The following is a 57,017-nucleotide window of genomic DNA, read 5'->3' as shown; positions in this document are numbered from 1 at the left end:
TGGACGCGGCCACGCGCTCGACGATGTCGGTCTCCGCCACGCCGGCCATCATGCCCGCTTGGGTCGATGAAACCCAAATTCTTGCCCGAAATCGGGCAAGATCTAATTGGCTGGACAGTCCCTGCGGCGCGCACCAGGGTGGACGGCGTGCGCCAAGAAGACATCTGGGACGCCGAAACGGCCGAGCGCTACGACACGCCGGGCCAGGGGATGTTCGCTCCCGAGGTCGTGGGGCCCGCGGTCGAGCGCCTGGCCGCGCTGGCGGACGGCGGGCGGGCCCTGGAGTTCGCCATCGGGACCGGCCGCATCGCCGTTCCGCTCGCCGAGCGCGGGGTACCGGTGTCCGGCATCGAGCTGTCCGAGCCGATGCTGGCCCGGCTGCAGGCCAAGGCGGCGATCCCGGTCGTCGTCGGCGACATGGCGACGGCCACCGCGCCGGGCCCGTTTTCGCTCGTCTACCTGGTCTACAACACGATCTCGAACCTGCTCACCCAGGACGAGCAGGTCGAGTGCTTCCGCAACGCGGCCCGCCACCTCGGCCCGGGCGGCCGGTTCGTGATCGAGCTGGGCGTCCCGGAGCTGCGGCGGCTCCCGCCCGGGCAGGACGCGCTGGTCTTCCACACCGGCTCGGGGTACGTCGGCGTGGACACCTACGACACCGTGCGCCAGCACCTCGTCTCGCACCACTTCACCTTCGGCGAGGGGCGGCAGGCGCGGGTGGGCCGCTCCCCACACCGCTACGTCTGGCCGGCCGAGCTCGACCTGATGGGCCGGCTGGCCGGGTTCGAGCTGGAGTCCCGGCATGCCGACTGGGCCGGGGCGGAGTTCACGGCGGAGTCGGGATCGCACGTGTCGGTCTACCGGCTTCCACCAGCGGGAGCCGGACCGTCGCGTGCGGGATGACGCCCAGCTCCACCAGCGCGGCTTTGGCGTTCGCCGCGCCGGTGCCGGAGCCCATGAGGCGCTCGGTCACCGGGATCAGCTCGTCGTTGATCGCCCGTGCCTTGACGAGGTCGCCGTCGCGGACCGCGCGGATGAGGTCCGCGGTGCGGGCGGCCGCCACGTTGGCCACGACGCTCACCAGGCCCGCCGCGCCGGACGCCAGGTACGGCAGGTTGAGCATCGTCGATGCCGCAGTAGTACGCCAGTGACGTGCGGGACATCACCGTCCTCGCCTCGAACAGGTCGCCCTTGGCGTCCTTGACCGCCCGGATCCGCGGGTGGCCGGCCAGCTCGATCAGCGTCGGCGGCGCCAGCGCGACGCCGGTCCGCGCGGGGACGTCGTAGAGCATCACCGGCAGCTCGGTGGCGTCCGCGACGGCCACGCAGTGGGCGAGCACGCCGTCCTGCGTCGGGCGGGAGTAGTAGGGGCAGACGAGCAGCAGCGCGTCCGCGCCGGCCGCCTCGGCTTGGCGGGCCCGGCGGATGCTGGCGGCGGTGTCGTAGGTGCCGACCCCGGCGATCACCCGCGCGCGGGTGCCGACCCGGGCCACGACGTCCCGGACGAGGCCGGCGGCTTCGGCGTCGGAAAGGGTGGGGGACTCGCCGGTGGTCCCGCCGACGACGAGGCCGTCACAGCCGGTGGCCAGGAGGTGGTCGACGAGCCGGGCGAGGCCGGTTTCGCAGAGCCCGCCGCCGGGCTGCATGGGGGTCACCATCGCGACGAGGTTGGCGCCGAATGCGGTCATGGTCCGACCTTGCCCGGGGTGGATCGATGCGGTCCAGTGATGCTTTTTCGCCGATACTGCGTAGCCTGGCTTCATGATCGAGGTGGGCGCCCTGCGCGCGTTGCGCTCGGTGGCCGCGCTCGGGACGCTGGCGCGGGCGGCCGAAGAACTCGGCTTCACCGCGTCCGCGGTGTCGCAGCAGATCAAGCGGCTGGAACGCCAGGTCGGGGTGCCGGTGCTCGCGCCCGCGGGCCGCGGGGTGGTGCTGACCCCGGCCGGGCAGGCGATCGTGGATTCGGCGCCCGAGGTGTTCCAGGCGCTGGAGCGCTGCGCCGAAGCCGCCAGATCGGTCTCGGCGGGCGCCCCGCGCGGAACGCTGCGCGTGGCGGCCTTCTCGACGGCCATCCGCGGCCTGCTCGCGCCCGTCGTGGCCCGGCTGGCGTACCCGCAGCTGCGGGTGGAGCTCACCGAGCAGGACCCCGCCGAGGCCCTGCACAGCGTCGGCGCGGGCACGGCGGACCTGGCCCTGATCCACGACGCGGACGGGCTGCCGCCCGCGCCGCTGCCCCCGTCGCTGGCGCAGCGGCGGGTGCACACGGACGTCGGCGACGTGGTGATGAGCCGCACGCACCCGCTGGCGTCCGGGCCGCTGGGCCAAGCCGAGCTGGCCGCGCACGCGTGGGTGACCAGCCCGCCGGGAACGGTGTGCCACCAGTGGTTCCGCCGGCTGTTCGCGGGCGCAGCGCACGAGCCGGACGTGCGCCACCTGGTCGACGACTTCGCGACGCAGGTGTCGTTGGTGGCGTCGGGACAGGTGGTCGCGCTGATCCCGAGACTGGCGCGGCCGCCGTTGGGCGAGGACGTGATCGCGCGAACGTTGGGGCGGCCGCCGGAGCGGGAGGTGCACGCGGTGTGGCGGCGGAGTGCGGAGGCGAGCCCGGCGATCCGGGCGGTGCTGGCCGAGCTGGGGCCGGCGGGTGCTCGCGGGTGAGCTCGCGTTCCGGTGCCGGCCGAGCTGGGGCCGCCCGGCCGGCCTTCGGGATCGTCAGTCTTTGACGGCGTCTTCGGCGCTCGCGTAGGTCGGGAAGAAGTCCGCGAGGCCGATCAGCGCGAACGTCCGGGCGAGCCGGGCGGGGACGGCGGCCAGTGCGACCCGGGCGCCGGCCGCTTCGGCGAGGTTGCGGGCCGCGATGAGCGCGGAAATGCCGCTGGAGTCGCAGAACGTCACCCCGGCCAGGTCCACCACCAGCAGCTGCCCGCTCCCCAGCGCGAGGGTGCCTGCCGCGGCGCGGAGGCGGGGAGCCGTGGCCACGTCGAGTTCGCCTCCGACGGTGACGACCGGCCCGGCCGCCGTCGTGCGGGTGGTCACCGAGAACGGGATGCCGGTCACGTTCGATCGCCTCCGGGAAGCGGGATGCCCAACGCCAGCAGGGCGGTGTCGTCCTCGACGCCGTCGCCGAAGCCGGCGAGCAGGTCGGTGACCGCGCCGACCACCGCGGACGCGGTGGCCGGCGCCAGGCCGGTCAGGTGGGCCTGCAGCTGCTCTTCGCTGTAGCGGACGCGGCCGTGCGCGCGGGCTTCGGTCAGCCCGTCGGTGTAGAGCAGCAAGGTGTCACCCGGTTCCAGGAGAACGTCCACGGTGGTGAACCGCGCGTGGGCGAACGCGCCGACCAGCTGGCCGCCCGGGGCGTCCAGGAACCGGGGCGAGCCGTCGGCGCGGATCAGCAGGGGCGGCGGATGGCCGCCGGTGGCGAGGGTGACCGCCGCGCCGTCGTCGCGGCGCTCGATGTGCCCGTGGACGACGGTGCAGTAGCGCGGGTCCGCGCCGCGGTATTCGTGGTGGAGCACGGTGTTGAGGCGGTCCAGCACGGTGACCGGGTCCGGATCGGACACCGCGGCCGCGCGCAGCGTGTAGCGCGCCAGCGACGTCACCACGGCCGCGGCGGCCCCCTTCCCGGACACGTCGCCGAGGAAGAACCCCCAGCGGCCGCCGGTCAGCGGGAACAGGTCGTAGAAGTCGCCGCCGACCTCGTCGGCGGACGCCGGGTGGTAGTACGCCGCGACTTCCAGGCCGGGCACCTCCGGCAGGGCCGGCGGCAGCAGGGTCTGCTGCAGCGTGCGCGCCAGCCGCTGCACCCGGTCGCGTTCGCGCTCGGCCTCTTCCCGCGCCCGCAGCAGTTCCTGCTCGTAGGCCCGCCGGTCACGCGCGTCGAAGATCGTGGTCCGGATCAGCTGGGCCTGGCCGTCGGTGCCGGTCTTGACCGTCGAGGTCACCAGCACCGGCAGCCGTGTCCCGTCCGCCGCCTTCAGCTCGAACGCGACGCCGCCGAGCTCGCCCTGCATGCGCAGCAGCGGCGCGAAGTGCGTCTCGTGGTAGATCCGGCCGCCGACGGTCAGCAGGTCGGCGAACCGGAGCCGGCCGACCACCTCGTCGCGTTCGCGGCCGAGCCAGCCGAGCAGGGTCGCGTTGATCTTCGCGATCGTGCCGTCCAGCAACGTCGAGAGGTATCCGCAGGGCGCGTGCTCGTAGAGGTCTTCCGCGCTGTCCTCCAGGAGTGCGGAGAACGCCGGGCCGGCGCTCTCGCGGTGACCGGGGCCTGCCTGGTCCCCGGCCTCGCACATCACGGCCCGCTCACGAACGCCGTGATCGCGGCGGCCGTCGCCTCCGGCGCGCTGAGCTGCGGGCAGTGCCCGGTCGCGGCCAGCGTGACCAGGGTGCTGTCCTTGATCTGCTCGTGCGTGAACCGCCCCACCTCCGGCGGCGCGATGGCGTCGTTCGCGCACTCGAGGATCAGCGTCGGGACGGTCACTTCGGCCAGGTCCGCCCGGTTGTCGGACAGGAACGTCACCCGGGCGAACACCCGCGCGATCGCGGGATCGGTGCGGCAGAAGCTGTTCGTCAGCTCCTCGCCGAGTTCCGGGCGGTCCGGGTTGCCCATGATCACCGGCGCCATCGTCGCCGACCAGCCGAGGTAGTTCGACTCGAGCGCGGCGAGCAGTTCGTCGATGTCGGCGCGGCTGAACCCGCCCCGGTAGCCTTCGTCGTCGACGTAGCACGGCGACGGGGTGAGCAGCACCAGCTTCGCGAACCGGTCCGGCTCGCGGTTGGCGGCCAGCACGGCGATCATCGCGCTGACCGAGTGGCCCACCAGCACGACGTCACGCAGGTCCAGTTCGCGGCAGATCGCCAAGACGTCGTCCGCGTAGCCGTCGAGGCTGCCGTAGCGCTCGGGGGTCCAGGCCGTCAGGTCCGAACGCCCGGCGCCGGTGTGGTCGAACAGCACGAGCCGGTACCGCGCCGCGAGGTCCGGGACGACCAGGCGCCACAGGTTCTGGTCACAGCCGAAGCCGTGGGCGAGCAGCACGGTCGTGCCGTCTTCCCGGCCGGTGACGGTCACGTTGTTCCTGCTGCGCATGCTCATCGGGACATCCTGCCCCGTGGTCAGCCGGCGAGCGCGTCGGCCCGGGTGGTGGCGACGGCCAGCGCGTCGTGCAGGCCGGTCAGCCCGAGGGTGCGGTGGACGATGCCGCTCTCGGGCGCGACGACCCGGACCCGGGTGCCGGGGCCGGCCGTGCGGCGGGCTTCGACCAGGACCGTGATGCCGATGGAAGCGAGGAAGGACACTTCGGACAGATCGATCACCAGCAGCGGCGGGGAGCCGGCGAGGGCGGTGGCGATCTCGTCACTGAGCACGGGCGCGCTGAGCAGGTCGAGCTCGCCCGCCACGGCCAGCACGACCGCGTCGCCGCTCGGGTGCGCCGTCACGCGCAGGAGATCCTGGGGCTGGATCCGGGGGCCGTCAGCCGTCACGATGCCTCCTGCTCAGCTCGGACGACCGCGATGCCATGCCGGCTCCTTTCTCCTGCCAGTCCTCTGCGGGTCGGTGGTACCCGGGACGTCCGGCGGTCAAACATCGCTTCATGACCCGAATGGGCGCCGCCCCGACGGCCCGGTGGGGCCGCCCCGACGGCCCGACCGTGGCGACCCGCTGCTCGTCGAGGAACCCACTGATCTCCGCCGCCGACATCACGATCTGCTCGCGTTGCTTCAGGGCCGGCGGCGCCCTGGCCACGGTCACCGTCGAGGGCGCTGAGGGGTTCAGCTCAGGGGTCGCGACCGGTACCGGGCGATCCGTTCCGGCAGCGTGCCGAGCACCGGGTCCCCCTGATGCCCGAGGAGCAGCCGTTCGAGGGGGGCCAGCCGGTCCTTCGGCCGGACCGAGGCGACCGTGCCGGCCAGGTCGATGGCCTCGGTGCCGATGCGGGCCGCCTCGTCGAGGTTGCCGTGGCCCGCGTGGTTCTGGGCCAGCATGATCAACGTCAGGGAACGGCTGCGGGCCATGTCCGGGCCGTACCGGGCCGCCGCGGTCGTCAGCTCGGTGATCGCGCGGCCGCGGTGGCCGCCCGCCAGTTCCGTCAGCACCGTGCCGCGCATTGCGGCCATGTCCGTCTCCGCGAAGAACGCCTCCCACGGGCGCGGGTCGGACCCCGCCGCGTCGGCGAACGCCGTCTCGGCCGCCGCCAGCCCGCTCAGGGCCGCGTGCTCGTCGCCGCCCATGGCGCACGCCCAGGCTTCGTTGACCGCCAGGATGGCCGTCGCCCGGCGGGAGGCCGAGCGATGGGCCGCCGCGCGGCCGTGGGCGAACTCGGCCAGCGCGCCCGGGACGTCGTGGTGGTGCAGGTGGACGCGGCCGAGCCGGTAGCGGATGTTCGCCACCAGGCTGTCGTTGCCCGCCTCGGCCGCCAGCCCGAGCGCGCGTTCGAAGCGGCGGCGGGCCGGGACCGGGTGGCCGGTGTCGAACTCCGTCCAGCCCAGCAGGTTGTGCACGTCGGCGAGGACCGTGTGCAGCCTCGCCCGCAACCGGTCCGGCACCGTGCCCCAGTGCAGCAGCAGGCTCGCCGTCTTGACCACCCGGACGGCGTCGCGGCAGAACCCGCCGCCCTGGCGGTAATCCAGCGCGCGCAGGACACCGACCGCCGCTTCCAGTTCCGCGACGTCGGCGGATTCGATGCTGATCGGAAGAGGACCGCTTTCACCCGTCATCGTCACCATGACCTCACCTCGCGCAGCACGCACGCATGGCCGGTTGCCGGCGCCCGGGAAATACCCAGGACGGGTTCGGCGGAAACGGTCGTCACCCGTCAGGGGCGGAGGAACCGCGCGAGCGGCAACCGGGCCTGCGCCATCGCCTGCACGACGAGGGCGGCGAACCGCTCGGCGCCGTACCGGCTCAGGTGGGTCGCGTCGTCGACGCCGTCGTGCGCGAGCGTCAGGTACAGCGGCCAGGATGCGGCCTCGCCCAGGCTTTCCAGCAGGGCCTGGCTGCGCGCGGTCAGGTCGAGCAACGGGATCCGCTGCTGCCGGGCGACATCCCGGATGACCGCGGGCAGGTCGACGCCCAGGTTGTTGACCACCAGGCCGAGCGGCGTCAGCTTCCCGTCCGCGCCGAACCGGTGCCGCACCGGGGGTGTGACGAGCACCGGCGCCCCGCCCCGCGCGCGGACACCGCCGACCAGCGTCGCGAGGTTGGCCCGGTAGTCGGCTTCGGTCGTCTGCTTGTCGTTGTGCGCCAGCTGGATCAGCGCCGTGTCGCCGGGCCGGATCATCGGCTGCACGCGGGCGAAGTAGCGCGGGTCCGCGAGGTAGCTGACTGTGCTCACGCCGGATTGGGCGTAGTTCCGCACGCTCGGCCCGGCGCGGAAGTACTCCGGCAACGCCTGGGCCCAGCCGTTCTTCGGCAGATCCGGCCAGTCCGCGGCGGTGGAGTCGCTGATGACGAAAACCCTGGGGGCCTTCGGTTTCGGCGTCACGGCGATCCGGGCCGGCCGCGGCGCCGGCCCGGTGAGCCGCACCTGCAGGCCGGGTGTGCCCGGCCCGTTCTCCCCGCTCGGCATGCCTTCCGGCGTGCGCACCTCGACCGTCACCGAGCGGTGGACGTACTCGCCCGGCCGGGTGGCTACCGGGGCGAGCGCGATCCGGCGCGCTTCCACGTCGAGGCCGGTCTGCCCGGTCAGGAGCGCCTCGATCTCGTAGTCGCCCGCCGGCACGTCGAACGAGCACGAGCCGGCGCACACGGTCCAGTGCGGGGACGCGGCGGCCGGGACTCCGCCGAGGACGAGGGCGGCGACCACGGCGAGGACCTTCACGGCGCCTCCCCCGGGGCGATGGCGAGCAGGGCGATGACGGCCAGGTTCCGCTGGGCGAAGTCGTTGGTGGCGAACGTGGCGAAATCGCCGGCCGGGTTCGTCGTGGTGCGGGTGGGGATCTCCGTCACCGGGCTCGCCACGGCGGGGCCGGTGACGCGTTCCGCGGGCGGCCACGGCTTCCCCGCGGGGTCGCTGGTGAACTGGTCCCAGCCGCGCCGGCGCAGGCTCGCGTCGCCGAGCTGCTCGCCCGCCCAGGCCGTGACGCGGGAGTAGATCGTCTTGAACAGCCCCGGGTTGAAGTCGCGGCCGTACCGGGCGATCTTCTCGGCCGCCGGGGCCTGGGCGTAGCGGGCGAAGTCCAGGTAGGTGCGGCGGAACTCGGGGACGTCGACCAGATCGAGGGTCTCCCAGAGGAACTGCTCGCCGAGGAAGGCCATCGAGAGGTTGTAGCCGCCGTCGAAGTCGCCCTTCTCCAGGTTCACCAGGTGGCCGGTCGCCGGGTCGAAGCCGACCGCGCCGCCGGCCTCGCCGGTGAACAGCCCGGCGGGGAACGTGGCGATGTCCCGCAGGCCGGTGACGATCCGGTCGCGCCAGCGGACGTCGCCGGTGCGTTCCCATTCCGTCAGCCAGTTGCCGGCCAGCGCGTACCAGTCCGGTCCGATGCGGACGCGGGCCGGCGCCTTCGTCTGTGGCGGCAGGACTTCGCGCAGCGGGTCGACCGTCCGCAGGGTTTCGTCGGCCTGCAGCGAGGACCGGATCAGCTCGCCCAGCAGCTCGTCGGCGGTGAGGTAGTAGGAGAACCGCTTGGTGAACGACTCGCCGACGCGCGCTTCCTTGGCGCCGTCACCCCAGTGCACGACGGCGTGGCGCGAGCCGAGCCCGGCGAACCGGCCGCTGTGGTGGGTGTCCACTTCGGACACGTGCTGGGTCATGGCGTGCGCCAGCCGGAACGCCCGGGGATCGCCGGACCGCAGGAAGGCGTACCAGAGCAGGGCGTCCGTGCCGAGTTCGGCGTTGTCCCAGGCGTACCCGCCGACGTCGTACCGCCACTCGTGGCGGTCCGCGTCGTAGGTGTGCATGACGTCGCCGTAGTGCCAGAAGCCGTACCACTCGCGCTCGTCGACCTGATCGGCGTAGAAGCCGATTTCGCGGGCGATCCCGTCTTCGAGGGCCGCGCGGGCGGGCGTGCTGCGGTCGGGCAGGCTCCAGCGGCCGAACACCCCGGCCGCGTGGTAGGTGGCCGGGTCCGTGACCAGCTGCGGCGGCGCGGTCAACGTGGCCGAGAGCGCGGCGATCGTGTCGCGGGACGGCGTGGCCGCCGTCGCCCACAGCCGCAGCTCGGTCGAGCGCACCATGCCCTGCGGCGTCGCGAAGCCCTCTTGGACGTCCTCATAGGACAGATCGAGCCCGTGGGCGACCGTGTCGTAGGTGCGCAGGTCCATCGCGGGCGCCAGCGGGGAATACGACCAGAGCGTGACCGAGGCCGTGTCCGTGGCGGCGCCGCGGACGTCCAGCGAACGCGGGGCGCGCTGCCAGAAGTCGCGCAGGCCGAAGCCCAGCCCGCCGACGGGACTACCGACGTAGCCGAAGCCGGACGCGCGGTCCCCGCGGCCCGCGTGCTTGAGCCAGCTGCCCGCGGCGCTGGTGCGTTTCCACACGGCGAAGTGGCGCGCGGACTCCTGGAACAGCGTGAAGTCGTTCCACAGCGCCAGGTTCCGGTAACCGTCCCGCACCTGCTGACCCCATTCCGCGACCGGCGGGGTGGCGGTGCCGTCGGTCTGGGCCTTGCGGACCGCCGCGCCGGGGTCGCGGCGCAGGCCGGTGAGCACCCGGACGGGCTCGCCCCAGACCCCGCCGGCGGCCGTGCCGAAGCGGACGTGCCGGTTGTGCGGCTCGTCGGTCAGCGGGACCGAGAACCGCAGGCCGAGGCCGCGGACGAAGTCGTGGTTTTCGTCGGCGTCCCAGCGGAAACTGTGCACGATCCGGACCGAATCGTCGCCGGCGCCGAGGTACACCCGCAGGGTCCAGGGGAGGATCGCGCGGGTGCCGCGGCCGCGGTCACGCCGGTACCGGCCGGTCAGCTTGACCACCGCGCGCACCGGGCCCGGCTGTTCGACTTCGGCGCGTTCGACGATGCCCGCCCAGTCTTCCCGGCGGGGGGCCCGGGTTTCGTCGTCGGGCTGGTCCTGCAGCTGCAGCACGAGCTCGCCGTCGCGGGCGACGACCCGGCCGCCCCGGGACAGCGACGGCACGGCGACGGCGCCGGTGGTGGCCAGCTTCAGCTCGACGGTTCCGTTGGCCAGCACGATTTCGCGCGGCGACCGGCGCACGGTGACCGGAACCGGTGGCGGCGCCGGCGCGCCGGGCGCCACCGCGAACGCGTCCGCGGTGGCGGACGACGTCACGGCGTGCCCGGTCCACTTGACCGAGCCGTCCGGCCAGTACGCGAGCGGCCACGACTGCACCGGGACCGCGGTGCCGTCGACGGCGTGCAGGGCGAGCGGGACGTTCCGGGCCAGCGTGCCCCGCGGCCACGGGACGCCGAACGCGCAGCCGGTCGTGGCGGCGGGCCTGCCGTCCAGCCAGTGCAGGCGCACCTCGCCCCCGGCCGTCGCCGGGGTGGCCGCGGTGGCCGGCGTGGCCGTCGCCGAGGTGACGGCCGTGGCCGCCAGCGCGGACACGCCGCCGAGGAAGACTCGTCTGGACAGGGGGAACTGAGGGGACTGCGGGGACATCGTCGGCCTCCGGTCAGCTCGCTGTGAACCGATTCAAACCAGACCCCGCGGAGGTTGTCAACCTCGGCGACCCGATCAGTCCAGTCGTTGAGTAAGCGCTTTCTCGAAGCGGTGATCAAACGCTGCTGCGTCCGGCGGAATCATTCGACGCATTCGAACCAGACAGCGCTTTCTTCGAAATCCTTGCTGGTTGACGCCGCGAGTGAGCGGCGCTTACCGTGCTTGAACCGATTCAAGGCTGAATTCGGGAAGGGAAATCCGATGAACGGACGGTTCGGGGTGCGCGCGGGCCTCGCGGCGGTCGTGGCGGTCACGCTCGCGGGGCTGGTCACGGGGTGCGGTGGTGGCGGCGACGCGGCGGGGAGCACGACGATCCGCTTCGTGTGGTGGGGCAACGAAGACCGCGCCAAGGTCACCAAGGCCGCCGTGGACCTGTTCATGAAGGACAATCCGGGCATCACGGTCCAGACGGAGTACGCCGCCTACGACGCGTACTTCCAGAAGCTCTCCACCCAGGTCGCCGGGGGCGCGTCGCCCGACCTGGTCCAGCTGGACCGCGCGACGCTCGGCGAGTACCAGCACCGGCACGTGCTCGAGGACCTGAGCCCGTACGTGGGCAAGACGGTCGACGTCACCGGGATCGCGCCCGCGCTGCTGGCCGGCGGCAAGATCGACGGCAGGCAGTACGCCGTGCCCGGCGGCCAGACCACGCAGATGCTGGCCTACGACCCCGCGGTGTTCGCCAAGGCCGGCGTCGAACCGCCGTCCGGGCCCGGCCGGAGCTGGACCTGGGCGCAGTTCGGCGAGGGCCTGCGCAAGGTGGCCGCGACCGGGGTGGCCGGCACGACCGACTTCGGCTGGGCGATCGACTGGTTCGAGGTCTGGCTCCACCAGCACGGCAAGCAGCTCTACACCGGCGACGGCAAGCTCGGGTTCACCGCCGCCGACCTGACGGCGTTCTGGACGCTGACCGGCGACCTGCGGGCGGCCAAGGCCGTCACAGCGCCCGAGGTCACCACGAAGATGGACGGCTCCATGCCGAACTCCGGCCTGGTCACCAAACACGCCGGGTCCGAAGTCAACTACGACTCCAGCCTCAGCGCCTACCTCTCCAGCTACGGCCCCGGGGTCAAGGCCGCGCCGCTGCCGACGGACGGACCGACGTCCGGGATGGCCGCGATGCCGCCGGTCACCTTCGCCGTCGCGCAGCGCTCGGCGCACAAGGAGGCGGCGGCCAAACTGCTGAGTTTCCTGGTCAACGACCCGGGCGCGGGGAAGTTGCTGGGCGTCGCCCGCGGGCTGCCGCCGAACACCGCGATCCGCGAGCAGGTCTGCGGCGCCGCCCAGGCCGCCACGAAGGCGGTGTGCGACTACGAAAAGTCGGTCGCCGACCGGATCGGCCCGGCGACCGGCCTGTGGCCCACCGGGTCCGCGGCAGTCAAGCGCGACTTCCAGCGCGGGTACGACGACGTGATCTTCGGCCGGGTGAGCGTCGCCGACGGGGCCGTCCGCGTGGTGCAGACCGCACAGCAGTCGCTCGGGTCCTGACGGAGGAACGGATGACGCAAGCTGTGCTGGACCGTCCGGTGGCGCGAAAACAGGCTGCACCCGGCCGTCGCCGGACCGGGCAGGGCGTGGGCTACCTGTTCCTGTCGCCGTGGCTGCTCGGCGTGCTGGTGCTGACGATCGGCCCGATGCTCGCCTCGCTGTACCTGTCGTTCACCGACTACGACCTGTTCGACGCGCCGCACTGGGTCGGCCTCGACAACTACGTCACGATGTTCACCCGCGACGACCGGTTCTGGCACGCCGCCGGCGTCACCGCGCGGTACGTCGGGCTCTCGGTGCCGCTCAAGCTCGGGCTGGCGCTGGTCGTGGCCATGCTGCTGAACCGCGCCCGCCGCGGCGCCGGGCTGTACCGCTCGGCGTTCTACGCGCCCTCGCTGCTCGGCGCGAGCGTGAGCCTCGCCCTGGTGTGGCGGGCGATGTTCGCCACCGGCGGCACGGCGGACCGCGTGCTGGCGGCGTTCGGCCTCGGCACGGGTGGCTGGGTCGACCGGCCGCAGTTCGCGCTGCTGGCCGTGATCGCGCTGGCGGTGTGGCAGTTCGGCGCGCCGATGGTCATCTTCCTGGCCGGGCTCAAGCAGATCCCGAAGGAGCTGTACGAGGCGGCGGAGCTCGACGGCGCGGGCGCGCTCCGCCGCTTCCGGTCGGTGACGCTGCCGATGCTGTCCCCGGTGCTGCTGTTCAACCTGGTGCTGGAGACCATCCACGCCTTCCAGTCGTTCACCGGCGCGTTCGTGGTCAGCAGTGGCCGCGGCGGGCCGGGCGATGCGACGCTGCTCTACACGCTCTACCTCTACCAGCGGGGCTTCACCGACTTCCGGATGGGGTTCGCCTCGGCGATGGCCTGGGTGCTGCTGGTGGTCGTCGGCGTGCTCACCGCACTGCTGTTCCGCGGCTCGCGGCGGTGGGTGTTCTACGCGGGGGAGGGGCGATGATCCGCCGGTCGTGGGCGTGGCACCTGCTGATGGTGCTGGTCCTGGTGGTGCTGCTGTACCCGGTCGGCTGGCTGGTCTCGGCGTCGTTCAAGCCCGCGGAGGAGGTGCTGTCGGGACTGTCGCTGCTGCCGTCCCACCCCACCGGCGGCAACTACACGCAGGTGTTCGGCGGGGTGGCCGGGTACAGCGTCTGGCACTACTTCGCGAACTCGCTGGTCATCTCGGTCGGCGCGGTGATCGGCAACGTCGTGTCGTGCTCCTCGGCGGCCTACGCGTTCGCCCGGCTGCACTTCCGCGGCCGGGGGCCGATGTTCGGGTTCCTCCTCTCGACCATCATGCTGCCGCAGCACGTCGTGCTCATCCCGCAGTACGTGATCTTCCAGAAGCTCGGGCTGGTCAACACGTTCTGGCCGCTCGTCCTGCCGAAGTTCCTGGCCACCGACGCCTTCTTCGTGTTCCTGATGGTTCAGTTCATCCGCACCCTGCCCGGGGAACTGGACGAGGCCGCGACGATCGACGGCTGCGGGCCGGTGCGGACCTTCCGGTACGTGATCGCGCCCCTGCTGCGCCCGGCGCTGATCACCACCGCCATCTTCACGTTCATCTGGACCTGGAACGACTTCTTCGCGCAGCTGATCTACCTCAACGACCCGGCCCGGTTCACGCTGCCGTTGGCGTTGCAGATCTTCGTCGACCAGACGAGCCAGTCGGCGTTCGGCCCGATGTTCGCCATGTCGGTGCTCGCGCTGCTGCCGATCGGGCTGTTCTTCTTCGCCTTCCAGCGTTACCTGGTCGAGGGCGTGGCGACGTCGGGCCTGAAAGGATGAAGACCCGCTCGCTCGCCCTGCTGGCCGAGGTCCTGTTCGTGGGCCTGCTGGTCTGCCTCGGATCGGTGTTCGTCGTGACGGCGCTGGCCGCGGCGGCGGCCGGTTCCGTCCTGCTCACCGAGGTGGCCGCGGACGGCCGGACACCGTCCGTGCGCCGGTTCGGCCGGCTGCTCCGCGCGGCCCTCGCCCACCCGGTGGCCGTCCTGGCCCCGGCCGGGCTGGCGCTGGTCGGCGGGGCCGACGTCGTCGCGGTGCTGGGCGGGCTGCCCGGCGGCCGGGTCTTCGGGGCCGTCCTCGGGGTGGTGCTCGCCGCGCTGCTGGCGGCGGGGCTGCGGGGCGCGGCGGCCTGGCGGCCGGGCCGGTGCTGGCCCGGGGTGCTGGCGGCGGCCGGGCGGGAGACGGTCCTGGACTGGCGGGGCAGCCTCGGGCTGGGCACCGCGATCGTCGTCGTGGCCGTCGTCGTGGGGCAGGCGCCGGCTTTCGCCGTCGTCGCACCGGGGCTCCTGGTGCTGGCCGCCGTCGCGGTGGTCGTCCGGTGAAGGCGCCGATCGGCATCCGCGACGTCGCGCTCCGGGCCGGGGTGTCGGTCGGCACGGTGTCGAACGTGCTCAACCGGCCCGGCGTGGTCGCCGCCGCCACCCGCGAGCGGGTCCTCGCCGCCATCGACGCGCTGGGGTACGTCCGCAACGAGCCGGCACGCCAGCTGCGCTCCGGCACCGCCCGCACGATCGGCCTGGTCGTGCTGGACGTCGGCAACCCGTTCTTCACCGACGTGGCCCGCGGCGTCGAAGAAGCGGCGAGCGAGGCCGGGCACGCGGTGATCCTCTGCAACAGCGGTGAGTCGGCGGCCAGGGAACGCGGGCACGTCGAGCTGCTGGCCGCCCAGCGGGTGCACGGCGTGCTGATCACGCCGGTGCGGTCCGGGCCGGCGTCGGTGCGGTGGCTGCGGGACCGGGGGATCTCGGTGGTCCTGCTCGACCACCCCACGGCCGAAGCGGACCTCTGCTCGGTCGCGGTGGACGACCGCCACGGCGGCGAGCTCGCGGTCACCCACCTGCTGGCCGAGGGCTGCGAGCGGATCGTGGTGGTCACCGGCCCGCCCGGCATCCACCAGTCGGCCGAACGCCTCCGCGGCGCCCGCGACGCGGTCCGCCTGGCCGGGCGGGCCCCGGACGTGCTCGAGGTGCTCCCCGCGCCGGCCCTCAACGTGGCGTGCGGCCTGCGGGCCGGCGAGCAGCTGCTGGCCAGGGCGGTGCGGCCGGACGCCGTCTTCTGCGCGAACGACCTGCTGGCGCTGGGCCTGCTGCAGGCCACGGTCCGGGCGGGCGTGCGGGTCCCGGACGACCTGGCGATCGCCGGCTACGACGACATCGACTTCGCGGCGGCGGCCGCGGTGCCGCTGACCTCGGTCCGCCAGCCCCGCCACGAGCTCGGCCGGGCGGCCGCGGCGCTGGTCATCGCCGAATCGCAGGCCCCGGGCGCGCACGAGCACCGGCAGGTGGTGTTCACGCCGGAGCTGGTGGTCCGGGAGTCCAGCCGCCGGCCGCGCTCGTCCGTCTGGTGAGGACGTTTTCGCCGCCGCGCGGAAAACGCTTTCTCAAACGCCGGGCGCGCAGCTTAACGGTTAAGCAGGTTGACCGGTTTCTGTCTCGCCGCCGGTGTTCCGGGCGGGTCGCGCGTGTTACCGTGGGAGCGCTCCCAGTGTGGAACTTTCCTGTCGAGTGTGCTCCAGGAGGTCGGTAATGAACTGGCGATTCTTCCGCGCGCTCGTGGCCGGCCTGCTGCTGGCCGCCTGCGCCGTCGTGGCGCCGTCCGGACCCGCCGCGGCCCGGGCGGCCGCGCCGGCGCGGGTCATGGCGCTCGGTGACTCCATCACCGGTTCGCCCGGCTGCTGGCGGGCGTTGCTGTGGAAGCACCTGCAGGACACCGGCCACACCGACGTCGACTTCGTCGGCACCCTCCCGGCCCAGGGCTGCGGGTTCCCCTACGACGGCGACAACGAGGGCCACGGCGGGTTCCTGGCGACCGGGATCGTCCGCGACAACCAGCTGCCCGGCTGGCTGTCGGCCACGCACCCGGACATCGTCCTGATGCACCTGGGCACCAACGACGTGTGGAACAACATCCCGGCGAGCACGATCCTGGACGCCTTCACGACGTTGCTCGGCCAGATGCGGGCCGCCAACCCGGCGACCAAGCTGATCGTCGCCAAGATCATCCCGATGAACCCGGCCAACTGCGCGGCCTGCGGCCAGCGCGTGGTCGACCTGGACAACGCGATCCCCGGCTGGGCGCAGGCGCATTCGACGGCCGCGTCCCCGATCACCGTCGTCGACCAGTGGACCGGGTTCGACACCGCGGCGGACACCGGTGACGGCGTGCACCCCAACAGCACCACCGGCATCCAGAAGCTGGAGAGCCGCTGGTACCCCGCCCTGGTGGCGGCGCTGGGCCCGGGCACGCCGGCCGCGACCGGCCTGCACGTCGACGGCACCCGGATCCTCGAAGCCAACGGCTCGCCGTTCGTGATGCGCGGGGTGAACCACGCTTATGTCTGGTACCCGAGCCAGAACCGCGCCTTCGCCGACATCAAGTCCTTCGGCACCAACACGGTCCGGGTCGTCCTCGGCAGCGGGCAGCGGTGGGGGCCGACGCCGGCCGCCGAGGTGACCGGCGTCATCGGGCAGTGCAAGCAGAACCGGCTGATCTGCGTCCTGGAGGTGCACGACACCACCGGGTACGGCGAACAGAGCGGCGCCGCCACCCTCGACCAGGCGGCGAGCTACTGGATCAGCGTGGCCAGTGCGCTCCAGGGCCAGGAGAACTACGTCGCGATCAACCTGGGCAACGAGCCGTTCGGCAACGACCAGCAGGTGAGCGCGACCTGGGCGACCGCGACCGGCAACGCGATCAAGCGGCTGCGGGCCGCCGGGCTGCAGCACCTGCTGCTGGCCGACGCGCCGATGTGGGGCCAGGACTGGCAGAACATCATGCGGGACAACGCGGCCACGGTGTTCAACGCCGACCCGCAGCACAACACCGTCTTCTCCATCCACATGTACGGCGTCTACGACACCGCGGCCGAAATCAACGCGTACTTCGACGCCTTCCGCACCGCCGGGCTGCCCCTGGTCGTCGGCGAGTTCGGGGGCATGCACACCGACGGCAACCCGGACGAGGACACGATCATGGCCCAGGCGCAGGCCCGCGGCCTCGGGTACCTCGGCTGGTCGTGGAGCGGCAACAGCAGCGAGGTTGCCTACCTCGACATGACGAACAACTTCGACCCGGCGAGCCTGACGCCGTGGGGCGACCGCTTCCTCAACGGCGCCAACGGGATCCGGCAGACGTCGAAGGAAGCCACCGTCTACGGCGGCGGTCCGGCCGACACCCGGGCGCCGTCCGTGCCGGGCACGCCGGTCGTGTCCGGGGTGACGTCCGGCGGCGTCACGCTGAGCTGGGCCGCGTCGACCGACGATGTCGGCGTCACCGGCTACGACGTCCTCCGGGCCCCGGGGGCGAGCGGCGGCACGTTCGCCGTGGTCGGGTCGGCCGCGACGACGTCGTTCACCGACAGCGGGCTGGCCGCCTCGAGCACGTACCGGTACCAGATGCGGGCCAGGGACGCCGCCGGGAACACCTCGGCCGCCTCCGGCGTCGCGACGGCGACGACGAGCGCGGGCGGCGGCAGCGGCGCGTGCAAGGTGGCCTACTCGGCGTCGAACTGGGGCGGCGGCAACGGGTTCACCGCCAACGTCACCATCACGAACACGGGCACGAGCGCGGTCAACGGCTGGACACTGGCGTTCACCTTCGCCGGCGGCCAGCAGGTGACGCTGCCCGGCTGGGGCGCCACCTTCGCCCAGTCCGGCGCCGCCGTCACCGCGAAGAACCTGAGCTGGAACGGCACGCTGGCGCCGAACGCTTCGACCGGCATCGGCTTCAACGGCACGTTCAGCGGCACCAACCCCGCGCCGCCGGCGTTCACGCTCAACGGAAGCACCTGCTCGGCCGGCTGAGAAACCATCACCCGGGACAAAGGAGTCCTCATGCCCCCAGGCAGCGGGCGGTCGTGCTCGCCGGTCCGGCCGCGGTCACCCCGGTTCCCGCACCGGCGGTGGCCGCGGCCGCCCAGAAAGCGCTTCCTCCCCCGTCGTCCAAGGCATCCGTGAGCTGAACCTCCCGCTCGTCGCCTGTCGGAGCTGAACCAGGAACGGAGCAACCCATGCGCAACTCGAGCAAGCGGCTCGTCGTCGCGGCCGCGGGTGTGGTCGCGGCCGGGCTCGTCCCGGCCCCGGCCGCCGGTGCGGCCGCCGCGCCGCAGATCGACCGGCTGAACCGCGGGGTGGTCAGCGTCCACACCGCCCAGGGCAACGCCGTCGGCTGGCGGCTGCTCGCCGACGACCCGGCCGGGGTGGCGTTCAACGTCTACCGCGACGGCACCCGCGTGACCGCGACCCCGGTCAGCGGGCCGACGGACTTCCTGGACGCGGGCGCGCCCGCGGGCGCCCGGTACACCGTGCGCGCGGTGGCCGGCGGGGTCGAACGGATGTCGGCGTTCGCCGCCGAGGAATCGCTGACGTTGGACAGTGGCGTCGCCGCGAGCACCCGGGACATCCCGATCCAGCCACCCGCCGGCGGCACCACCCCGTCCGGGGAGAGCTACACCTACACCGCGAACGACGCCAGTGCCGGTGACCTGGACGGCGACGGCCAGTACGAAATCGTCTTGAAGTGGGATCCGACCAACTCCAAGGACAACTCGCAGTCCGGCTACACCGGCAACGTCTTCGTCGACGCCTACCGGCTCGACGGCACCCGCCTGTGGCGGATCGACCTCGGGCGCAACATCCGGGCCGGTGCGCACTACACGCAGTTCCAGGTCTTCGACTACGACGGCGACGGCAAGGCCGAGGTCGCGATGAAGACCGCGGACGGCACCCGGTCGGGCACCGGCCAGGTGATCGGCAGCGCGAGCGCCGACTACCGCAACTCCAGCGGGTACGTCCTGTCCGGCCCGGAGTTCCTGACGATGTTCAACGGGCAGACCGGCGCCGCGATGTCCACGGTGAACTACGACCCGCCGCGCGGCACGGTGTCCTCGTGGGGGGACAGCTACGGCAACCGCGTCGACCGGTTCCTGGCCGGGACGGCCTACCTGGACGGCGCCCACCCGAGCCTGATCATGAGCCGCGGCTACTACACCCGCACGGTGATCGCGGCCTGGGACTTCCGCGGCGGCGCGCTGACCGAGCGGTGGAAGTTCGACTCGAACTCGGCCGGCTCGCAGTACACCGGCCAGGGCGACCACCAGCTGGCCATCGCGGACGCCGACGGCGACGGCCGCGACGAGATCGTCTTCGGCGCCATGGCGATCGACGACAATGGCAGTCCACTGTGGAACACCAGGCTCGGCCACGGCGACGCGATGCACGTCGGTGACCTGATCCCCGGCCGGGCCGGCCTGGAAGAGTTCAAAGTGGACGAGGACAAGTCCAAGCCGGCCGCCTGGATGGCCGACGCGAAGACCGGTCAGATCATCTGGCAGAACCCGTCCTGCAACTGCGACAACGGACGCGGGGTCTCGGACGACATCTACGCCGGCAGCCCCGGCGCCGAGTCGTGGTCGTCCGCGGTGTCCGGGCTGCTGAACACCAGCGGCCAGAACATCGGGCGCAAGCCGTCGTCGGCGAACTTCGTCGTCTACTGGGACGGCGACGCCCAGCGCGAGCTGCTCGACGGCACCCACATCGACAAGTACGGCACCGGCGGCGACACCCGGCTGCTGACCGCCTCCGGCGTGCACGCGAACAACGGCACCAAGAACACGCCGTCGCTGCAGGCCGACCTGTTCGGCGACTGGCGCGAGGAGGTCATCTGGCCGACATCGGACAACCGGGCGCTGCGGATCTACTCGACCACGGACGCGACGAGCATCTCGCACGTCTCGCTGATGCAGGACCGGCAGTACCGCGAGGCCGTCGCCTGGCAGAACACGGCGTACAACCAGCCGCCGCACGCCAGTTTCGCGTTGGCCCGGTGACCGCGGCCCTCGGGCCGCCGGGTGTCGCTGCAGGTCGACGGCGTGGTGGCGGCGGCCCGGGTCGCCGGAACCGCGGCCGCGGTCCGGCGGCGTAGGCTCGGTCCGTGTCGAAGCCGACCGAGCAGGAGCGCGGGCCCTCGCCGCGGGCCCGCGACCACGTGTGCCGGGGTTACCGCCGCCGCGCCGAGTTCGTGGCCGAGGCGCGGGAGTTCCTGGCCGAGGGCCTGGCCGCCGGCGAGCGTGTCCTCTACGTCGCCCCGGGTGACGAGGCGGCCCTGACCGGGCAGCTGCGCGAGGACGGCCGGTGCGGGGAGGGCCTCGACAGCGGCGCGGTGCAGGTCGCGTCGGTGGACGCGGCGTACCCCACGGGCACCGTCGTGGACCCCGCCGGCCAGGTGGCGGTGTACGCCGCGGCGACCTCCGAAGCGCTGTCGGCCGGGTTCACCGGGCTGCGGGTCGCGGCCGACGCGACGTCCCTGGTGCGCACGCCGGCCCAGGTGGACGCCTTCGCCCGCTACGAGCACCTGGTGGACCACTACATGGCCGCCCATCCGATGGCGGCGATGTGCGGCTACGACGTCGGCGAGCTCGGCGGCGAAGTCGTCGCGCAGCTCGCCTGCATGCACCCCTGCGCCAGCGAGGGCGCGACCCCCTTCCACCTGCACGGACACGGGCGGGACGGGAGCGCCGCCGCGCTGGACGGCGACCTCGACCTGGAGTCCCGCGGGCTCTGGCCGCTGGCCCTGGAACGCGCCGGCCTGCGGGCTTCGGCGGGCACGATCGCGATCGACGCCGCCGGGCTCGGGTTCGTCGACCACCGCAGCCTGTTCGAGCTGGCCGACTACGCCGAGCGGCACGCCACCACCGTCGTCCTGCGCACGCGCCTGACCACCCCGGCCCGGCTGGTCGAGCTGCTCGGCCTGCCGGGCGTCCGCGTGGAGCGTGCCGCGTGAGCGCCGCCCGGGGATACGACCACGCCGCCGTCCACTACACCTCCGACGCCGAGCTGCTCGCCGTCGCCGTGCCCTTCCTCGAAGGCGGCCTCACCGCCGGCGAGCCGACGCTGGTGTCGCTGGAGCCCGAGCGCGCCGAACTGGTGCGGGACGCCCTGCCGTCGTCGGCGCCGGTGGACTTCCTGGTCACCGGCGACCTGTACGCCCGCCCGGCGGCGGCGATCCGGTCCTACCGCGAGCTGATGGCCGGGCTGGTCGCCGGCGGCGCGGCCGGGATCCGCATCTTCGGCGAAATCCCGCAGGCGGCGATCGACTCCTCCTGGGACCGGTGGGCCCGGTACGAGTCGGCGGTCAACCACGCCTACGACCAGTTCCCGCTGCGCAGCATCTGCGCCTACGACACGCGCACGACACCGCGGCACGTGCTCGACGACGTCGCCCGCACCCACCCCTTCGTCGCCACCCCCGGCGGCGGCCACCACACCAACGCGGGGTACGTCGACCCGCTGTCGTTCCTGGCCGTCCAGCGGCCGATGACGCCGTTGCCGATCGAGCTGACCGCGCCCCTGGCGGAACTGGCCGACCCCCGGCCGTCGGCCGCACGCCGGGCCGTCACGGCCGTCGCCCCGGCCGCCCTGGCCGACGGCGAACTCGACGACCTGGTGCTGGCGGTCAGCGAGATCGTCGACAACGCACTGCGCCACGGCCGCCCACCGGTCCGCATGCGGATCTGGGCCGACGCCGGGCACGTGGTCGTCACCGTGCACGACACCGGCGCCGGACCGGACGACCCGTTCGCCGGCCTGCTCCCCGCCGACCGCCGCGTCGGCGGCCGCGGGCTGTGGATCGCGCACCAGGTCTGCGCCCAGGTCACCCTGCACCACGACGACACCGGCTTCACGGTTCGTCTCGTGGTGGGCCGGTTGCCGGTTCAGGCGCAGCGGGGCTGACCGGGGCAGTTGCGCAGGAACCGGACCACCGGGGCGGCCGTGAGCGGCTGTCCCGGCTTGGGCATCCCGCGCGGCCAGCCGATGGACACCGCGACGGACGAGGAGTTGTTGCGGTAGTCCGTCTCCAGCAGGGTCCGGTCGGCGTTCACCGTGTTCACCAGGTCGTACGTCCCGGCCGGGACGCGGGTGATGTCCAGCCACTGGAAGTCGACGGTGTACTTGTAGTCGTCGCCCGCCCCCACCGAGATCCCTTCGAGCACGTCGAGGGCGCTGGGGTCGTGGTGGCGGCACATGTTCTCGCGCAGGGTCGCGGCGAGGTCGGCGTCGGGACCCGTTCCGCCCGGCACGTGGGCCAGGCGGCCGGCGTCGGCGACCGGGAAGCGGTCGCCGAGGCAGAACCCGTTCTTGCGGTCCGTCACGACGGTCAGGCCCTGCGGGGAAACCAGCGTGAAGTGCTCGAAATTCATCAGGTGCCAGTGCTGGTGGGCCGGCGCCGGCTCGTAGTACGTGAACGCGTGGGTGGCGCGCTGCGCCGCCGGGTAGCCGGCCGGGATCGAACCGTCGGTGCTGCTGCGCAGCGCCTGGCGGACGGTCATGTTGTCCACCTTCGTGCTGTCGCGGCGGCCGAAGAGCAGCAGCGGCCCGTCGCCGACGTTCTCCTCCGCGCTGGTGAACCGCAGCCGGACGGCCTTCGCCACGGACGCGTCGACGCAGGGGCCGTTGGGCGTGGCCGGATCGAGCACCGGGCAGACGTCCCAGGCCGTGCACGCCGCCGACGATCCGGTGCTGCCGCCAGGGCACCCCGGCACCGCCTGGCGCAGATCGGGGAGCAGGAAGTCCGGGCCCTCGCCGGCTTGCGGAGCGGAGGCGGAAACGACGGCCGAAAGCCCGACGACCACCAGTACCACGAGTTTCTTGAGCAAGAGGGGACCGTCCTGTCCGGTATTCCGACGGGGTCATTCTAGGGCCCGCGCAATTCCCGGCGGCGACACCGCATTGTCACTCGATCGACTGAGTCACCACCGGTTGCGCGGTTCCGGTGAGTAGCGTGCGGGCGAACTCCCCACCCGGAAGGATCCGCGCATGCCGACGACCACCGCAGATTTCCTCGCTGCAGCCCCGGAATCGCCGCCGGACGGCGGTGGCGGGGTCACGCTGGTGTGCGGCACCCGGCCGGAACTGATCAAGCTCGCCCCGCTGATGCGGCTGCTCGGGGACGGCTGCGCGGTCGTCTACACCGGACAGCACTACGACCGGTCGCTCTACGCGCGCATCCGCGCGGACCTGCCGCCGTCGGACCGGTTCTGCGAACTCGGCGTGGGGGCCGGCCGCCGCGGCGGCCAGCTCGGCCGGACGGTGAGCGCGGTCGACGAGGTGCTGGCGGAGCGCCCCGGCCGGGTCGTGGTCGTGCAGGGCGACACGACGTCCGCGCTCGCCGGCGCGCTGGCGGCCAACGCGCACGACCTCCCGCTGGTGCACGTGGAAGCCGGGCTGCGCAGCCACGACCGGGCGATGCCCGAGGAACACAACCGCGTGCTGATCGACCACCTCGCCGACCTCTGCTGCGCGCCGACCGAGCTGAACCGCGCGAACCTGCTGGCGGAAAACTTGCCCGAGGGCCGGATCACCGTCACCGGCAACACGGTCGTCGAAGCGCTGCGGACGGCGTTGCCGCCCGCCGAGGACCGGCGTTCCGTCCTGGCCGCCCGCGGCCTGGCGCGGGACCGGTTCGTGCTGGCCACCATCCACCGCCCGGAGAACGTCGACGACCCCGGGCGGCTGGCGGTGATCCTGCGCGAGCTGGGCCGCCTGCCGCTGCCGGTGGTGTTCCCGCTGCACCCCCGCACGGCCAAGCGCGTCGAGGAGGCCGGCCTGCGGCCGCTGCTCGACCGGCTCGTCGAGCTGGAACCCCAGGCGTACCCGGCCTTCCTCGCGCTCGCCGCGGAAGCCGCGGTGATCGTCTCCGATTCCGGTGGCATCCAGGAGGAAGCGAGTGTCCTCAAGCGACCGGTGGTCGTGGTCCGGCGGAGCACCGAGCGCCCGGAGATCGCGGGCACGTTCGGGACGCGGGTGCTGCCCGGGCCGGCGATCGGCGCGGAGGTGGCCCGGTGGCTCGACGACGTGGCCGGCCACCGGGAGCGCCTGCGGCAGCTGCCGTCACCGTACGGCGACGGCACCGCCTCCGCCCGGATCGTGGCGGCGCTGGGTTCGCTGGCCGGTCACCGGGCGGCGACCGCCGGCTGATCCTCCCGCGCGGCCGGGATCCGGCGGGTGACGTCGTTCGCGAGCGCCACGCTCGAGTTCCAGCTCGTCACGTCCGGGTACACGTGGGCGGTGGTGGCCAGCAACAGGTTCGTGCCCTCCACCGTCACCGGCGGCCGCGCGGCGAGATAACCGAGCGGGTACACCGGTTCCACGAACGGCGCCTTGAACACCCGCACCTGTTCGATGCCGTCCGGGCCGAGCTCCGGGTACAGCCCCCGCAGCTGGGCCGACCAGCGGGCGGCGATCGCCGTGTCGTCGTCGAGGTACAGCTGGGAGTCGCGGTCGGTGTAGTGCATGACGTACACGAGGTGGCGGCCGCCGCACGGGCCGGCCAGCGCGGACATCGCGACCACCCCGTCGAACTCCGTGCCCGAGTGCAGCACCGGCGTCCAGTAGTGCTCGGTGACCGGCTCCCGGAGGAAGAACACGCCGGCGACCACGCCCTGGTACGGCAGGTCGGTCGTGGGCAGCCGGGCGGCGAGCGCGTCGTCGGCGATGCGGCGCAGCAGGGGCAGCGGCACGGTCGAGACGACGTGGTCGGCGTCCAGCACCTCGCCGCCGGTCAGGGTGAGGACCGCGCGGCCGCCCGTGCTGTGCAGCCGCCGGACCGGCGCCGACGTGCGCACGACACCGCCGGCCCCGGAGATCGACGCCTCGAGCGCGTCGATGATCGTCTTGTAGCCGCCGTCCGGGTAGCCGCGGGTGGCGACGTTGCGCTCGCGGCCCAGCCGCTGCCACAGGTACAGCGCGGGAACGTCCCCGAAGGACGGGCCGAACTTCGAGCCGAACATCGGCGCGAAGAGGCGCTCCCAGACGACGTCGCCGTACAGCCCGCGCAGCCAGTCCTCGGTGCGGAGCGTGTCGAGGTCGCGGCCCTGCCCCAACCGGCGCAGCAGCAGCGAAACCACGCCGAAGCGGACGCGGTCGGGCAGCCGCAGCGCGGAAAACCGGAGCAGGTCGAGCGGGGAGTTGAACGGGTGCCGCCGGCCTTCGACGACCATGCCCATCGTCGTGTCCCGCCACTGCACGGAATCCCGCAGGCCCAGCTCGCCCAGCAGGGCCAGCAGGCTCACGTCGGTGGGCATGATGCAGTGGTAGAACCGCTCGACCCACCGGTCGCCGTCGGCGAAGAAGGTGCCGAGGCCGCCGAGCTGGTCGCTGCTCTCCAGCAGGGTCACGCGGGTGCCGCGGCGGACGAGGCGGTGGGCGGCGGCGAGGCCGCAGATGCCGCCGCCGATCACGGCGACGTGCGGGGAGCCGGGATGGGTCACCGAGTTCACAGCTTCCGGTAGGGCGCCGGGCTGAGCCGGTCGCGGGCGAGCAGTTTCAGGTACTGGACGAGTGTCCGCCGCAGCTTCAGCTTGCTGGGGCCCTGTTTGCGGTCGTACCGCAGGGCCAGCGGGACCTCGGTGATCACCGGGCGGCAGTGGCGGAGCTTCAGCAGCAGCTCCACCATGCAGGCGAAGCCCTGCTCCTCGATGAGCCGTTCGCCCCAGTGGGCCGACGCCCGGGCCAGCAGCGACGCCCGGTAGGCGCGGTAGCCGCTGGTGAAGTCGCGGACGCCGTCGACGTCGAGGGCGCGGTGGAACAGCTGGGCCGCGCCACGGGACAGCAGCCGCCGCCCGAACGGCGCGGTCCGGTCGTCGCCGCCCGGGACGAACCGCGAGCAGATGGCGACGTCCGCGCCGGCGGTGATCTCCGCCTGCAGCGCGCGGATCAGCGCCGGGTCGTGCGTGTCGTCGGCGTCCATCACCACGACGACGTCGTCGGGGCTCGCGTCTTCCAGCGCCGCCCGGAGCCCGGACTGCACGGCGCGGCCGAGCCCCAGGTTCACCAGGTGCCGCACGACGCGGACGTCGAGCCCGCCGTAGCCGGCCTCGGCCACGGCGACGGTGGCGTCGGCCGAACCGTCGTCGACGACCCAGACGGTGACCCGCTCGGTGCGGGCCACCTCGGCGAGCCGCCGCAGCAGCGGCGGCAGGGACGCTTCTTCGTTGAACGCGGGCAGCACGACGTGCGCCCGTCCGCCGGTCCGGCCCCCGGTGGGATCCGGTCCGGTGCGGTCCGGTTCGGACAGTGTGGCCAGGATTGTCTCTTCGCGCGCCACGGTTCCCCTCGTCTGGTAGTGCTTCTCACCCGGCCGGGATCGGGTTTCGTGCGGCCGTCGAAATCTATTCGGCTATGTTGTGTGGTTTCTTTAGCAGGCACGGAAGTCCCCCGGAAGGATAGGCGTGATCGGAACTACTGGGTGTTTCCAAAAATCACCGGATCGGGTGGCTCACGTTTATCGAACGGGTGGATCTCCGGCGATAGCCGCAGAAATTCACTCGAAAGTGCCGGTGTTGCCTCGAATGGCTGAGTCGTGAAGAAAGCGAGAATGGAACTCTCATGTCGAGCAGGGGTCGAGGCCGGTGACTGAACTCAGGGACACGATCGTCTCGGAAGCGGTGCCGGTGCCGCGGCGCACCCGGCCGGGCGTCCGGCCGCGGGACACCGTGCGCACCCGCCCGCTGCTGGCCCGGGTCAACGCCGTGGCCGTGCTGCTCGCCGCCGTCGACGGCGCGGCGTGGCTGACCGCGGTGCTGCGGACCGGCCCGGGCGCCGTGTGCGCGGTCGTGACCGCCGCGGCCCTCGCCGGCGCCCGCGTGGCCGGCCGGGTCCACCGCCGCCGCCTCTGGCTGTCCTGGCTGCAGGACCTCCCGCGCTCGGTCACCGCGACCGCGCTGGCGTTCGCGCTCGTCACCGGCGCCGGCCTGCTGGCCGGGGCGGACGGCGACGACACCGCGCGGATGCAGGAGGTCGTGCTGTGCTTCGCCGTGGTCAGCGAGGCGGTCCGGCCGGCGGTCTTCGCGTTCGGCCGGTGGGGCCGCCGCCGGCTGCGGCGCTGCGACCGGGCCGTCGTGGTCGGGTCCGGCCGGATCGGCGGCGAGCTGGTCCGGACCATGCTGGAGCACCCGGAGTTCGGGCTGCTCCCGGTCGGCGTCGCGGCGTCCGGCCCGGACCCGGTGCCGGCGGGCCTGCCGGTCGAGCGGATCGACGGCGACCTCACCGGGGCCATCGCGCGGCTGCGCGCGGGCACGGTGATCCTCGCCCCGGCCGACGACTCCGACGGCGCGATCGTCGACGCCGCCATCACCGCCCACCGCCTCGGGTGCGTCACGCTGGTGCTGCCGCACCTGTTCGAGCTCTGCCCGGACGGGCCGGGCGTCGACCGGCTCCGCAGCTACCCGCTGGTGTGGCTGGGCGGCGCGCCGACCCGGCGGCCGAGCTGGTGGGTCAAGCGCGCGGTCGAGACCGCGCTCGCGGCGGCCGCGCTCGTCGCCCTCGCCCCGGTCATCGCGGTCTGCGCGCTCGCCGTGGCGGCGGAAAGCGGCTTCCCGGTCTTCTTCCGGCAGGTGCGCGTCGGGATGGACGGCGGCACGTTCGTGCTCTACAAGCTGCGCAGCGTGCGGCAGGCCGCCGTCGACGATTCGCAGACGCGCTGGTCGGTGGTCGGCGACCACCGGGTCGGGCCGGTCGGCCGGTTCCTGCGCCGGTCCTCTTTGGACGAGCTGCCGCAGCTGTGGAACGTCGTGCGCGGGGACATGTCCCTGGTCGGCCCGCGGCCCGAGCGGCCGGTGTTCGTGCACGAGTTCTCCGCCGTCCACGACCTGTACTGGGCGCGGCACCGGGTGCCGACCGGGCTGACCGGCCTGGCCCAGGTGCACGGGCTGCGCGGAGACACCTCGATCGCGGACCGGGCGCGCTACGACAACTACTACATCGCGAACTGGTCGCTCTGGCTGGACGTCAAGATCGTCATCCTCACGGTGGGAGAACTGCTGTGCCGCAGGCAACGCTGACGCGCCGGCACCCGGTGGCGCGCTGGTCGGCCGTGGCCGTGCTGCTGGCCGGCTGCCTGACCGGCTGCGCCTCGAGCGCGGCGCAGGAGATTTCGGCGCCGCCGCCGAAGCCCCTCGCCCCGTGCGCGTGGTGGTACGGGATCGGCAAACCCCCGACGTCGGCGGAGATCGAGTCCGCGGCCCACCGCTACCAGGTCGTCGTGCTCAACGCCGACCAGGGCGCGGCCATGCGCCGCCTGCGCCAGCTCAACCCGCGGGTGCAGGTGCTGGTGTACAAGGACCTGTCCAGCACCCGCAACTACCCGGGCGCGGTCGACGGCGGCCAGGACGCGGTGTACCTGCCGAGCGGGATCGGCTACGTCGACGCGCAGGAGCACCACCCGGACTGGTTCGCCGTGGACGTCAACGGGAGGCGCATCGAGTGGCAGGGTTACCCCAAGCACTGGCAGATGACGGTGTGGAACCCGGACTACCAGCAGGCGTGGACCGACGCCGTCGTCGCGGAGGTCAAGCGTGAAGGCTGGGACGGCGTGCTCGCGGACAACGACTTCAACTCGTTGAGCCACTACTCGTCCGCGGTGCTGGCGGGCACCGCGAACGTCGCGGAGACCGACCGCAAGCTCCGCGACGGCCTGGACGCGTTCCTGTCCAAGGCCGGCGACGCCCTCACGAAGGCGAACAAGGTGCTGGTGCCCAACGTCTCCGAGACGCACCTGATGCCGGGCCGCTGGACCGCGCACTCCCGCTTCGGGGGCGCGATGGAGGAGAACTTCGGGTTCCGCGAGGGCGGCGGCACCGGCGGGCTGCTCACCTTCCGCGGCAACGAGTTCCAGGAACTGCGCGCGCAGGCGGCCCTCGGCGAGTCGATGCTGCTGCTGGTGACGCGGACGCACAACGAGCGGGAGGAGCGGGCCGGCTACGCGAGCGCGGCCCTGCTCGCGGGTCCCCGCACGTGCTGGACCCGCGCGACGACGGACGACTACCGCAATCCCGAGTGGTCGGCGTTGCAGGACAGCGGGCTGGGGGAGGCGGTGGACGCGGCGAGCCGCCTGTCGAACGGCGTCTGGTCGCGGACGTTCACCCACGGCTGGATCGCGGTGAACACGACGGCGGCGACCCAGACGGTCACCCCGCCGCCGGGCCTGATCATCCCCGGCGCCCCCACCCTCACCCAGACCCCCACCTCCTCTTCGCCCCCGCCTTCTCCTACGCCTACGTCTACGCCTTCTCCTTCGACCTCGACCTCGGCTTCGCCCACGTCCACGTCCACGCCGGCCCCGCCCCCGCTCACCCTGGCGGCCGCGGACGCGGCGATCCTCGTCGACCCGCCCCAGGTCATGTCCCGAGCCTGGCGCATCAGCCGGGACGAGTTCCGCGTCGGCACCCTCTGGGCCCGATAACCGAGCCCACCCACCGTGTCGACTCCCCAATCACACGTGATGACCCTTCAATCACGTGAGATGACTCCCCAATCACGCGAGTTCCGCCTTCGATCACCGGAGTTCCGGCCCGGATCACCTCGGTCCCGTGAGCCGGGGTCATCTCGTGTGTCTGGAGGGTCAGCTCTCGTGATCAGAGGGGCATCACGCGTGACTGGAGGGGCATCACGGGTGGTGGGCTGGGCGGGGCGCTCCGGTCAGGCGGTCGTAGAGGGCCAGGTGCCGCCGGGCGCAGGCTTCGGGGCGGTAGCGGGCGTGGGCGCGTTCGGCGAGGAGCCGGCCGACGCGGCCCGGGTCCGGCTCGGCGAACAGGGCCCGTAGCCGGGCGGCGAGGGCCGGGACGTCGCCCGGCGGGGCCAGGAACGCAGGCGCGCCCGGGACGTCGAGCATGGCCGGGACGCCGCCGGTGGCCGTGGCCAGGACCGGCTTGCCCGCGGCCATCGCCTCGGCCACCACCAGCGGCTGCTGCTCCATGGTGGACGGCAGGACCAGCGCGTCCGCCGCGGCGAGGAGCGCGGGGACGTCCGGCCGGAAGCCGAGGAACGTCACGCGCCCGGCCAGCCGCTGCGCGGCCCGTTCCGCCTCGGCGCGCTGCGGGCCGTCGCCGACCACCGTCAGCCGGGCGTCCGGTGGCAGTACGCCCGGCAGGGCCAGCGCGGCGAGCAGGTCGAGAATGCCCTTGCGCTCCACCAGAAGCCCGGCGAAGACGAGGTGCCGCACCGGCCCGCGCGGTGGCTCCGGCTCGGCGGGGGAGACGCAGTTGTCGATGTGCACCAGCCGGCCGGCGGGCACGCGCAGGCGGCGGCGCAGGAACGTCCCCATCGCCTCAGCGGGCACGACCGTGCGGTCCAGCACGCGGGCGACCACCGCGTCCGCCGCCAGCACGGTCCGGGTGTACGCCGACGGCCCGGCCGCCCCGCGGTCGCCGCGGAACCACGGCTCCGCGACGTCGTCGGGCACGCCGTGGTAGGTCTGGACCAGTGCGGGCCGCCGGCCGCGGGCGAAGCGCAGGCCGGCGGTCACCAGGCCCGCGCGGCGGTCCTGGGCGTGCACGACGTCGGGCCGCCACGCCCGGATCGCCGCCCGGGCGCGGCCCGCCGCCGCGAAGTCCTCCTTTTCGGACACCACGAGTTCCTCGTGCAGACCATCGATTGTGGACGCTCCCCGCGCGGGCACCGGGCCGAAGACCCGGACGTCGAGGCCGTCGGCGGCCAGCGTCGCGGCCAGCCGCACGGTGACGTCGACCGGGCCGCCCCGGTCCTGGGTGAGCAGAAAGGCGATGCGGGTCACGGGCGGCGCTCCGGCGGGGTGAGTTTGTCGACGAGGGCGGCGACCTGGTCGGTCATCCGGCCGCGGTCGAAGGACAGTTCCACGCGGCGGCGGCCGCGTTCGCCTTCGCGCCGGGCGAGCCCGGGGTCGGCGAGGCGCGCGGCGACGGCGTCGGCGAGGCGGGCGAGGTCACCGGGCGGCAGCACCGCACCGGCGTCGGCGACGCTCTGGCGCATCCCGCCGACGTCGAACGCGACGACCGGCCGCGCGCACGCCATCGCCTCCAGCGGTACCAGGGCCATGCCCTCGGCGCGGGAGGGGAGGACCACCACGTCCGCGGCGGTGTACCAGGTGGCGGGGTCGTCGGTGTGGCCCGGCCAGCGCACCGAGTCGTGGCCCGCGACGGGGTGCCGGTCGCGCCAGACGGGACCCATCGGGCCGTCGCCGGCCAAGACGAGCCGGGCGTCCGGCAGCCGCCGCAGCACCGCGGGCCAGGCGGAAAGCAGCTGGTCCTGGCCCTTGAGCTCGGCGAGCCGGCCGAGGCAGACGGCGATCGGCGCCCGTTCGGGCAGCCCGAGCCGCCGTCGCGCCGCGGCCCGGTCGCCCGGGGCGAAGCGGGCGGTGTCGACGCCGTTGCAGACGACTTCGGCCTCGGCGGTCACCCCGGCGGCGCGGCCGGCGGCCAGTTCGTCGTCGCTGACGCAGACGACGAGGTCGGTCCACCGCGAGGCGAAGCGTTCCCACGCGGCGCAGGCGCGGCGCAGGGGGCCGCCGGCGGTCTCGAAGGACCACAGGTGCGGCTGGAAGACGGTCGGCCGGCGGCCGCGCACGGCCAGCCGCCCGGCGAGGCCGGCCTTGGAGCTGTGCAGGTGCACGACATCCGGGTCGAGGACGCGCAGGAGCCGCCGCAGCCGGAAAGCTTCGGTGAGCGAGCGCGGACCAGGGCTGCGAAGGGCAGCCCAGGCGCGCACGTCGATCCCGAGCTCCCGGGCGCGCTGGGCGAGCCAGCCGGCCGGCGGGCAGGCGATGGTGACCTCCCAGCCGCGATCCCGTTGCGCGACGGCCAGTTCCAGCACGACGACGGCGACCCCGGCGGTCACCGGTTGAGAGACGTGGACGATCTTCACGGGCGGTCCCCTCGGCGAGTTCCGGCGGTCGGCGGCACGGCACTGCTCACCGCAGACCTCCCCGGCGCAGCTCCGCGAACGCGTCCCGCTGCAGCAGCAACGTCGCCCCGGCGTACCCGGCGACGAGCACCGCGGCTTCGGCCAGCACCCCCGGCAGGGACGTCCCGAACCACCGCCCCGCCACCACCGCCGGGACCGCGCCCGCCACGCACGCCAGCAGGACGCGGACCACCGTCCCGGCCAGTTCCGCGGCCGCCGGCGCCACGCCCAGCCCGGCCAGGACCCGCCACGCGAGCGGCACCACCAGCCACGCCGCGCCGCACTGCGCCCAGGCCACCGCGCCGATGCCCGCCTGCGTCAGCAGCGCCAGGCCGGCCGCGAGCAGCAGCAGGTGCGCCGTCTCGAGGGCCAGGTACCGGCGGACGTGGCCGGTCGCCTTCACCGCCTGGTACCAGATCTGCAGCAGGCAGATCCCGGCGCCGTAGCCCGACAGCACCACCAGCGGGCCCGCCGCGCCCGCCCACCGCTCGCCCAGCAGCACGACCCGGTCGGCCAGCACCGCCAGCCCCAGGTACAGGCCGCCGGTCACCACCAGCACCGCGCGGGTGAACCGGGTGACGGCCCCGCTCAACGGCCGGCCTTCGCGCCGCAACCGCGTGAACACCGGGAAGGCGACCGCGCCCAGCACGACCGCCACCATGATGTACGGCACCCAGGCGAGCCGGTAGGCGAGCGAATACACGCCGACCGCGTCCGGGCCGAGCGCGTGCCCCACCGCGAGGTAGTCCAGGTTGACCAGCAGCGCGCCCACCACCGCGGCCGGGCCCACCACGGCCACCCAGCGCAGCACCTCCCGCGCCGCGCCCGCGTCCCAGTGCGGCCGGACCCCGCCGCCGGCCAGCGCGCCGAGCAGCGGCTGCGTCACCGCCGTCGCCAGCAGGCCGAGGACCAGCGACACCGGCCCGGCGCCGCCCGCGGCGAGCGCGACCGTCAGCACCGCGCCGAGCACCGCGCTCCCGCCGTCGGGCAGCAGCCGCCGCCGAAAGTCCAGTTCCCGGTGCATCAGGCCCATCTGCACGCCGCCCGCGGCCGAGAACGGCAGCCCGAGCGCGGCCAGCCGGACCAGGCCGGCGGCGTCCGGGGTGCCGAGCAACGCCGTGAGCGGGCCGGCCGCGGCCACCAGCGCCACGGCCAGGACGGCCCCGGCGCCGACGCTCAGCGTGAGCACCGTGCCCGCCGTCCGCCGCGGATCGCGTTCGGTGCGGCCGATGACGTCGTAGACCCCGATCGACTGGACCACCTGGCCGAGGTTCACCAGCGCCACCGCGAGCGCGACGGCGCCTAGCTGGCCTTCGGTCAGCAGCGCCGCCAGAACCAGCGTGACCAGCATCTGGCTGCTCTTGCTGACCAGGTTGACCACGCCCAGCCACAGCGAGCCGCGGACCGCGCGGGTCCCGAGCGCGGGCGTCACGCGGCCCGCACCCGGGACGGCCGGACCGCGGCGAAGACCGCGAGCCCCCACGCGAGGACCACCGCGACACCGTCCACAGTGACCGCTGTGCGCGACCCGAGTGTCGCGGTGATGACGCTGTCCACTGTGTACAGATGGGCGAACGGGACGGCGAGCGCGAGGACGGCCGCGCCCCAGCCGTGTCCGGCCCGGTGCCGCCACCACAGCGCGGCCACCGCCGCCGTCGACGGGACGGCGATCAGCACGTCGCCGGGCTGGTGCACCACGCAGACGACGACGGCCAGGCACGTCAGGAGGTCGGCGAGCGGCGCCGGGAGCCGCCGGGCGAGCAGTCCGCTCGTGGTGAGCACGCCGGCCAGCACCAGGACTTCGAGGCCGGCGGGCACCCAGCCGGTGACGCGGAAGAACACGGCGGCGACGTCGATGCGTTGCGCGGTCAGGGAATCGACGGCACCGTAGTCGGTGCCGCGCGCGTGGGTGAGGTTCGCGACGACGACGTCGAGGAACGGCCCTACTCCGCCACCCCGCACGACGAGGAGCACGACGACGGGCAGGCTGGCGGCCGCGGCGATCGCGGTCCCGGTCAGCGCGACCCGGCGTGAGCCGCGGGCGAACAGCAGGACGGCCAGCGGGAAGCCGTACTGGGGTTTGAGCCAGGCGAGGGCGAGCGCCACGGCGGCCCAGCCGGGCCGGTCGCGCCGCGCCAGGAGCGCACCGGCCACCCCGACGGCGACCAGCGGGTTGATCTGCCCGACGTAGAGCTGCGCCTTCCCGGCCTGGCTGGTGACGAGCAGCGCGGCGACCACGGCGGTGGTGACGGCGAACGGAGCCGGCACGACCCGCCGGACGGCGTGCGCGGCCATGGCGGCGAGCGCGACCAGCAGCAGGAGGGAGACGACGCCGAAGGCGACGGCACCGGCCCGGTACCCCGGCAGCGCGAACGGGGCGTGCAGGAGGAGGTGGTAGGGCTGGTAGAGGTTGAAGTCCTGCCGCACCGGCCAGTGGGCGAACATCGCGGCGGGGTCGTAGGGGTTGCCGCCGTGGAGGAATTCGCGGATGGGGAAGTAGAGGGCGTCGCGGAAGTCCTGGAGCCGTTCTTCGCCGGGGTTCGCGGAGGTGGGGAGGGGGACCTGCCAGGAGGGGGCGAGGGCGTGCCAGGCACTCGCCGCCCCGGCGAGGGTGGCGAGGAGGAGGACGAGCCGCTGTTTCGGGGTCAGGTCGCGGTAGGCGGTGAGGACCGGGGGACGCTTCGCGGCCGGGCCGGTGGAGGCGTCGCGCGTCGAGGTCATGCCGGCACCACCGCCGCCGCGAGGGGGGCGGGTTGGTGCGGGTTGGTGACGCGGTCGCACCTGGCGGCGGGTCGTCGTGGGGCTGAGCTCGGGTCGGCGATGGCCGCGCCGGGGCAGGCCGGCTGCTCGGTTGCGGCAGGTTGCCGTGGGTCCGTGCCCGGGCCGTCGAAAGCCGCCGCGAGGCCGGCCGCCCGCTCGGCCGCCCGCTCGGCCGAGGTGACGCGAGCGATGTCCTGTCCCGGCTTCATGCCAGCACCACCGCCACCAGGACCGCATCGGCCGGCAGCACGCCCACCGCCGCGGTCAGCTCGGGCTGGTGCCTGCCCGACGCCGTCACCGCGACCACCGAAGCGCCGGCTCCCCGCTCCTCGGGCAGGGCCGCCGCCAGCTTCGCCGCCGTCTCCGCCAGCTCCGGGGCCACCGGCAGCACCCGCACCGGCCGCCCGGCGGCGCGGCACAACACCGCCAGCCGGTCCGCCGTCGACGGGTCGTCCTCCTGCAGCACCGCCACCGGGCGGCGGACTCCCGCCGCGCCCAGTGCGCGGCGGATCGGGCCCGGGCCCGCGCCTCCCGGGGTCAACCGGCGGGCGGCCGCCGTCGCCAGGCCGGCCGCGACCGCGCCCACCAACGCCAGGCCCAGCACCAGCGGTGCGTCCGGGGCCAGCGTGAGCACCTCGGGCCGCGGGTCCAGCGTCCGCAGCTTGGCCGCCGGGGCCAGCAGGTCCGCGTCGATCATCGCCTTCCCGAGGGCCATTGCCGCGGCCGCGGCCCGCTCCGCGGTGGCCGCGCGCACCGACAGCCGCGCGAGGCCGGAGGCCGGGACCAGCTCGACCGACACGCGCCCCGCCAGCTCGTCCGGCGCGTAGCCCGACACCGGCGCCGCCGCCTGCAGCACCGACGGGCTGCGGGCCAGCTCGACCAACGCCGGCAACGCCAGCGACACGACTTCGCCGTACGGCGCGCCGTCCGCCGCGGCCGGGGTGGCCAGCAGGCTCACCCGGCCCTGGTACTCGGCCCCGCGCGTCAGGCCGACGAGCAGGACGAGCGCCCCGGCCACCAGCGCCACGGCGACGCTGAGCACGGCGGTACGCGGAACGCGGAATCTCATCGGGCACCTCGGAGCAGTTCGTCGTAGGACTTCATCAGCGTGTGCGGGTCGTAGTCCCGTTCGACGGCCCGCAACCCCTGGGCAGCAAGGGATTCCCGGGCCGCTTCGTCGAACAGGACGGTGTTCAGCGCGGCGGCCGTCGCCGCCGGGTCGCCCGGGGGCACCACGAGACCCCCGCCGCCGGCCAGCACGCCGGCGATCCCGCCGACGTCCGTCGCGACCACCGGCCGGCCGGCCGCCAGCGACTCCAGCACCGCCAGCGGCAGGCCTTCCCAGTCGCTGGTCAGCACCGTGACGTCGGCCGCGGCGAGCAGGTCCGGGACGTCCTCGCGGGTGCCGAGGAACTCGATCCGGCGGCCCATCGCCTCGCCGCGGCGCTCCAGCTCCGCGCGCAGGCTGCCGTCGCCGGCCAGCCACAGCACCGCGTCGCCGCCGACCGCGGCCCAGGCGTCCAGCAGGACGTCGTGGCGCTTCTGCGGTTCCAGCCGGGCCAGGCACAGCGCGACCGGCGTCCGCTCCGGGACGCCGAGGGACGCGCGGATCTCCGCGCGGCCGAACACCGGCGGCCGGGGGAACACCGCGTTCCGGATCACCACCGGCCGGTCCAGGCCCGCCGCGGCGAGCAGGTCCGCGGTGGCGGGGGAGACGGCGACGACCTTGCCGGACGTGCGGCGCAGGATCCGCGCGGCGGCCGGGTAGTCGGCCTCGGCGACGCCGTGGAAGACGGTGACCACCGGCCGCCGGCAGGCCAGGCGGGCCACCAGGCTCGCCCCGACGTTGTGGGCCAGCACGACGTCCGGCCGGAACCGCGCGACCGCCCGGCGGGTGGCCCAGGCCGCCTTCAGCACGCCCGCCTTGCTGCGGCGCGCGAGCGGGACCCCGAACACCGGGGTGCCGGCCGCGGCCAGCGCGTCGGCGCGGAACCCGCCGGCGCTGGCGACCGCGGACACCCAGCCGTACTCCTCGCCGCGGCCCACCATGCCGGCGACGAGCGTCTCCGCCCCGCCCGCCCCCATCTCACTGATCACGTGCAGCACCCGCATCGGCGCCTCCCTCTCCTTCTCGGCGAACCCGGGTCTCGGCCGCGACGGCGAGCGCGGCCAGCGACCACAACGGCAGGTAGTACTGCTCCGACAGGAACGTCGAAGTGACCAGCACGGCGAGCAGCGACGCCTGGATCGCCACCGCTTCCGTCCGCCGCGGCCCGGGACCGGCGAGCCGGACCGTCCGCTCGCTCGCCACCGCGGCGGTGCCGATCACCCCGGCGAACAGCGCGAACCCGGGCAGGCCCAGTTCCGCGGCGACCTCGAGGTACATGTTGTGCGCCACCGGGGTCTGCTCGTCGACCTCGGCGTCGTGCGACTCGGCGGCGTAGTGCTCGCGGAACCCGCCGGGGCCGACGCCGAGCACCGGGTGCGCGGTCAGCATCCGGGCCGCCGCCTGCCAGCGCAGCTCCCGGGTGTCCACATTGGACGCGGCGATGAAGCTCTTCTCCTGCAGCGCCCGGTTCAGCTGCGGCCCGGCGAACAGCAGGGCGGTCAGGGCCAGCCCGGCGACCGCCGCGGCCACGGCGGCGAGCACCCGCCACGGAAGCACGCGCCGCAGCAGCAGCCAGCCGGCCGCGGCGCCCAGGCCCAGCGCGCCGCCGCGGGAGAACGTCGCCGTCGCGCCGGCCACCAGGACGATGCCCGCGGCCGCCAGGACCGCGCCCCGGCCCCGGCGGTGCAGCGCGGCCAGCAGCGGGACGGCCGCCACGAGGAAGTAGGCCAGGTCGTTCGGGTCCGGCTGCGGGCCGCTCGCGCGGGCTTCGCCGCCGACGACCAGGCTGAACAGCGCCCCGGCCCCGGCGACGGTGGCGCCCGCGGCCGCCGCGGCCAGCAGCCACCGGATCGGCACCTCGCGGCTCGCGACGTCGGCCAGCGCCGCGGTGACCACCAGGAACGGCAGCCAGCGCACGGTGTACTCCGCGGTGAACGGGCCCGCCGAGTGCAGCGCGGCCGTCGCCGCCAGCACCGCGGCGAGGAGCGCGAGAACCGCGTGCAGCGGCGTCGCGCGGGGCAGCTGCCGCCGCCGGAGCCGCACCGCGAGCCACGTCAGCGTCAGCAACGCGGGGGCGACCTTCCCGAGCTGGCTCTGCACGGCCGTCAGGTAGCCCTCGACCGGCGCCAGCGCGACGGTCGCGCAGGCGAGCACCTGCAGCAGGGCCGTGCCGCGGACCCGCGGCCGGACGACCGGGCTGGTGATCATCTCCCGGCGTCCAGCCGGGTCACCGGACGGGTGCGGCGCACGGCCGTCCGCCGCACGTACTCCCCGGTGCCGACGACGTCGAAGTGCTCGCGCAGTGCGGAAAGCACCCAGCCGAGCCAGGCCGCCTTCCGCGTGCCCGGGGCCGCCATGCCGGGGAAGAACTCCAGGCCCGGCGCGTCAGCGGCGCCGAGGACGTCGGTGGGGTGCAGCAGGAGCGAGGGGGACACCCCGCGGGCGAGGCAGAGCCGCAGCGCCGTGCGGAAGTACGCCCGGGCCAGCCGCGGCGAGATTTCGTGCAGCTGCAGCAGGTACGAACCGTGGATCGGCGTGCGCAGCAGCGGCATCGTCGTCACCGGCAGCTCCACCAGGGCGCTGCCTTCGCAGGTCCGCCAGCGGTAGGCGTGCACCGGCGCGAACACCCGCGAGAAGCCGCCGAACAGCTCGCCGGCCCCTTCTTCCGGCGTCTTCGCCGTGCGGTTGTGGTAGGCGCGGGCCAGGGGGCCGATCCACGTCGGCAGGGTGCTGGCGTCGTAGGCGTAGCCGCGTTCGGCGAGCAGCTCGACCAGATCGCGGGTGACGCTGTAGCCGGGGCCGCGGAACCCGCTCGGCCGGGGTGCGCCCGCGGTGGTGATCGCGTCTTCGGTCCGGCTCAGCTCGGCTTCCAGCCGGTCGCGGGAGTAGCGGTGCAGCCAGGGTTCGTGGCCGAAGGAGTGGTTGGCCACTTCGTGGCCGGCCGCGGCGATCTGGGCCACCGCCTTGGCGCCGTCTTCGCGGACGACGTCGGCGCCCACGACGAAGACCGTCGTCGTGAGGCCCTGCCCGCCCAGGATCTCCAGCAGCCGCGGCACCGCGGAGGGCAGGAAACTGGGGTGGTCACGCCAGCCGGGATCGCCGTGGGTCTTGAGGTAGGCCCACAGGTTGTCGAGGTCGACGGAGACGCTGGCCAGCGGCCGCGGGGTCACGCGGCCTCCCCGGCGAGGGCGGCCGTCCCCGCGCGCGACTGCACGCCGAGCAGCAGGACACCGCACACGACCACGGCGAGCCCGAAGGCCACCCACGGCTCGCGGCCGACGGCGATGTGGTCGCCGAGGGCGGCGACGCCGGTGACCGACGCGAGCACGATCGTCGTCGCGTCGGCGGTGGCCACCACGGCCGCCGCCGGGCCGCGCTGCAGCGCGACCGCCATCGACGCCTGGCCGAGCACGGCCGCCGCGAGCATCAGCCAGGTCAGCGGATTCGCCGGCAGGGCAAGGAGATCGAGGTGCGCCAGCGTGCGGCTGGCGACCGCCACGACGGCGAACGCGACGCCGGACAGGACCGCGGCCGGCAGGAACGTGGCCGCGCGGCCCGCCGGGATCATGGCCAGTCCCGTCCCGAGCACCACGACCGCCAGCGCGGCGATCCCGGCGAACGGGAGGTCCGCGGCCACCGAGGGCGCCGCCGATCCGGCCAGCAGGACGAGCCCGGAAGCCAGCAGCACCAGCGTCATCGCCTCCGCCGGGCGGATCCGCCAGCCGAGGACGGCGACGCCGAACACCGTGGCCAGCCCGATCGCCGACGAGGACGCGGCCTGGACCAGGTACAGCGGCAAGGAAGCGCGCGCGAAGAAGGCGAGCGCGAACCCGCCGGCCTGGCCGGCGAAACCCAGCAGGTACAGGCGGTCGGCGGCCAGCCGGGCCAGCAGGCCCAGTCCCGCGCCCGGCCGGTTCCCGGCCCGCCGGGCCGCGACGCTCTGCGCGACGATCCCGGCCGCGTACAGCACCGCGGACGCCACGAGTACGGCGTAATCCACCACGAACGACTCCTCACGTCCCGCACCGTGCACCAGGTGCCCACGGCAAAGCGTAGGAACGCCGAAGTGCCTTCACTTTCGAAGGATGAGATTCGGGAATTTGTCACGCTGCGGCACGATTCCGGTGCGCGAACGCCACACCAAAGTGTGATGCGCTGGGGACGGTCGGCGGGGTAGAACACGTTGTGTAGTAACCGCCCGGCGGCCCGCCGGTGATCACCGCCCGGTTCGCGACCATTCCGGCCGCCCCACCCGTTCGAGGTATACGAACCGCGGTCAGCGGATCGCGAACCCCACACGATCGGTGAACCGGCTGGAACGGCCGCCGGGCCCTCAGTACGTTTTCGCTGCCAAGCGGAACACGCCTTGAATGCCGCCGTGGCAATTGTCTATCGAGGAGAATTCATGCTGAAGAAAATGGGCTTCGTCGCCGTCGCCATGGCGGCCGGAGCATTGGTCACCGGTGGCATCGCGTCCGCGGGGACGCCGGGCGACGAGCACGGCCACCGCCAGGGCCCGTACGGGTTCGACTCCACCGGCCAGGTCGGCCTGCTGAACCTGAACAACACCGACGCGCTGCACAACGTCCAGGCCACGCTCGGCGTGTGCGGCAACGACATCAACGTGCTCGGCGTCCAGGTTCCGCTGCACGACACCCTGAACGGCATCGGCGTGCCGATCCTGTCGCCGGGCGAGAGCGACGCCGAGGGCGAGTCGCCGTACAACTGCGCCTCGAGCGGGCTCGCCGACGGCGGCACCAGCCAGGGTCACTGAGGTCCTCCGGCGGCGGGAACGCCGCCGGATCCCCCAGCCGGAAACGGCGCCCGGCGCGCCAGGAGTTCCGCCGTTCCCGGCGGGCGCAGGAGGAGTTCTTTCCCGTGATCAAGCAGCTCGGATTCGTGGCGACCGCGCTGGCCGCCGGGCTGGCCGCGTTCGGCGGCTCGGCCTCGGCGACCGGCATCGCCGCCGCGACGCACCCGGTCGGCCAGGACGACCAGTTCGGGCCGGCCAACGTGCAGAGCCTCGACGCGGTGCACCACCTGGACGTCGTCGGCGGCGCCTGCGACGAAACGGTCAACGTGCTCGTGGTGCAGGTCCCGCTGCACCACGTGGCCGCCGGCGCGTCGCCGGAGAACTGTGCCGGGACCGGCGCCTCGGCCGGCGGAGCCGCTCAGGGCGGCTGACCGGATCCCGGGAGGAAGCCGCCGCGTGGATGCACTTTCCACGCGGCGGCTTTTCGCTGCGGAAAAGAAGGCCTGGACGGATGGAGCACGACGTCGCCACGGTCGTCGTGGCCACCGGCAGCGCCACCGAGCCGGGACTGTCCGATGCGGACACCGAGCGCGCGGTGCGCGCGGCGTTGTGCGCCCACGTGCACCAGGCCTGGGAAGTGCACCGGGCCTGGGAAGTGCACCAGGCCTGGGAAGTGCACCAGGCCTGGGAAGTGCACCAGGCCTGGGAAGTGCACCGGGCCTGGGAACCGGCGAGGCGGGGCGTCACCCGGCTGCGGGCTCGGCTGAGGGGTTTCGACCTCGCCGGTTCTCCAGCGGGATGTCCGCTCCTGGGGTCAGAGGAACGAAATCCGTGTTCCGAGAATACGGGTTGCGCCCCGATTCCGTCGGTTTCACCCGGGTGGTTGTGCCGTGAACGGATGTGCGAATGGCACTTGCCCTTTCCGGCTGATAAACCCCGCTGACCCGATCGGGCCAATGAATGCGCGGTCAGCGACCTGCGGTGCCCACCCGATGGTGGATTGAGGTGGAATTCACCCGGTCACCTCAGTAACTTCTGCTCACGCGGGACGGAAACACACACCTCGCAGCCGTCCTGTCCGATGCACCGTCGATTATAGGAGAACTCATGCTGAAGAAGGTTGGTTTCGTCACGGCGGCCGTGGCGGCCGGCGCATTCCTCGCCGGTGGCGTCGCGGCCGCCGGGACGCCGGACGGCCACGACCACCACGGTGGTCACACGAGCCAGTTCGGCCTGCTCAACCTGAGCAACACCGACTTGCTGCACAACGTCAACGCCACGCTCGGCCTGTGCGACAACGACATCAACGTGCTCGGCGTCCAGGTGCCGCTGCACGACTCGCTCAACGGCATCGGCGTGCCGATCCTGTCGCCGGGTTCGCACGAGGCCGAGGGCGAGTCCCCGTACAACTGCGCGTCGAGCGGCCTCGCCGACGGCGGCACGGACCAGGGCCACTGAGCCTCCGCGCTGCGGCTGCCCGTTGTGTGTGCGGAAGCCGGCCGGGGCGCGGGATCCGGCGCCGCGCGGACGTCTTGAGGCGTGCCCGGAACAGGGAGCGAGCTGCACACTCCGGTTCCGTGTCCCAGGCACGCGACGACGCAGTGTGACGCCGGCACGGGTGGGACCGGCCACCGGACTTCGGAAGTGGACCGGTCCCACCCGGCGCTGAAATCGCCGCACCGTTTTCCCCGGTGCGGCGATTTTGTGCTTTCAGCGCCGGGGTGTGGTGCCGACTTCGAGCACGATGTCGAGCAGCGCAGCCTGTTGCGCGGCCCCGGCCCGGGTGAACCCGGGCGACGCGGCCACGACGCGGCGAAGGTCGTCGGGGTCGGCGGTGCCGGTGTCGAACCCGGCCACCCGGGTCACGTCGATGGGGCCTCGGCACTGTGTTTCCACTTGAAAGGTTCTCCTGCGGTCGAGCATGCGGTCCGTGTTCTCGTTATCGCGCCGTTACCGGGGTGCGTTACCGGTTCCGCGTCCCCCGGACAGGTGAGAAGCAGCTGCGACAGCACTGAGCCGGCTGTCTCGTAGGATGCGACAGTGAGTCATTCGACGGACCCGCGGGCGGGGCGGAGCCGGGCGGCGATGCTGGCCGCGGCGCGGCGGCTGCTGGCCGACGAGGGGCTCGAGGCCGTCACGCACCGGCGGGTGGCGCTCGCGGCCGGGGTCGGGCGGGCCACCGTCTACCGGCACTGGGCGCGGGTCGATCAGCTGCTGCTCGAAGCCATGGGGGGCGTCGACCTGCCGCTGTTCCGGGATCCCGCGGTACCGGTGCGGCCGTGGCTGGTCCGGCAGCTGCGGCGGATGGCCGACGAGCTCGCCGTCCCGGCCGTTGCCGCCGTGGCGCTCACCCTGGCGCAGTCCGCGCTCGGCGATCCGGTGGCGGCCGCGCGGCAGGACGAGTCCGTCGGCACCATCACCGCCCGCATCGACGCCGCCGTCCGGCTGGCGGTGGCGGCCGGGGAGCTCGCCACCGACGCCGAGCCGGCGGACCTGTGTGCCCAGCTCGTCGGGCCGCTCGTCTACCGGGCCGCCATGCAGCGGCGGCCCGCCTCCGACGAGTTCCTCGCACGGCTCGTCGACGGCATCGGGACCTGGCGGAGCTAGCTCGCCGCGACGACGGTGACGGCGAACCCGAAGTGGGCCACCATCATGGCGACCCGGAACCAGTCCGTGCGCACCAGCCGGGCGATCGCCGCGCGGTCGGCGGTTCGGCGGAGGTACAGCTGGATCGGCAGCTGGACCACCGCGAACGAAAGCCAGGACGCACCCAGTGCCGCCAACCCGGCCCACAGCGGCCACCGCGGGACGCTGTCCGGCGCGGCCGCGAGCATGACGGCCACCAGCGCTGTCAACAGCGTTTTCGGGACCACGTAGACGATCCCGCTGCCGTGGCCCTGGCTCGTCTGGACCCGGCGGAACTCGCCGGGGCCGACGGCCGCCCAGCCGGAGAACACGGCGAAATGCTCCATCAGGCAGCCCGCCAGGCAGTACGCGGAGAGCATTCCGTAGATGGGCAACCAGGACGCAGCGGACAACGGTGGTCTCCTCGGTGCGATTCTTTGAGACAACTGTCTCGTAGAATTCCATCCTGGCACGCGTCGGCTCTGTGAGTCAACTGTCTCACAGTGCTGCCCGTTGACGGCCCGGGTCGGCGCGGTTACCGTGGTAGCTCGCCTGGGAGCGCTCTCAGAGCGCGGCCGGCGAACGGGTCCGCCGCCTCCGGGAGGGAGGGCGGCGGACCCGGTCCCACTCAGGTACGAGCCCACTTCTGGTTGGGCTGGCCGTTGCAGGTCCAGAGGATCGCGTGCGTCCCGCTGGCCGTCGCCGCGCCTTCGACGTCCAGGCACAGTCCGGAGTGGACGTTGCGGAGGGAGCCGTCCGCCGCGAACGTCCACTTCTGGTTGTCCTGGTCGCCGCACGGCCAGCTCAGCACGCGGGTGCCGTTGGCCGTGCCCGCGTGGTCGGCGTCGAGGCACATGTTGCCGAAGACCCGGATTTCGCCGTTCGGCCAGCTGGCCCACAGCTGGTTCGCCGCGGTCTGGCAGTCCCACATGAGCGTGCCCGCGCCGGCGGCCGTCGAGGCGTTGTCGACGTCGAGGCAGCGGCCCGATCCGGCGTCCCGCAGCCGCGAAGTCGTGCTCGCCACCGGCGAACCGCCGGACACGCGGTAGGCCGCGACGCCGTGGGCCGGCACGCTCGCGGTGATCGTGCCCGCCGTCGCCGAGGTGCCGCCGGTCCACAGGTCGGTCAGCGTGAACGACGAGCCGTCGAGCCCGATCTGCGCCGCCGTCGTGCTGATCGTGGCGGCGGACCCGCCGCGGTTGAGCAGCCCGACCGCGACCGACCCGTCGGCCAGCGGTTTCGCGAAGACCTCGGCGTTGCCGTCGTCGCGCACCCGGCGGCCGCCCGCGCCGAGGCGGTCCTGGTCGACCGCCAGCAGCCGGGGGTTGCGCAGGATCGCGCTGACGTCGGCGGACATCGTGCGGATGTCGTTGCCCGCCATCAGCGGCGCGGCCATCAGGGCCCACAGGGCGAAGTGCGCCCGGGACTCGGTCAGCGACAGCCCGGGCCGGCCGACCACGAGCATGTCCGGGTCGTTCCAGTGCCCGGGACCGGCCTGGGCGGCCAGCGGCGCGGTGACGTCGAGGACGTTGCCCACGCCCATCGGATAGCTGTTGGTGTTGCCGTTCTGCCAGATGTCGAGCAGGTCCTCGGTGGTGCGCCACAGGTCGGCGACCTGGCCCCAGTCGTACTTGTCGCCGGTGATGGCGTGGTAGCTGTTGGGGTTGATGCTGTAGACGATCGGGCGGCCGGTCGCCCGCAGCGCGTCCCGCATCAGGCCGAACCGCGCGACCTGCTCGTCGCGGGTGCCGGCGGGGGAGCACCAGTCGTACTTGAGGTAGTCGACCCCCCACGACGCGAACGTGCGGGCGTCCTGCGTCTCGTGGCCCTGGCTGCCGGTGGACCCGGGGTAGGTGCCGGTCCGCTGGGCGCAGGTGCGGTCGGTCGGCACCTGGTAGATGCCGAACTTCAGGCCGCGGCTGTGGATGTAGTCGCCGAGGGCCTTCATGCCGCTGGGGAACTTCGACGCGTTGCCGCGCAAGGCGCCTTGGGCGTCGCGCTGCGGGTCGAACCAGCAGTCGTCGACCACGACGTACTGGTAGCCCGCGTCGCGCATCCCGGAGGAGACCATCGCGTCGGCCGCCTGGCGGACGGTGGTTTCGCTGACGTTGCAGCCGAAGCTGTTCCAGCTGTTCCAGCCGAGCGGCGGGGTGAGGGCCGGGCTTCCGGGCGCGGCGACCGCGGCGGGGGTGGCCGGCGCCGTGACGGACAACGCCAGCGCGGCGGCGATCGCGGCGAGCAGGTGACGGGTTCGAGCGGGCATCGGTGCCCCTTCCGTGGTGTTAGCGTTAACACAACGTCCGGGTATGTATAGAGGAGGGCACCGTGCGGCGTCCAGCCTCCACCCGCCGGAAGGCGATTGCCAAACGCGGGCCCGGATAGGTACCGTCCCGGGCTGGGAGCGCTCCCACGCATCTGGCTCGACGACGAGGAGATGGCATGCGGGCAAGAAGATTCCGGACCGGCTTGGTGCTGCTGGCGGCAGCGGCGCTGGGGGTGACGGCGGGTTCCGTGCCCGCGTCCGCGGCGGACTACGAGCGGCTGCTCAACGGCACCTTCGCCGGGGGCACCATCGACCCGTGGTGGGCCGGCGCCGGGACCACCGGCCGCGTCACCGGCGGGGAGTTCTGCACCGACGTCGCCGGCGGCACGGCCAACGGCTACGACGCGCTGGTCGGCCAGAACGGCGTCCCCTACGAGACCGGGCAGCAGTACACCCTGACGTTCGACGCGCACGCGACGACCACCCAGCAGATCTCCGCCGTCGCGGGCGAGGCCGTCTCGCCCTACCGGCAGATCTCGCGCACGGACCTGACGGTCACGCCGGCGACCCAGCACTTCACCGTCACCTTCACATCCACTTTGGACTTCCCGAACGCGGGCAACGGGCAGCTGGCCTTCTGGTTCGGCGGCCAGGCCGCCGCCAACACGATCTGCCTGGACAACATCTCGCTGACCGGCGGCGTCATCCCGCCCGGGGGCCTGCCCCCGGCGAGCGGCATCCGGGTGAACCAGGAAAGTTACACCCCCGGCCTGCCCAAGCGCGCCACCGTGATCAGCGACTCGGCCACGCCCCTGACGTGGACGCTGAAGAACGCCGCCGGCACCGCCGTGGCCACCGGCCAGACCCGGCCCCGCGGCGCGGACGCCCCCTCCGGCGAGAACGTGCACGAGATCGACTTCTCCGCCTACGACACGGCCGGCACCGGCTACACCCTGACCGTCGGCTCGGACACCAGCTTCCCGTTCGACATCTCCGCGGACGGGCTGAAGAAGCTCCGCTACGACTCGCTGGCGTTCTTCTACCACCAGCGCAGCGGGATCCCGATCGACGCCCAGTACGTCGGGGCCACCTACGCGCGCCCCGCGGGGCACCTGAACGTGGCGCCGAACCAGGGCGACAACAACGTCCCCTGCCGCTCGGACCTGAACTGCGGCTACACGCTCGACGTGCGCGGCGGCTGGTACGACGCCGGCGACCAGGGCAAGTACGTCGTCAACGGCGGTATCGCCGCGTGGGAACTGCTCGACGAATACGAGCGCGCGCTGCGGCTCGGCGATCCGAGCGCGCTGGGCGACGGCAAGCTCGCGATCCCGGAGCAGGCCAACGGCGTGCCCGACATCCTGGACGAGGCGCGCTGGGAGGTCGACTTCCTGCTCGAGATGCAGGTGCCGGACGGCAAGCCGGACGCGGGCATGGTGCACCACAAGATCCACGACGCGCAGTGGACCGCGCTGCCCACCCGGCCCGACCAGGACAGCCAGCCCCGCCGGCTGTCCCCGCCGAGCACGGCGGCCACGCTGAACATGGCGGCGGTCGCGGCGCAGGCGTCGCGGCTGTGGCGGACCATCGACCCGGCGTACTCGGCGAAGCTGCTCGCTGCGGCCGAGAAGGCGTACGCCGCGGCGAAGGCCAACCCGAACAAGCTCGCCGACCCGAACGACGGCACCGGCGGCGGCACCTACAGCGACAACACCGTCAGCGACGAGTTCTACTGGGCGGCCGCGGAGCTGTACGCGACGACCGCGAAGAGCGCGTACCGCACCGACGTCACCGGGTCCCCGCTCTACCGGGGCGTCAGCTTCAACACCCACGGCTTCGACTGGGGCTCGACCGGCGCGCTCGGGGACATCACGCTCGCGCTGGTGCCCACCGACCTGCCGGCCGCCGACGTCGCGGCCATCAAGTCGGCCATCACCACGACCGCCGACAGCCACCTGACCCAGATGGCGGGCATGGGCTACCCGGCGCCGTACCGCACGGCGGACGGCACGTACGAATGGGGTTCCAACGGCCTGGTGGCCAACAACGGCGTGGTCCTCGCCCTCGCGTACGACTTCACCAAGCAGGCCAAGTACCGCGACGGCGCGTTCCAGGCCATGGACTACCTGCTCGGCCGCAACCCCGCGAACTACTCCTACGTCTCCGGCCACGGTGACCAGGCCGTGCAGAACGTGCACCACCGGTTCTGGGCGCACGAGCTGGACGCGTCGCTGCCGACCGCCCCGCCCGGCGCGCTGTCCGGCGGGCCCAACAGCGGCCTGCAGGACCCGACCGCGGCCCGGCTGCTGACCGGCTGCGCGCCGCAGCGCTGCTTCGTCGACGACATCCAGGCGTACTCGGTGAACGAGGTCGCGATCAACTGGAACTCGGCGCTGGCCTGGCTGGCGAACTGGACGGCGGAGAAGTCGCCGTCACCGGCCGACACGACCGCGCCCACCGCGGCGGGCAAGCCGACCGTCTCGGCGGTGTCCAGCACCGGGGCGACGGTGACCTGGACGGCGGCTTCGGACGCGGAGAGCGGCGTCAAGAACTACGACGTGGTCAGCGTGACCGGCTCGGCCCGCAAGGTCCTCGCCACCGTCACCGGGACGGCCACGACGTTGACCGGGCTCTCGCCGTCGACCGCGTACACCCTGGTCGTGGTGGCCCGCAACGGCGCGGGGCTCACCGGCCCGGATTCGGCGGCCACGCAGTTCACCACGCAGCCGGCCACCCCGGCGGGCGGCTGCGCGGTGACGTACACGGCGAACACGTGGAGCGGCGGCTTCACGGCCGCGATCACGGTGACCAACACGGGGACCACGGCCTGGCCGACGTGGACGCTGAAGTTCCCCTTCCCGGGCACCCAGAAGGTGACCCAGGGCTGGTCGGCGACGTGGACCCAGTCGGGCGCGGACGTCACGGCCACGGCGATGCCGTGGAACGCGTCGGTGGCCCCGGGCAAGTCGGTTTCGATCGGCTTCAACGGCAGCTACACGGGCACCAACCCGGCCCCGACGGCCTTCGCGGTGAACGGCAAGGCCTGCGGGTGACGCCGGACGGGTGGTTCGCCGCGCGGACCACCCGTCCATGAGCTAGCGTCATGCAGTGCGGGCAGGCGCGCCTCCTCCCCCTCGGCGCGTCTGCCCGCACTCTGCCGTCCGCGGGTCCGATGTGGACCCGCTCACCGGCCGGCGGCGCCGGTCATGATCGCGTCGATGATGCCCTGGTGGGTGACGGTAGACGGTCGAAGCCCCGTACTTCTTGGCGTGGCCACGACGGCGTGCGCGAAGTCAGCCCGGTACCGGTTGTTCGCCGGATCGGCCGCCCACTTGTCGATCGAGCCGTACTCGCCGACGACGGCCCGATAGCCCTTGCCCCGCTGGGTGATGATGCCGTTTTCTTCGCCGGCGAAGTCCCACGGGCTGTTGTAATAGTGCACGGAAATCATGATCCGCTTCTCGGTGGCGGGGATCGAGGAAGAGCGGAACTGGTCGGTCGGCAGCCGGGGGCGAGCAGCCACCGCGTGTTGTTCCCGCCCGTCTTGCGCAGGGTGTCGACGAAGATCCGGTTGTAGGCGTTGATGTTCGAATAGCACGGCTGGGCCGGGGTGCCGTACTGCCCGTCGAACTCCTCGTTCATGGATTCGAGGATCAGGTGCTGTTCGTAGCCGGCGAACCGGGCGGCGACCTGCTGCCAGACCTTCTGGTACTTGGCCTTGATGGCCGGCTGCGCGGCGGAGTCGCAGATCAGCCGGGAGCCGTTGACGGTCTTGTACGTTCAGGAATCGTCGCCGGGTAGTCCCGGCCGGGCCGGCTGCGACGAGGGCAGCCGGCCCGAGGCGGGTGGGGTTCAGCCGCAGGAAGCGCCGTTCAGGGTCGGGGACTGGAACGGCGGGGTGCCGCCGCTGTAGTTCGCGTTGTACCCCAGCGTCACCGTTGCTCCCGTGCCGAGGTTCCCGTTCCACGACGTGTTGTCGACCTTGACCGTGTCACCCGTGTCGGTCCACGTGCCGTTCCAGCCCTGGGTCACCGTCACGCCCGGCGCCGAGAACGTCAGGGTCCACTGCGTGACCGGGGTGCCGCCGTTCTGGATGACGATCTCGCCCGTGTAGCCGGTCGGCCAGGAGCTGACCACCCGGTGCGTCACCTTGCACGTGCCCGGCACCGGCGTCGTCGTGGTGGTCGTGGTCGTGGTCGTGGTCGTGGCCGGGGAAGTGGGGGTGGTCGGCGTGGTGGTCTGGACCGGACCCGCCGCGACGGCGAGGTCGTACGCCCGCTGCGGCACGAACTGGCCGGCCGTGGCGATGCAGCCGTCCGCTTCGCCCGGGGGCTTCACCCACAGGAACGCCGCGATCTGGGCGTCTCCCGTCTGGTCCGTGCTCGGCGTGCCGATCGCGCGCCCGGCCGGGTCGCACCACTCGCTGCCCTGCGGGCCGTTGCCGTTGCGGCTCGTGTCGACCACCGCCTTCAGGCGGGAGTCGCCCAGCTGGCCGAGGATCGCCTTGTCGTAGGCCACTTCGTCGCCGGTGGCGCGGTAGTTGGACACGTTGGTGGAGATGCCGTCGGCGCTGTTCGAGATGTCCGCCGACCGCAGCCGCGCCGCCGCGTCGCCCGCCGAAAGCCACGCGGAATGGCCGATGTCGAAGTACACCTTCGCCTGGGACGAGCCGGCCTTCAGCTTCTTGCCCGCGTACGCGATCGACGCCGTCGTCTGGCTCTGCTGGTCGCCGTTCTGGCAGTTCGTCATGAGCGCCAGCACGTCCGGTTCCAGCACGATCGCCGCCGGGCGGCCCGCCAGGCCCGCCGCCACCTGGTCGATCCACGCCCGGTACGCGTCGTGGGACGGCGCGCCGCCGCCGCTGGCGCCGCCGCAGTCGCGGTTGGGGATGTCGTAGACGACCATGATCGGGACCTTGCCCGCGGCGGCCGCGGCACCGACGTAGGCGTCCACCTCGCCGCGGACCGTGGACGTGTTCGTGGTGGTGAACCACCTCGCCTGCGGCACCGCGGCGATCCGGTCGCGGATGACCGGGGTCCGCGAGTCACCGGGGTTCGCCGCTACCCACTTGGCCGCGTTGGTGCCCGGGTCGACGTAGAACGCCGATCCGGCCGCGCTGGCCCACGTGGTGATGACGACGACCCCGCTCGCGGCGAGGGCGGCGATCACACCGGCCGCCATTGCCCTGCTTCGCATGTAAGTTTCTCCTTCGACCGACTGGGTGGCGCTTCGTGCTCACGTCGGTGGTCACCCGGGTGCCCACGTCCGCCTTCGGCGATCAGGCGGGGTTTCCGGCCCGGACCTGGGCCGATCCGCTCGGCGCAGCCGGTCCCGTCGCCGCGGGGCCCTCGGTGCGTCGTCGCCGGTCCGAGACCGCTGGGAGCGCTCCCAGCGACGGGGAACTGTAGCCGGGAAAACGGCATCGGAAAAGGGGGCCGGTTCGACCTCTTCGAATCCGGTGAAAACGTCGAACCGATTCGACCGGGTCGCGGGTGCGCCGGAATCGGGGCGGAGCCGCCCGAGTAACCGGAGCGCTGGGCGGATCCGGTTCGACCTCCGTTCTTCCCTTGTAGGAACGAGAACGGGCGCGTACCTTCTTGCGTGGTCGAACCGGTTCGATACCCTTGTCCCCCTGCCCCGAAGGAGTCGCACGTGGACAGCATGATCGAGCGACGACGTCCCCGCCGCGGCCTGGCCGCCCTGATGGTGAGCATGGCTCTCGCCGGGGGTTTCGCCACGGCGGGCCCCGCCCAGGCCGCCGACGAAGCCATCTCGGTGGACTTCGCCAACGCCGGCGGCTCACCCACCTACCGCGCGTCCGGCTGGATCTACGGCATGACCGAAACCGCCGCGGCCCCGGCGGACCACTTCTACCGCGACGTGAAGTTCCAGGCCATGCGCGCGGGCGGCGCGCAACTCGACAGCCCCGGCGGGTGGGTCGCCGGGAAGTACGACCGGCGGTGGAACGCCACCCGCGCCCAGCTGCTGCGCACCCGCGCCCTCGGCGGCCAGTTCGTGCTGCTGGTGCACGACCTCTGGGGCGCGGACGGCGCGTCGATCTCCCGCTTCCCGGGCGACAACGGCGACTGGACCGACTACGACAGCTTCCTCACCCGGCTCATCTCCGACGTGCGGGCCACCGGCGCGCCGGTGGAGTGGGACCTGTGGAACGAGCCCAACATCTCGCTCTTCTGGAACCGCTCGCAGGCGCAGTACTTCGAGATGTGGCGCCGCGGCCACCAGCGCATCCGCGCCGCGTTCCCCGGCCAGCTCATCGTCGGCCCGAGCTGCGCGTGCGTCCCGTCGAACGGCGGCTGGTGGACGCAGTACCTCGACTTCGTCAAGTCCGCGGGCGCCGTCCCGGACATCGTCAGCTGGCATTCGCTGCCGGGCGACCCGGTGGCCAACGTCGCCGCGGCGAACGCGACCCTCGACCCGCGCGGCATCCCGCACTCGCGTCCGTACCAGATCAACGAGTACGGCGCGTCGAACGAGCAGAACCCCGGTGACGGCGCCTGGTACATCGCCCGCCTGGAGCGGGCGGGCGCCGACGGGCTGCGGGCCAACTGGGCGAGCGGCGCGAACCTGCACAACGACCTCGCGAACCTGCTGGTGCGCAATTCCGCGGGGCAGCACCTGCCCAAGGGCGAGTGGTGGGCCTACCGCTTCTACGCCTCGCAGACCGGCCAGATCGCCTCCGTCACGCCCACCGCGGCATACGACGCCTTCGCGACGAAGGCGGCCGGCAACGCGAAGGTCCTCATCGGTGGCGGGAGTTCGACGGGCAACGTGGCGGTCACCTTGCGCGGCCTGGACACGACCAGCGGAATCGTCCAGGGCAACCAGGTCCGGGTGCTCGTCCAGCGCATCCCGTACAACGGCGGCGGCGCGGTCCAGGGTCCGGTGACCGTGCAGAACTCCGTGGTGAACGTGTCCGGCAACGCCGTGACGGTGAACGTCCCGCACCCCAACGCCGACGAGACGTCCACCATCACCCTGCTGCCGCCCGCGGACGGCAGTTTCCCGTCGGTCGCCGTCGCCCAGCACTCCCAGCAGTGCCTGGACAACACGAATCCGGCGACCACGGAGGGGAACCACCAGCAGCAGTACTCCTGCGAGGGCGGCGACCAGCAGCTGTGGAACTTCCGCCCGGTGGCGGACGCGTACACGGTGGTGAACCAGCAGACGGGCAAGTGCCTCGCGGTGGACGCCGCCTCGACGGCCGACGGCGCGGCGGTCGTGCAGCAGACCTGCACCGACGGCGCGGCCGCCCAGCAGTTCACGCTCCGGAAGGTCACCTACGGCGGCAACGACCCCCGCGACTACCAGCTCGTCGCCCGCCACAGCGGCAAGTGCGTGGACGTGTCGGGGGTCTCGACGACGCCGGGCGCGCAGGTCATCCAGTGGACGTGCAAGCCGGTGAACCAGAGCAGCCCGCTGAACCAGACCTGGCGCCTGTGGGGGAAGGCGCCGGCCTGACCGGGGGAGGGAGGGACGGGAACCGGGCCCGCGCGGCCCGGTTCCCGTTCACCGGTGTGGTGAAAGTGCGGGTGGCGGGGGCGCGGTGCTGGTGCGGGCGGCGAGTTTCGGGGCCAGCAGCCGGATCCCCGGCTCGGTGGCCCCGTCCAGCTGCCCGATGACCGTCTCGACGGCCAGTGCGCCGATCCGGCGGGCCGGGATCGCCACCGTCGTCAGCTCGAGGGGATGGTGGGCGGTCAGGCTGTCCGGGCCGACCGCCACGAGGGAAACGTCCTCCGGCACCCGCAGGCCGCGCCGGGTCAGGGCCGACAGCACCGAGGGCAGCGCCGTTTCGTTGTGCACCACCAGGCCGGTCACGTCCGGGTGGCGGCTGAACAGCGTGTCCAGGCCGCGCAGCGTGCGCCAGTGGCTGTTGCTCCACGCCAGGGTCGTCGACCGGATGCCCCGGCGCTCCGCCTCCGCGGTGAAGCCGCGGACCAGCCGGGTCGCGGAGCTCGTGCCGCGCCGGTAGACCGACGGCGGCGAGCCGATCAGGGCGACGTGCCGGTGGCCGAGGTTCGCCAGGTGGCCGAGGCACAGCGCACCCGCCGCGGCGAAGTCCAGGTCGAGGCAGCCGAGCCCGCGCGGCCGGTCCGGCACGCCGATCAGCACCGCCGGGCGGCCCAGGCCGTGCAGGACCGCCACCCGGGGGTCGGCCGCCTCGACGTCCATCACCACGACCCCGTCGGCCACCGACGACGACACCGCGCGGCGCAACGCGGCCGGGCCCTCCTCGGCGGTGAGCAGCAGGAGGGCGTGGTCGCGGGCGCCGGCTTCGGCGATCGCCGCCGTCACGAACTCCTGCACGACGACGTCGTGGGGGCCGGCGCGCAGGGGGGCGACCAGGGCCAGGACGTTCGTCCGGGGCCCGGCCGCGGGCCGGGTCCCGGTGCGCCGATGGTGACCGCGCTTGCGCATGGCTGTTCCGACTACCCCCAGAAGACGGCCACCCGGCCGTGCCGTCGAACCGCATCGACAACCTCGACGCTAGATGACGCTCCGGTGATGCGCAAGGAAGTCGAAACGATTCGATCATCGGCCGGCGCACCGGCGATCACGCCGCGGGCACCGTCCACTGCTGGTTCGGCTGGCCGTTGCAGGACCACAGGACCAGCTTCGTGCCGTTCGCCGTGCCCTGGCCGCTCGCGTCCAGGCAGAGGCCGGACTGCACGCCGGTGAGCGTGCCGTTCGCGTTCGCCGTCCACTGCTGGTTGGCCTGGCCGTTGCAGTCCCAGACGACCACCGCGGTCCCGTTCGCCGTGCCCTGGCCGGACGCGTCGAGGCACTTGGTGCCGGACACCGTCAGCTGCCGGTTCGCCGTGCGCGTCCACGTCTGGCTCGCCCCGCTCTGGCAGTCCTGCAGCACGACCTGGGTGCCGTTGGCCGCGCTCCCGGCGTCGGCGCAGCGGCCGGACTGCTTGCCGGTGATCGGGCCGCCGCCCGCCGGCGTGCCGTCGCTGCCGGTGACCGTGAGCAGGACCGCCTCCCCGGCCGGGACCGAGGTGGCGTAGCTGCCGGTGAAACTCCCGCGGTCGGCGCCGGCCCAGACGTCCCGGACGGTGGCCGCGCCGGTCAGGCCGAGCGACGCCCACCGGGCGGTGATCGTCGCGGCCGAGCCGGTGCGGTTGAGCAGGACGACGGCCCGGCGGCCGGTGCCGGACAGCACCTTCGAGTACACCTGCAGGCCCGAGGCGTCCTCGGCGACCTTCGTGCCCTGCCGCCCGAGGGCGTCCTGGTCGATGGCGATCATCTCGCGGTTCGTCAGCGCGGCGCGCGTGGCGGCGCTCATGCCGCTGAGCTTGTTGCCCGCGATCAGCGGGGCGCCGGAAATCGCCCACAGGCTCAGGTGGGTGCGGTTCTGCGCGTCCGAGAAGCCGGACAGGCCGGCGACGAGCATGTCGGGATCGTTGTAGTGGCCGGGACTCTGGGCACTCGGGTGCTGCGCGGCGTCGAAGTTGGCCAGCACGCGGGACATCGACGGCTTCTCGCCCCAGTAGATGATGTCGCCGCTGGTCCGCCAGAGGTTGGCGATGCCCGGCGCCCAGTTCCACGGCTGGTTCCCGCCCCATTCGCAGACGGAGAACACCATCGGCCGGCCGGTCTGGGCGGTGGCGCGCGAGATCGAGTCGCTGATCTGGGTGTAGGCGGTGCGGGCGTTGAGCCCTTCGGCGTTGCCGCCGCACCAGTCGACCTTCACGTAGTCGAAGCCCCACCGGGAGAACTGCAGGAAGTCCTGGTCGTAGTGGCCTTCGGCGCCGGTGCCGGGGTAGGCCGGGTGCCCGGTCGGGTAGTAGTAGCCGCAGCCGTTGCGGCCGGCGTCGGTGTAGATGCCCGCCTTGAGGCCCTTGCTGTGGATGTAGGCGGTGATGGCGGACATCCCGCCCGGCCACTTCGCGGTGTCGACGGTCATGTTGCCGCTCGAGTCGCGGCTGCCGGTCCACCAGCCGTCGTCGATGTTGACGTACTCGTAGCCGGCGTCCTTCATGCCGGAGCTGACGAGCGCGTCGGCCTGCTGCTCGATGGCGGTGTGGTCGATCGCCCCGGCGAAGGAGTTCCAGGAGTTCCAGCCCATCGGCGGCTTGGTGATCGGGGCCGCCGCGGCGTCCGACGGCGCCACGGACACGAGCGAAGCGGTGACCAGGCCGGTGACGACCGCGATGACCCTCCACAAGGGACGGATGTGGCGTGCGTGCGACAACGGAACTCCCATCAGGACGTGACGGTGAGCCGGACTGCGGCGAGGGATGTGAACGCTAACACAAGGCCGGTGACCGTCGGGAAACTTTCACCGCGGTGGCGCCCCGCAAGCCCGCGGGGCGCCACCTGGGGTCAGCGCAGCGACCAGATCTGGTTGGCCTGCGTGCCGCAGTCCCAGAGCTGGATGCGGGTGCCGTTAGCGGTGCCCTGCCCGCTGGCGTCGAGGCAGCGCCCGGACTGCGGGTTGCTGATCGTGCCGTTGCCGTTCACCTGCCAGTTCTGGCCGCCCGAACCGTTGCAGCCCCACAGCCGCACCGGGCTGCCGTTGGCGGTCGAGCTGTTCGCGTCCAGGCACTTGCCGGTGGCGGGGTTGGTGAACGTGCTGCCGGTGCGCGTCCACTTCTGGTTGTTCCCGCCGTGGCAGTCCCACAGTTCGACGGCGGTGCCGTCGGCCGTGCCGTTCGCCTCGATGTCCAGGCAGCGCCCGCTGCGCTGGCCCACGATCGTCTGCCCGGTACCGCCGTTGTTGCTGCCGGCGGTGACGTCGGCGGAGAACGAGTTGACCGCGAGGCCGACGCCGCCGCTCCACGGCTCGAAGCCGGCCTGGATGCTGGTCAGGTACCACGAGGTGTCGACCCGGGTACGGGCGTCGACGTCCTTGAGGAAGTCCAGGATGTTGAACGACCAGCTGGCGATGGCGGACGGGGCGACGTAGGAGACCACGTCGTTGCCGCCGTTGTTGCCCTGCCAGACGTCCCAGCTGCGGCCGCCGATCGACGTGCTGCCGACCCGGCTGCCGACCGGCTGGACGTTGCCGGTGTGGTTCAGCCAGATCATCAGCTCCATCTGGTTGACCCCGGTCGTCTTGGCGGTCGGGTCCATCCAGATGTCGTAGGAGGCGTCGAAGACCGAATTGCCCACGTAGTTGTAGGAGATGGACGTCGGCACGCTGCCGATCTGGCTCAGCTGGCGCGGCAGGTTGGTGCCCGGCGAGCAGTTCCCGTAGTGGCAGCCGACGTAGATCGCCGGGTAGGACAGCGGCGCCCCACCCGAGGTGGACCCCTGCTGGGTCTGGATCCGGAACCCGTTGCCGGTCACGTTGATGCACTGCTGGGCGCTGCTGCCCCAGCGGTTGTTCATGACGACGTACTTGCCGCCGACCGTGGTCGTCCCGTACTGGTCGCAGATCAGGGTGTCGGCGTGCGCGGCCGGCGCCGCGGCGACGGCCGGTGCGACGAGCCCGGCCACGGCCAGCGCGACCGCGGACAGGGCGTGCTTCAGCTTCATTGCTGTCTCCACTTCGTTCCGGTCTCTGGGAGCGCTCTCAGATGGAGGTGACCCCGATGTAACCACGTCGGAGCCCGAAACGAAAGAGGCAGCGGTCGTGGGGGGGGGGGGGGGGGGGCTCGCCCACCGCCCGGCACCACCCCACCCCCCCCCCCCCCACGCGAGGACGGCCAAGACCACCACGCGCGGCGGGGGGGCGACG

The 57,017-nt window shown here is 73.2% G+C and carries 50 protein-coding genes and 1 pseudogene (1 of these 51 running past the window's edge); 20 read left to right on the top strand and 31 right to left on the bottom strand.

Translation table 11 applies throughout. The features are described 5' to 3' along the window. A protein-coding gene (locus AB0J55_RS26895) for a hypothetical protein (RefSeq protein ID WP_364253978.1) crosses the window boundary here: on the bottom strand, nucleotides 1–52 show its 5' portion. Its footprint begins 221 nt before the window's first position; the window shows 52 of its 273 coding nt (coding positions 1–52); it begins with the start codon at nucleotides 50–52; its stop codon lies beyond the left edge, outside the window. A gap of 158 nt (nucleotides 53–210) precedes the next feature. Here AB0J55_RS26895 and AB0J55_RS26890 point away from each other — a divergent pair, with 158 nt between their 5' ends. Then, nucleotides 211–903, top strand: a complete 693-nt coding sequence (locus AB0J55_RS26890) for a class I SAM-dependent methyltransferase (RefSeq protein WP_364254773.1) — start codon at nucleotides 211–213, stop codon at nucleotides 901–903. On the opposite strand, the gene AB0J55_RS26885 is transcribed toward AB0J55_RS26890, so the two are convergent. Next, on the bottom strand, nucleotides 827–1,123 hold the full coding sequence (locus AB0J55_RS26885) for a dihydrodipicolinate synthase family protein (RefSeq protein WP_364254770.1): 297 nt from the start codon (nucleotides 1,121–1,123) through the stop codon (nucleotides 827–829). The genes AB0J55_RS26890 and AB0J55_RS26885 overlap by 77 nt on opposite strands. A gap of 55 nt (nucleotides 1,124–1,178) precedes the next feature. Continuing rightward, nucleotides 1,179–1,646 (bottom strand): annotated as a pseudogene (locus AB0J55_RS26880) (dihydrodipicolinate synthase family protein); the annotation flags it as partial. A gap of 115 nt (nucleotides 1,647–1,761) precedes the next feature. Between AB0J55_RS26880 and AB0J55_RS26875 the strand changes: the two are divergent. Further along, nucleotides 1,762–2,658 carry a LysR family transcriptional regulator gene (locus tag AB0J55_RS26875; protein ID WP_364253975.1) on the top strand — a complete coding sequence of 299 codons (897 nt, stop codon included), beginning with the start codon at nucleotides 1,762–1,764 and terminating at the stop codon, nucleotides 2,656–2,658. Between the two features lie 54 nt (nucleotides 2,659–2,712). Here AB0J55_RS26875 and AB0J55_RS26870 read toward each other — a convergent pair whose 3' ends face one another. The 7 genes from AB0J55_RS26870 to AB0J55_RS26840 all read right to left on the bottom strand — a co-directional run bounded on the left by AB0J55_RS26870 (nucleotide 2,713) and on the right by AB0J55_RS26840 (nucleotide 10,549). Continuing rightward, a complete protein-coding gene (locus AB0J55_RS26870; RefSeq protein WP_364253972.1) occupies nucleotides 2,713–3,057 on the bottom strand; it encodes an STAS domain-containing protein in 345 nt (114 codons plus the stop codon). Further along, complete coding sequence (locus AB0J55_RS26865; protein ID WP_364253970.1) at nucleotides 3,054–4,289, bottom strand: SpoIIE family protein phosphatase; 1,236 nt, start codon at nucleotides 4,287–4,289, stop codon at nucleotides 3,054–3,056. Before AB0J55_RS26865 ends, AB0J55_RS26870 begins: the two co-directional genes overlap by 4 nt. Beyond that, entirely contained in the window at nucleotides 4,289–5,089 is an 801-nt protein-coding gene (locus AB0J55_RS26860; protein ID WP_364253967.1) for an alpha/beta hydrolase, read from the bottom strand. The genes AB0J55_RS26865 and AB0J55_RS26860 overlap by 1 nt, the downstream gene beginning before the upstream one ends. 20 nt (nucleotides 5,090–5,109) lie before the next feature. Then, on the bottom strand, nucleotides 5,110–5,478 hold the full coding sequence (locus AB0J55_RS26855; protein WP_364253964.1) for an STAS domain-containing protein: 369 nt from the start codon (nucleotides 5,476–5,478) through the stop codon (nucleotides 5,110–5,112). Nucleotides 5,479–5,766: 288 nt separating this feature from the next. Beyond that, nucleotides 5,767–6,720, bottom strand: coding sequence for a hypothetical protein (locus AB0J55_RS26850; protein WP_364253961.1), 954 nt, complete (start codon nucleotides 6,718–6,720; stop codon nucleotides 5,767–5,769). Nucleotides 6,721–6,809: 89 nt separating this feature from the next. Next, nucleotides 6,810–7,814 carry a GDSL-type esterase/lipase family protein gene (locus tag AB0J55_RS26845; RefSeq protein ID WP_364253958.1) on the bottom strand — a complete coding sequence of 335 codons (1,005 nt, stop codon included), beginning with the start codon at nucleotides 7,812–7,814 and terminating at the stop codon, nucleotides 6,810–6,812. Further along, nucleotides 7,811–10,549 (bottom strand): hypothetical protein, encoded by a 2,739-nt coding sequence (locus AB0J55_RS26840; protein WP_364253955.1) that lies wholly within the window; start codon nucleotides 10,547–10,549, stop codon nucleotides 7,811–7,813. The genes AB0J55_RS26845 and AB0J55_RS26840 overlap by 4 nt, the downstream gene beginning before the upstream one ends. A 261-nt stretch (nucleotides 10,550–10,810) precedes the next feature. Between AB0J55_RS26840 and AB0J55_RS26835 the strand changes: the two genes are divergently transcribed. The 9 genes from AB0J55_RS26835 to AB0J55_RS26795 all read left to right on the top strand — a co-directional run bounded on the left by AB0J55_RS26835 (nucleotide 10,811) and on the right by AB0J55_RS26795 (nucleotide 21,823). After that, a complete protein-coding gene (locus AB0J55_RS26835; RefSeq protein WP_364253952.1) occupies nucleotides 10,811–12,097 on the top strand; it encodes an extracellular solute-binding protein in 1,287 nt (428 codons plus the stop codon). An 11-nt stretch (nucleotides 12,098–12,108) separates the two neighbouring features. Beyond that, nucleotides 12,109–13,050 (top strand): sugar ABC transporter permease, encoded by a 942-nt coding sequence (locus AB0J55_RS26830; protein ID WP_364253949.1) that lies wholly within the window; start codon nucleotides 12,109–12,111, stop codon nucleotides 13,048–13,050. Next, nucleotides 13,047–13,877, top strand: coding sequence for a carbohydrate ABC transporter permease (locus AB0J55_RS26825; RefSeq protein ID WP_364253947.1), 831 nt, complete (start codon nucleotides 13,047–13,049; stop codon nucleotides 13,875–13,877). Before AB0J55_RS26830 ends, AB0J55_RS26825 begins: the two co-directional genes overlap by 4 nt. After that, nucleotides 13,874–14,416: a hypothetical protein gene (locus AB0J55_RS26820; protein WP_364253944.1), complete on the top strand. Its 543-nt coding sequence runs from the start codon at nucleotides 13,874–13,876 to the stop codon at nucleotides 14,414–14,416. The genes AB0J55_RS26825 and AB0J55_RS26820 overlap by 4 nt, the downstream gene beginning before the upstream one ends. After that, nucleotides 14,413–15,441 carry a LacI family DNA-binding transcriptional regulator gene (locus AB0J55_RS26815; RefSeq protein WP_364253941.1) on the top strand — a complete coding sequence of 343 codons (1,029 nt, stop codon included), beginning with the start codon at nucleotides 14,413–14,415 and terminating at the stop codon, nucleotides 15,439–15,441. The genes AB0J55_RS26820 and AB0J55_RS26815 overlap by 4 nt, the downstream gene beginning before the upstream one ends. A gap of 178 nt (nucleotides 15,442–15,619) precedes the next feature. Beyond that, nucleotides 15,620–17,896: a cellulase family glycosylhydrolase gene (locus tag AB0J55_RS26810; protein WP_364253938.1), complete on the top strand. Its 2,277-nt coding sequence runs from the start codon at nucleotides 15,620–15,622 to the stop codon at nucleotides 17,894–17,896. Nucleotides 17,897–18,102: 206 nt separating this feature from the next. Further along, a complete protein-coding gene (locus tag AB0J55_RS26805; protein WP_364253935.1) occupies nucleotides 18,103–19,920 on the top strand; it encodes a rhamnogalacturonan lyase in 1,818 nt (605 codons plus the stop codon). A 104-nt stretch (nucleotides 19,921–20,024) separates the two neighbouring features. Then, nucleotides 20,025–20,873: an MEDS domain-containing protein gene (locus tag AB0J55_RS26800; RefSeq protein ID WP_364253932.1), complete on the top strand. Its 849-nt coding sequence runs from the start codon at nucleotides 20,025–20,027 to the stop codon at nucleotides 20,871–20,873. Then, nucleotides 20,870–21,823, top strand: a complete 954-nt coding sequence (locus tag AB0J55_RS26795) for an anti-sigma factor RsbA family regulatory protein (RefSeq protein WP_364253929.1) — start codon at nucleotides 20,870–20,872, stop codon at nucleotides 21,821–21,823. The genes AB0J55_RS26800 and AB0J55_RS26795 overlap by 4 nt, the downstream gene beginning before the upstream one ends. Here AB0J55_RS26795 and AB0J55_RS26790 read toward each other — a convergent pair. Next, nucleotides 21,805–22,746, bottom strand: a complete 942-nt coding sequence (locus AB0J55_RS26790; protein WP_364253926.1) for a lysyl oxidase family protein — start codon at nucleotides 22,744–22,746, stop codon at nucleotides 21,805–21,807. The genes AB0J55_RS26795 and AB0J55_RS26790 overlap by 19 nt on opposite strands. 160 nt (nucleotides 22,747–22,906) lie before the next feature. On the opposite strand from AB0J55_RS26790, the gene wecB reads away from it, so the two are divergent. Beyond that, the gene (gene wecB, locus AB0J55_RS26785) at nucleotides 22,907–24,067 is read left to right on the top strand and encodes a UDP-N-acetylglucosamine 2-epimerase (non-hydrolyzing) (protein WP_364253923.1); all 1,161 of its coding nucleotides are present in this window, start codon (nucleotides 22,907–22,909) and stop codon (nucleotides 24,065–24,067) included. Here the strand turns inward: wecB and AB0J55_RS26780 are convergent. Together AB0J55_RS26780 and AB0J55_RS26775 are read right to left on the bottom strand one after the other, a co-directional pair. Then, nucleotides 24,043–25,359: an NAD(P)/FAD-dependent oxidoreductase gene (locus AB0J55_RS26780; protein WP_364253920.1), complete on the bottom strand. Its 1,317-nt coding sequence runs from the start codon at nucleotides 25,357–25,359 to the stop codon at nucleotides 24,043–24,045. The genes wecB and AB0J55_RS26780 overlap by 25 nt on opposite strands. A 5-nt stretch (nucleotides 25,360–25,364) precedes the next feature. Then, nucleotides 25,365–26,195, bottom strand: a complete 831-nt coding sequence (locus tag AB0J55_RS26775) for a glycosyltransferase (RefSeq protein WP_364253917.1) — start codon at nucleotides 26,193–26,195, stop codon at nucleotides 25,365–25,367. A 304-nt stretch (nucleotides 26,196–26,499) separates the two neighbouring features. Here AB0J55_RS26775 and AB0J55_RS26770 point away from each other — a divergent pair, with 304 nt between their 5' ends. Beyond that, on the top strand, nucleotides 26,500–27,930 hold the full coding sequence (locus AB0J55_RS26770; protein ID WP_364253915.1) for an exopolysaccharide biosynthesis polyprenyl glycosylphosphotransferase: 1,431 nt from the start codon (nucleotides 26,500–26,502) through the stop codon (nucleotides 27,928–27,930). Then, entirely contained in the window at nucleotides 27,912–29,330 is a 1,419-nt protein-coding gene (locus AB0J55_RS26765) for a putative glycoside hydrolase family 15 protein (protein ID WP_364253912.1), read from the top strand. The genes AB0J55_RS26770 and AB0J55_RS26765 overlap by 19 nt, the downstream gene beginning before the upstream one ends. 204 nt (nucleotides 29,331–29,534) lie before the next feature. Here the strand turns inward: AB0J55_RS26765 and AB0J55_RS26760 are convergent, their stop codons facing one another. The 9 genes from AB0J55_RS26760 to AB0J55_RS26720 all read right to left on the bottom strand — a co-directional run bounded on the left by AB0J55_RS26760 (nucleotide 29,535) and on the right by AB0J55_RS26720 (nucleotide 39,675). Then, on the bottom strand, nucleotides 29,535–30,659 hold the full coding sequence (locus AB0J55_RS26760) for a glycosyltransferase family 4 protein (protein ID WP_364253909.1): 1,125 nt from the start codon (nucleotides 30,657–30,659) through the stop codon (nucleotides 29,535–29,537). Next, nucleotides 30,656–31,765, bottom strand: coding sequence for a glycosyltransferase (locus tag AB0J55_RS26755; protein ID WP_364253906.1), 1,110 nt, complete (start codon nucleotides 31,763–31,765; stop codon nucleotides 30,656–30,658). Before AB0J55_RS26755 ends, AB0J55_RS26760 begins: the two co-directional genes overlap by 4 nt. A 46-nt stretch (nucleotides 31,766–31,811) precedes the next feature. Continuing rightward, nucleotides 31,812–33,236 (bottom strand): oligosaccharide flippase family protein, encoded by a 1,425-nt coding sequence (locus AB0J55_RS26750; protein ID WP_364253904.1) that lies wholly within the window; start codon nucleotides 33,234–33,236, stop codon nucleotides 31,812–31,814. Then, nucleotides 33,233–34,525 (bottom strand): glycosyltransferase 87 family protein, encoded by a 1,293-nt coding sequence (locus AB0J55_RS26745; protein ID WP_364253901.1) that lies wholly within the window; start codon nucleotides 34,523–34,525, stop codon nucleotides 33,233–33,235. Before AB0J55_RS26745 ends, AB0J55_RS26750 begins: the two co-directional genes overlap by 4 nt. A gap of 244 nt (nucleotides 34,526–34,769) precedes the next feature. After that, on the bottom strand, nucleotides 34,770–35,633 hold the full coding sequence (locus tag AB0J55_RS26740; protein WP_364253898.1) for a hypothetical protein: 864 nt from the start codon (nucleotides 35,631–35,633) through the stop codon (nucleotides 34,770–34,772). Further along, nucleotides 35,630–36,676: a glycosyltransferase gene (locus AB0J55_RS26735; protein ID WP_364253895.1), complete on the bottom strand. Its 1,047-nt coding sequence runs from the start codon at nucleotides 36,674–36,676 to the stop codon at nucleotides 35,630–35,632. Before AB0J55_RS26735 ends, AB0J55_RS26740 begins: the two co-directional genes overlap by 4 nt. Further along, complete coding sequence (locus tag AB0J55_RS26730) at nucleotides 36,651–37,880, bottom strand: O-antigen ligase family protein (RefSeq protein WP_364253892.1); 1,230 nt, start codon at nucleotides 37,878–37,880, stop codon at nucleotides 36,651–36,653. The genes AB0J55_RS26735 and AB0J55_RS26730 overlap by 26 nt, the downstream gene beginning before the upstream one ends. Continuing rightward, entirely contained in the window at nucleotides 37,877–38,842 is a 966-nt protein-coding gene (locus tag AB0J55_RS26725; RefSeq protein WP_364253889.1) for a polysaccharide deacetylase family protein, read from the bottom strand. Before AB0J55_RS26725 ends, AB0J55_RS26730 begins: the two co-directional genes overlap by 4 nt. Continuing rightward, a complete protein-coding gene (locus AB0J55_RS26720; RefSeq protein WP_364253886.1) occupies nucleotides 38,839–39,675 on the bottom strand; it encodes a hypothetical protein in 837 nt (278 codons plus the stop codon). Before AB0J55_RS26720 ends, AB0J55_RS26725 begins: the two co-directional genes overlap by 4 nt. 402 nt (nucleotides 39,676–40,077) lie before the next feature. Here AB0J55_RS26720 and AB0J55_RS26715 point away from each other — a divergent pair, with 402 nt between their 5' ends. The 3 genes from AB0J55_RS26715 (at nucleotide 40,078) to AB0J55_RS26705 (ending at nucleotide 41,883) form a co-directional block, all read left to right on the top strand. After that, entirely contained in the window at nucleotides 40,078–40,446 is a 369-nt protein-coding gene (locus AB0J55_RS26715) for a hypothetical protein (RefSeq protein WP_364253883.1), read from the top strand. A 104-nt stretch (nucleotides 40,447–40,550) separates the two neighbouring features. After that, on the top strand, nucleotides 40,551–40,856 hold the full coding sequence (locus AB0J55_RS26710) for a hypothetical protein (protein ID WP_364253880.1): 306 nt from the start codon (nucleotides 40,551–40,553) through the stop codon (nucleotides 40,854–40,856). 676 nt (nucleotides 40,857–41,532) lie between these two features. Continuing rightward, nucleotides 41,533–41,883, top strand: coding sequence for a hypothetical protein (locus tag AB0J55_RS26705; protein ID WP_364253877.1), 351 nt, complete (start codon nucleotides 41,533–41,535; stop codon nucleotides 41,881–41,883). Between the two features lie 252 nt (nucleotides 41,884–42,135). Here the strand turns inward: AB0J55_RS26705 and AB0J55_RS26700 are convergent, their stop codons facing one another. Then, the gene (locus tag AB0J55_RS26700; RefSeq protein WP_364253874.1) at nucleotides 42,136–42,321 is read right to left on the bottom strand and encodes a hypothetical protein; all 186 of its coding nucleotides are present in this window, start codon (nucleotides 42,319–42,321) and stop codon (nucleotides 42,136–42,138) included. A 144-nt stretch (nucleotides 42,322–42,465) separates the two neighbouring features. On the opposite strand from AB0J55_RS26700, the gene AB0J55_RS26695 reads away from it, so the two are divergent. After that, nucleotides 42,466–43,032 (top strand): TetR/AcrR family transcriptional regulator, encoded by a 567-nt coding sequence (locus AB0J55_RS26695; protein ID WP_364253871.1) that lies wholly within the window; start codon nucleotides 42,466–42,468, stop codon nucleotides 43,030–43,032. Here the strand turns inward: AB0J55_RS26695 and AB0J55_RS26690 are convergent. Then, entirely contained in the window at nucleotides 43,029–43,463 is a 435-nt protein-coding gene (locus tag AB0J55_RS26690) for a hypothetical protein (protein WP_364253868.1), read from the bottom strand. The two genes, AB0J55_RS26695 and AB0J55_RS26690, sit on opposite strands and share 4 nt — an antisense overlap. Before the next feature lie 215 nt (nucleotides 43,464–43,678). After that, the gene (locus AB0J55_RS26685) at nucleotides 43,679–45,313 is read right to left on the bottom strand and encodes a ricin-type beta-trefoil lectin domain protein (protein WP_364253865.1); all 1,635 of its coding nucleotides are present in this window, start codon (nucleotides 45,311–45,313) and stop codon (nucleotides 43,679–43,681) included. A 176-nt stretch (nucleotides 45,314–45,489) separates the two neighbouring features. Between AB0J55_RS26685 and AB0J55_RS26680 the strand changes: the two genes are divergently transcribed. Next, nucleotides 45,490–48,366, top strand: a complete 2,877-nt coding sequence (locus AB0J55_RS26680; protein ID WP_364253862.1) for a glycoside hydrolase family 9 protein — start codon at nucleotides 45,490–45,492, stop codon at nucleotides 48,364–48,366. Between the two features lie 131 nt (nucleotides 48,367–48,497). Here AB0J55_RS26680 and AB0J55_RS26675 read toward each other — a convergent pair whose 3' ends face one another. From AB0J55_RS26675 to AB0J55_RS26665, 3 genes are all read right to left on the bottom strand, one after another. Then, a complete protein-coding gene (locus AB0J55_RS26675) occupies nucleotides 48,498–48,764 on the bottom strand; it encodes a hypothetical protein (RefSeq protein ID WP_364253859.1) in 267 nt (88 codons plus the stop codon). Next, nucleotides 48,761–49,036: a cellulase family glycosylhydrolase gene (locus AB0J55_RS26670; protein WP_364254767.1), complete on the bottom strand. Its 276-nt coding sequence runs from the start codon at nucleotides 49,034–49,036 to the stop codon at nucleotides 48,761–48,763. The genes AB0J55_RS26675 and AB0J55_RS26670 overlap by 4 nt, the downstream gene beginning before the upstream one ends. Nucleotides 49,037–49,165: 129 nt before the next feature. Next, a complete protein-coding gene (locus AB0J55_RS26665) occupies nucleotides 49,166–50,494 on the bottom strand; it encodes a glycoside hydrolase family 6 protein (RefSeq protein WP_364254764.1) in 1,329 nt (442 codons plus the stop codon). A gap of 480 nt (nucleotides 50,495–50,974) precedes the next feature. Here AB0J55_RS26665 and AB0J55_RS26660 point away from each other — a divergent pair, with 480 nt between their 5' ends. Further along, nucleotides 50,975–52,792 (top strand): RICIN domain-containing protein, encoded by a 1,818-nt coding sequence (locus tag AB0J55_RS26660; RefSeq protein ID WP_364254761.1) that lies wholly within the window; start codon nucleotides 50,975–50,977, stop codon nucleotides 52,790–52,792. 48 nt (nucleotides 52,793–52,840) lie between these two features. Here AB0J55_RS26660 and AB0J55_RS26655 read toward each other — a convergent pair whose 3' ends face one another. From AB0J55_RS26655 to AB0J55_RS26645, 3 genes are all read right to left on the bottom strand, one after another. Continuing rightward, nucleotides 52,841–53,749, bottom strand: a complete 909-nt coding sequence (locus AB0J55_RS26655) for a substrate-binding domain-containing protein (RefSeq protein WP_364253856.1) — start codon at nucleotides 53,747–53,749, stop codon at nucleotides 52,841–52,843. Between the two features lie 136 nt (nucleotides 53,750–53,885). Then, a complete protein-coding gene (locus AB0J55_RS26650; protein ID WP_364253853.1) occupies nucleotides 53,886–55,502 on the bottom strand; it encodes a ricin-type beta-trefoil lectin domain protein in 1,617 nt (538 codons plus the stop codon). 158 nt (nucleotides 55,503–55,660) lie between these two features. Continuing rightward, a complete protein-coding gene (locus AB0J55_RS26645) occupies nucleotides 55,661–56,815 on the bottom strand; it encodes a ricin-type beta-trefoil lectin domain protein (RefSeq protein ID WP_364253850.1) in 1,155 nt (384 codons plus the stop codon). Nucleotides 56,816–57,017: the final 202 nt, after the last annotated feature.

It is taken from the genome of Amycolatopsis sp. NPDC049688, assembly GCF_040674975.1.
GTDB lineage: Bacteria > Actinomycetota > Actinomycetes > Mycobacteriales > Pseudonocardiaceae > Amycolatopsis.
Note: the sequence above shows the minus strand (reverse complement) of the source record. Positions and strands in the feature narration are given on the sequence as shown.

Coding starts and splice junctions, on each gene's coding strand:
- AB0J55_RS26890 (WP_364254773.1), top strand. CDS start 211: ATGTTCGCTCCCGAGGTCGTGGGGCCCGCGGTCGAGCGCCTGGCCGCG.
- AB0J55_RS26885 (WP_364254770.1), bottom strand. CDS start 1,123: ATGCTCAACCTGCCGTACCTGGCGTCCGGCGCGGCGGGCCTGGTGAGC.
- AB0J55_RS26875 (WP_364253975.1), top strand. CDS start 1,762: ATGATCGAGGTGGGCGCCCTGCGCGCGTTGCGCTCGGTGGCCGCGCTC.
- AB0J55_RS26865 (WP_364253970.1), bottom strand. CDS start 4,289: ATGTGCGAGGCCGGGGACCAGGCAGGCCCCGGTCACCGCGAGAGCGCC.
- AB0J55_RS26860 (WP_364253967.1), bottom strand. CDS start 5,089: ATGAGCATGCGCAGCAGGAACAACGTGACCGTCACCGGCCGGGAAGAC.
- AB0J55_RS26850 (WP_364253961.1), bottom strand. CDS start 6,720: ATGGTGACGATGACGGGTGAAAGCGGTCCTCTTCCGATCAGCATCGAA.
- AB0J55_RS26840 (WP_364253955.1), bottom strand. CDS start 10,549: ATGTCCCCGCAGTCCCCTCAGTTCCCCCTGTCCAGACGAGTCTTCCTC.
- AB0J55_RS26835 (WP_364253952.1), top strand. CDS start 10,811: ATGAACGGACGGTTCGGGGTGCGCGCGGGCCTCGCGGCGGTCGTGGCG.
- AB0J55_RS26830 (WP_364253949.1), top strand. CDS start 12,109: ATGACGCAAGCTGTGCTGGACCGTCCGGTGGCGCGAAAACAGGCTGCA.
- AB0J55_RS26825 (WP_364253947.1), top strand. CDS start 13,047: ATGATCCGCCGGTCGTGGGCGTGGCACCTGCTGATGGTGCTGGTCCTG.
- AB0J55_RS26820 (WP_364253944.1), top strand. CDS start 13,874: ATGAAGACCCGCTCGCTCGCCCTGCTGGCCGAGGTCCTGTTCGTGGGC.
- AB0J55_RS26810 (WP_364253938.1), top strand. CDS start 15,620: ATGAACTGGCGATTCTTCCGCGCGCTCGTGGCCGGCCTGCTGCTGGCC.
- AB0J55_RS26805 (WP_364253935.1), top strand. CDS start 18,103: ATGCGCAACTCGAGCAAGCGGCTCGTCGTCGCGGCCGCGGGTGTGGTC.
- wecB (WP_364253923.1), top strand. CDS start 22,907: ATGCCGACGACCACCGCAGATTTCCTCGCTGCAGCCCCGGAATCGCCG.
- AB0J55_RS26745 (WP_364253901.1), bottom strand. CDS start 34,525: ATGACCTCGACGCGCGACGCCTCCACCGGCCCGGCCGCGAAGCGTCCC.
- AB0J55_RS26740 (WP_364253898.1), bottom strand. CDS start 35,633: ATGAGATTCCGCGTTCCGCGTACCGCCGTGCTCAGCGTCGCCGTGGCG.
- AB0J55_RS26735 (WP_364253895.1), bottom strand. CDS start 36,676: ATGCGGGTGCTGCACGTGATCAGTGAGATGGGGGCGGGCGGGGCGGAG.
- AB0J55_RS26730 (WP_364253892.1), bottom strand. CDS start 37,880: ATGATCACCAGCCCGGTCGTCCGGCCGCGGGTCCGCGGCACGGCCCTG.
- AB0J55_RS26715 (WP_364253883.1), top strand. CDS start 40,078: ATGCTGAAGAAAATGGGCTTCGTCGCCGTCGCCATGGCGGCCGGAGCA.
- AB0J55_RS26705 (WP_364253877.1), top strand. CDS start 41,533: ATGCTGAAGAAGGTTGGTTTCGTCACGGCGGCCGTGGCGGCCGGCGCA.
- AB0J55_RS26685 (WP_364253865.1), bottom strand. CDS start 45,313: ATGCCCGCTCGAACCCGTCACCTGCTCGCCGCGATCGCCGCCGCGCTG.
- AB0J55_RS26680 (WP_364253862.1), top strand. CDS start 45,490: ATGCGGGCAAGAAGATTCCGGACCGGCTTGGTGCTGCTGGCGGCAGCG.
- AB0J55_RS26675 (WP_364253859.1), bottom strand. CDS start 48,764: ATGATTTCCGTGCACTATTACAACAGCCCGTGGGACTTCGCCGGCGAA.
- AB0J55_RS26665 (WP_364254764.1), bottom strand. CDS start 50,494: ATGGCGGCCGGTGTGATCGCCGCCCTCGCCGCGAGCGGGGTCGTCGTC.
- AB0J55_RS26660 (WP_364254761.1), top strand. CDS start 50,975: ATGATCGAGCGACGACGTCCCCGCCGCGGCCTGGCCGCCCTGATGGTG.
- AB0J55_RS26655 (WP_364253856.1), bottom strand. CDS start 53,749: ATGCGCAAGCGCGGTCACCATCGGCGCACCGGGACCCGGCCCGCGGCC.
- AB0J55_RS26645 (WP_364253850.1), bottom strand. CDS start 56,815: ATGAAGCTGAAGCACGCCCTGTCCGCGGTCGCGCTGGCCGTGGCCGGG.